Annotated in this window: 60 protein-coding genes (1 of these 60 cut by a window edge); 17 read left to right on the top strand and 43 right to left on the bottom strand. The window is 68.5% G+C overall.

All coding sequences use genetic code 11. The features are described from left to right. The 10 genes from B0F77_RS26930 to B0F77_RS26885 all read right to left on the bottom strand — a co-directional run. Positions 1–889, bottom strand: partial view of a glycosyltransferase family 2 protein gene (locus B0F77_RS26930; protein ID WP_086665775.1) — the 5' portion only. 326 nt of this gene lie to the left of the window's left edge; 889 of the gene's 1,215 nt are visible here — the first part of the coding sequence; its start codon is at positions 887–889; its stop codon lies off the left edge, out of view. A gap of 173 nt (positions 890–1,062) precedes the next feature. Then, positions 1,063–2,316 (bottom strand): uracil-xanthine permease family protein, encoded by a 1,254-nt coding sequence (locus B0F77_RS26925; RefSeq protein WP_086665774.1) that lies wholly within the window; start codon positions 2,314–2,316, stop codon positions 1,063–1,065. Between the two features lie 167 nt (positions 2,317–2,483). Continuing rightward, positions 2,484–3,305, bottom strand: coding sequence for a phage shock envelope stress response protein PspM (gene pspM / locus B0F77_RS26920; RefSeq protein ID WP_086665795.1), 822 nt, complete (start codon positions 3,303–3,305; stop codon positions 2,484–2,486). A gap of 28 nt (positions 3,306–3,333) precedes the next feature. Beyond that, the gene (locus B0F77_RS26915) at positions 3,334–4,185 is read right to left on the bottom strand and encodes a PspA/IM30 family protein (RefSeq protein WP_086665773.1); all 852 of its coding nucleotides are present in this window, start codon (positions 4,183–4,185) and stop codon (positions 3,334–3,336) included. 359 nt (positions 4,186–4,544) lie between these two features. Next, positions 4,545–4,967 (bottom strand): helix-turn-helix domain-containing protein, encoded by a 423-nt coding sequence (locus B0F77_RS26910; RefSeq protein WP_086665772.1) that lies wholly within the window; start codon positions 4,965–4,967, stop codon positions 4,545–4,547. Between the two features lie 102 nt (positions 4,968–5,069). Further along, on the bottom strand, positions 5,070–5,549 hold the full coding sequence (locus B0F77_RS26905) for a CinA family protein (RefSeq protein ID WP_086665771.1): 480 nt from the start codon (positions 5,547–5,549) through the stop codon (positions 5,070–5,072). Next, positions 5,546–6,124, bottom strand: a complete 579-nt coding sequence (gene pgsA / locus B0F77_RS26900) for a CDP-diacylglycerol--glycerol-3-phosphate 3-phosphatidyltransferase (protein ID WP_086665770.1) — start codon at positions 6,122–6,124, stop codon at positions 5,546–5,548. Before pgsA ends, B0F77_RS26905 begins: the two co-directional genes overlap by 4 nt. After that, positions 6,121–7,524, bottom strand: coding sequence for a 30S ribosomal protein S12 methylthiotransferase RimO (gene rimO, locus B0F77_RS26895; protein WP_169730987.1), 1,404 nt, complete (start codon positions 7,522–7,524; stop codon positions 6,121–6,123). Before rimO ends, pgsA begins: the two co-directional genes overlap by 4 nt. Positions 7,525–7,562: 38 nt before the next feature. Beyond that, positions 7,563–8,039: an RloB family protein gene (locus B0F77_RS26890; RefSeq protein ID WP_158102833.1), complete on the bottom strand. Its 477-nt coding sequence runs from the start codon at positions 8,037–8,039 to the stop codon at positions 7,563–7,565. 70 nt (positions 8,040–8,109) lie between these two features. Next, on the bottom strand, positions 8,110–9,354 hold the full coding sequence (locus tag B0F77_RS26885) for an AAA family ATPase (RefSeq protein ID WP_086665793.1): 1,245 nt from the start codon (positions 9,352–9,354) through the stop codon (positions 8,110–8,112). A gap of 143 nt (positions 9,355–9,497) precedes the next feature. Between B0F77_RS26885 and B0F77_RS26880 the strand changes: the two genes are divergently transcribed. The 7 genes from B0F77_RS26880 to B0F77_RS26855 all read left to right on the top strand — a co-directional run bounded on the left by B0F77_RS26880 (position 9,498) and on the right by B0F77_RS26855 (position 14,563). Beyond that, entirely contained in the window at positions 9,498–9,998 is a 501-nt protein-coding gene (locus tag B0F77_RS26880; RefSeq protein ID WP_086665768.1) for an amino-acid N-acetyltransferase, read from the top strand. 63 nt (positions 9,999–10,061) lie between these two features. After that, positions 10,062–10,913: a MerR family transcriptional regulator gene (locus tag B0F77_RS26875; protein ID WP_245848676.1), complete on the top strand. Its 852-nt coding sequence runs from the start codon at positions 10,062–10,064 to the stop codon at positions 10,911–10,913. Further along, the gene (locus tag B0F77_RS26870; RefSeq protein WP_086665766.1) at positions 10,894–11,688 is read left to right on the top strand and encodes a hypothetical protein; all 795 of its coding nucleotides are present in this window, start codon (positions 10,894–10,896) and stop codon (positions 11,686–11,688) included. Before B0F77_RS26875 ends, B0F77_RS26870 begins: the two co-directional genes overlap by 20 nt. Beyond that, on the top strand, positions 11,660–12,187 hold the full coding sequence (locus tag B0F77_RS48085; protein WP_158102832.1) for a hypothetical protein: 528 nt from the start codon (positions 11,660–11,662) through the stop codon (positions 12,185–12,187). Before B0F77_RS26870 ends, B0F77_RS48085 begins: the two co-directional genes overlap by 29 nt. Next, complete coding sequence (locus B0F77_RS26865) at positions 12,184–13,338, top strand: YcaO-like family protein (RefSeq protein ID WP_158102831.1); 1,155 nt, start codon at positions 12,184–12,186, stop codon at positions 13,336–13,338. The genes B0F77_RS48085 and B0F77_RS26865 overlap by 4 nt, the downstream gene beginning before the upstream one ends. Then, positions 13,335–13,997 carry a nitroreductase family protein gene (locus tag B0F77_RS26860; RefSeq protein WP_158102830.1) on the top strand — a complete coding sequence of 221 codons (663 nt, stop codon included), beginning with the start codon at positions 13,335–13,337 and terminating at the stop codon, positions 13,995–13,997. Before B0F77_RS26865 ends, B0F77_RS26860 begins: the two co-directional genes overlap by 4 nt. An 83-nt stretch (positions 13,998–14,080) precedes the next feature. Next, positions 14,081–14,563, top strand: a complete 483-nt coding sequence (locus tag B0F77_RS26855; protein ID WP_086665763.1) for a phospholipase — start codon at positions 14,081–14,083, stop codon at positions 14,561–14,563. A 3-nt stretch (positions 14,564–14,566) separates the two neighbouring features. Here the strand turns inward: B0F77_RS26855 and B0F77_RS26850 are convergent, their stop codons facing one another. Then, positions 14,567–16,945 (bottom strand): FtsK/SpoIIIE family DNA translocase, encoded by a 2,379-nt coding sequence (locus B0F77_RS26850; RefSeq protein WP_086665762.1) that lies wholly within the window; start codon positions 16,943–16,945, stop codon positions 14,567–14,569. Positions 16,946–17,093: 148 nt separating this feature from the next. Here B0F77_RS26850 and B0F77_RS26845 point away from each other — a divergent pair, with 148 nt between their 5' ends. Continuing rightward, positions 17,094–17,837 carry a lysophospholipid acyltransferase family protein gene (locus B0F77_RS26845; protein WP_245848681.1) on the top strand — a complete coding sequence of 248 codons (744 nt, stop codon included), beginning with the start codon at positions 17,094–17,096 and terminating at the stop codon, positions 17,835–17,837. Here the strand turns inward: B0F77_RS26845 and B0F77_RS26840 are convergent. Genes B0F77_RS26840 through B0F77_RS26830 form a run of 3 tightly spaced genes read right to left on the bottom strand, consistent with a single transcriptional unit; the run spans position 17,734 to position 22,047 of the window. Continuing rightward, complete coding sequence (locus B0F77_RS26840) at positions 17,734–18,414, bottom strand: hypothetical protein (protein ID WP_211294044.1); 681 nt, start codon at positions 18,412–18,414, stop codon at positions 17,734–17,736. The genes B0F77_RS26845 and B0F77_RS26840 overlap by 104 nt on opposite strands. A gap of 48 nt (positions 18,415–18,462) precedes the next feature. Next, positions 18,463–19,233, bottom strand: a complete 771-nt coding sequence (locus tag B0F77_RS26835) for an alpha/beta fold hydrolase (protein ID WP_086665760.1) — start codon at positions 19,231–19,233, stop codon at positions 18,463–18,465. Between the two features lie 9 nt (positions 19,234–19,242). Then, positions 19,243–22,047, bottom strand: a complete 2,805-nt coding sequence (locus tag B0F77_RS26830) for an AfsR/SARP family transcriptional regulator (protein WP_086665759.1) — start codon at positions 22,045–22,047, stop codon at positions 19,243–19,245. A 104-nt stretch (positions 22,048–22,151) separates the two neighbouring features. Between B0F77_RS26830 and B0F77_RS26825 the strand changes: the two genes are divergently transcribed. Next, positions 22,152–22,766 carry a class I SAM-dependent methyltransferase gene (locus tag B0F77_RS26825; protein ID WP_086665758.1) on the top strand — a complete coding sequence of 205 codons (615 nt, stop codon included), beginning with the start codon at positions 22,152–22,154 and terminating at the stop codon, positions 22,764–22,766. On the opposite strand, the gene atpB is transcribed toward B0F77_RS26825, so the two are convergent. From atpB to thyX, 8 genes are all read right to left on the bottom strand, one after another. Beyond that, on the bottom strand, positions 22,763–23,566 hold the full coding sequence (atpB, locus tag B0F77_RS26820; RefSeq protein WP_086665757.1) for a F0F1 ATP synthase subunit A: 804 nt from the start codon (positions 23,564–23,566) through the stop codon (positions 22,763–22,765). The genes B0F77_RS26825 and atpB overlap by 4 nt on opposite strands. 77 nt (positions 23,567–23,643) lie before the next feature. After that, the gene (locus tag B0F77_RS26815; protein WP_086665756.1) at positions 23,644–25,323 is read right to left on the bottom strand and encodes a ribonuclease J; all 1,680 of its coding nucleotides are present in this window, start codon (positions 25,321–25,323) and stop codon (positions 23,644–23,646) included. Beyond that, positions 25,320–26,216 carry a 4-hydroxy-tetrahydrodipicolinate synthase gene (gene dapA / locus B0F77_RS26810; RefSeq protein WP_086665755.1) on the bottom strand — a complete coding sequence of 299 codons (897 nt, stop codon included), beginning with the start codon at positions 26,214–26,216 and terminating at the stop codon, positions 25,320–25,322. The genes B0F77_RS26815 and dapA overlap by 4 nt, the downstream gene beginning before the upstream one ends. Before the next feature lie 19 nt (positions 26,217–26,235). Further along, positions 26,236–26,847, bottom strand: coding sequence for a TIGR03085 family metal-binding protein (locus tag B0F77_RS26805; protein ID WP_086665754.1), 612 nt, complete (start codon positions 26,845–26,847; stop codon positions 26,236–26,238). Between the two features lie 23 nt (positions 26,848–26,870). Beyond that, on the bottom strand, positions 26,871–27,284 hold the full coding sequence (locus B0F77_RS26800) for a hypothetical protein (RefSeq protein ID WP_143466922.1): 414 nt from the start codon (positions 27,282–27,284) through the stop codon (positions 26,871–26,873). A 10-nt stretch (positions 27,285–27,294) separates the two neighbouring features. After that, on the bottom strand, positions 27,295–28,734 hold the full coding sequence (locus tag B0F77_RS26795; protein WP_245848674.1) for a serine/threonine-protein kinase: 1,440 nt from the start codon (positions 28,732–28,734) through the stop codon (positions 27,295–27,297). A gap of 71 nt (positions 28,735–28,805) precedes the next feature. Further along, on the bottom strand, positions 28,806–29,207 hold the full coding sequence (locus tag B0F77_RS26790; RefSeq protein WP_086665752.1) for an ACT domain-containing protein: 402 nt from the start codon (positions 29,205–29,207) through the stop codon (positions 28,806–28,808). Between the two features lie 5 nt (positions 29,208–29,212). Continuing rightward, positions 29,213–29,929, bottom strand: a complete 717-nt coding sequence (thyX, locus tag B0F77_RS26785) for an FAD-dependent thymidylate synthase (protein ID WP_086665751.1) — start codon at positions 29,927–29,929, stop codon at positions 29,213–29,215. A 45-nt stretch (positions 29,930–29,974) separates the two neighbouring features. On the opposite strand from thyX, the gene B0F77_RS26780 reads away from it, so the two are divergent. Both B0F77_RS26780 and B0F77_RS26775 read left to right on the top strand, forming a co-directional pair. Further along, the gene (locus B0F77_RS26780) at positions 29,975–30,487 is read left to right on the top strand and encodes a toxin-antitoxin system HicB family antitoxin (RefSeq protein WP_086665750.1); all 513 of its coding nucleotides are present in this window, start codon (positions 29,975–29,977) and stop codon (positions 30,485–30,487) included. A 5-nt stretch (positions 30,488–30,492) separates the two neighbouring features. Then, positions 30,493–31,404 (top strand): DUF4097 family beta strand repeat-containing protein, encoded by a 912-nt coding sequence (locus tag B0F77_RS26775; RefSeq protein WP_086665749.1) that lies wholly within the window; start codon positions 30,493–30,495, stop codon positions 31,402–31,404. Positions 31,405–31,494: 90 nt separating this feature from the next. Here the strand turns inward: B0F77_RS26775 and B0F77_RS26770 are convergent, their stop codons facing one another. Genes B0F77_RS26770 through B0F77_RS26760 form a run of 3 tightly spaced genes read right to left on the bottom strand, consistent with a single transcriptional unit; the run spans position 31,495 to position 33,605 of the window. Next, positions 31,495–31,989, bottom strand: a complete 495-nt coding sequence (locus B0F77_RS26770; RefSeq protein ID WP_086665748.1) for a hypothetical protein — start codon at positions 31,987–31,989, stop codon at positions 31,495–31,497. Positions 31,990–32,007: 18 nt separating this feature from the next. After that, positions 32,008–32,616 carry a TetR/AcrR family transcriptional regulator gene (locus tag B0F77_RS26765; RefSeq protein WP_211294042.1) on the bottom strand — a complete coding sequence of 203 codons (609 nt, stop codon included), beginning with the start codon at positions 32,614–32,616 and terminating at the stop codon, positions 32,008–32,010. A 5-nt stretch (positions 32,617–32,621) separates the two neighbouring features. Further along, positions 32,622–33,605 (bottom strand): aldo/keto reductase, encoded by a 984-nt coding sequence (locus B0F77_RS26760; RefSeq protein ID WP_086665791.1) that lies wholly within the window; start codon positions 33,603–33,605, stop codon positions 32,622–32,624. A gap of 126 nt (positions 33,606–33,731) precedes the next feature. On the opposite strand from B0F77_RS26760, the gene B0F77_RS26755 reads away from it, so the two are divergent. Together B0F77_RS26755 and B0F77_RS26750 are read left to right on the top strand one after the other, a co-directional pair. After that, on the top strand, positions 33,732–34,274 hold the full coding sequence (locus B0F77_RS26755) for a winged helix-turn-helix domain-containing protein (protein WP_086665746.1): 543 nt from the start codon (positions 33,732–33,734) through the stop codon (positions 34,272–34,274). Continuing rightward, positions 34,271–35,137 carry an SRPBCC family protein gene (locus B0F77_RS26750; protein ID WP_086665745.1) on the top strand — a complete coding sequence of 289 codons (867 nt, stop codon included), beginning with the start codon at positions 34,271–34,273 and terminating at the stop codon, positions 35,135–35,137. Before B0F77_RS26755 ends, B0F77_RS26750 begins: the two co-directional genes overlap by 4 nt. A gap of 164 nt (positions 35,138–35,301) precedes the next feature. Here the strand turns inward: B0F77_RS26750 and B0F77_RS26745 are convergent, their stop codons facing one another. Further along, positions 35,302–35,823: a hypothetical protein gene (locus B0F77_RS26745; protein ID WP_086665744.1), complete on the bottom strand. Its 522-nt coding sequence runs from the start codon at positions 35,821–35,823 to the stop codon at positions 35,302–35,304. A gap of 21 nt (positions 35,824–35,844) precedes the next feature. Continuing rightward, on the bottom strand, positions 35,845–36,387 hold the full coding sequence (locus tag B0F77_RS26740) for a GNAT family N-acetyltransferase (protein WP_086665743.1): 543 nt from the start codon (positions 36,385–36,387) through the stop codon (positions 35,845–35,847). 70 nt (positions 36,388–36,457) lie between these two features. Between B0F77_RS26740 and B0F77_RS26735 the strand changes: the two genes are divergently transcribed. Next, entirely contained in the window at positions 36,458–37,663 is a 1,206-nt protein-coding gene (locus B0F77_RS26735) for a winged helix-turn-helix domain-containing protein (protein ID WP_086665790.1), read from the top strand. A 45-nt stretch (positions 37,664–37,708) separates the two neighbouring features. Here the strand turns inward: B0F77_RS26735 and B0F77_RS26730 are convergent, their stop codons facing one another. The 11 genes from B0F77_RS26730 to B0F77_RS26680 form a co-directional block, all read right to left on the bottom strand. Then, positions 37,709–38,146 carry a tetratricopeptide repeat protein gene (locus B0F77_RS26730; protein ID WP_086665742.1) on the bottom strand — a complete coding sequence of 146 codons (438 nt, stop codon included), beginning with the start codon at positions 38,144–38,146 and terminating at the stop codon, positions 37,709–37,711. Next, positions 38,143–38,880 (bottom strand): 4-hydroxy-tetrahydrodipicolinate reductase, encoded by a 738-nt coding sequence (gene dapB / locus B0F77_RS26725; RefSeq protein ID WP_086665741.1) that lies wholly within the window; start codon positions 38,878–38,880, stop codon positions 38,143–38,145. The genes B0F77_RS26730 and dapB overlap by 4 nt, the downstream gene beginning before the upstream one ends. Then, the gene (locus B0F77_RS26720; protein ID WP_086665789.1) at positions 38,877–40,169 is read right to left on the bottom strand and encodes a M16 family metallopeptidase; all 1,293 of its coding nucleotides are present in this window, start codon (positions 40,167–40,169) and stop codon (positions 38,877–38,879) included. The genes dapB and B0F77_RS26720 overlap by 4 nt, the downstream gene beginning before the upstream one ends. A gap of 107 nt (positions 40,170–40,276) precedes the next feature. Next, positions 40,277–42,523, bottom strand: coding sequence for a polyribonucleotide nucleotidyltransferase (locus B0F77_RS26715; protein WP_086665740.1), 2,247 nt, complete (start codon positions 42,521–42,523; stop codon positions 40,277–40,279). Positions 42,524–42,752: 229 nt separating this feature from the next. Further along, positions 42,753–43,022 carry a 30S ribosomal protein S15 gene (gene rpsO, locus B0F77_RS26710; RefSeq protein ID WP_045318466.1) on the bottom strand — a complete coding sequence of 90 codons (270 nt, stop codon included), beginning with the start codon at positions 43,020–43,022 and terminating at the stop codon, positions 42,753–42,755. Between the two features lie 127 nt (positions 43,023–43,149). Continuing rightward, the gene (locus tag B0F77_RS26705; RefSeq protein WP_086665739.1) at positions 43,150–43,596 is read right to left on the bottom strand and encodes a 2'-5' RNA ligase family protein; all 447 of its coding nucleotides are present in this window, start codon (positions 43,594–43,596) and stop codon (positions 43,150–43,152) included. Between the two features lie 106 nt (positions 43,597–43,702). Continuing rightward, positions 43,703–44,182: a helix-turn-helix domain-containing protein gene (locus B0F77_RS26700; RefSeq protein ID WP_086665738.1), complete on the bottom strand. Its 480-nt coding sequence runs from the start codon at positions 44,180–44,182 to the stop codon at positions 43,703–43,705. Positions 44,183–44,266: 84 nt separating this feature from the next. Next, positions 44,267–45,199: a bifunctional riboflavin kinase/FAD synthetase gene (locus B0F77_RS26695; RefSeq protein WP_086665788.1), complete on the bottom strand. Its 933-nt coding sequence runs from the start codon at positions 45,197–45,199 to the stop codon at positions 44,267–44,269. 33 nt (positions 45,200–45,232) lie between these two features. Next, on the bottom strand, positions 45,233–46,120 hold the full coding sequence (gene truB / locus B0F77_RS26690; protein ID WP_281252548.1) for a tRNA pseudouridine(55) synthase TruB: 888 nt from the start codon (positions 46,118–46,120) through the stop codon (positions 45,233–45,235). An 11-nt stretch (positions 46,121–46,131) separates the two neighbouring features. Next, positions 46,132–47,457 (bottom strand): MFS transporter, encoded by a 1,326-nt coding sequence (locus B0F77_RS26685; protein ID WP_086665737.1) that lies wholly within the window; start codon positions 47,455–47,457, stop codon positions 46,132–46,134. Between the two features lie 118 nt (positions 47,458–47,575). Beyond that, the gene (locus B0F77_RS26680) at positions 47,576–48,877 is read right to left on the bottom strand and encodes an MATE family efflux transporter (protein ID WP_086665736.1); all 1,302 of its coding nucleotides are present in this window, start codon (positions 48,875–48,877) and stop codon (positions 47,576–47,578) included. A 129-nt stretch (positions 48,878–49,006) separates the two neighbouring features. On the opposite strand from B0F77_RS26680, the gene B0F77_RS26675 reads away from it, so the two are divergent. Genes B0F77_RS26675 through B0F77_RS26665 form a run of 3 tightly spaced genes read left to right on the top strand, consistent with a single transcriptional unit; the run spans position 49,007 to position 51,242 of the window. Continuing rightward, on the top strand, positions 49,007–49,627 hold the full coding sequence (locus tag B0F77_RS26675) for a dihydrofolate reductase family protein (RefSeq protein ID WP_086665735.1): 621 nt from the start codon (positions 49,007–49,009) through the stop codon (positions 49,625–49,627). A 35-nt stretch (positions 49,628–49,662) separates the two neighbouring features. Beyond that, on the top strand, positions 49,663–49,986 hold the full coding sequence (locus tag B0F77_RS26670; RefSeq protein ID WP_086665734.1) for a YciI family protein: 324 nt from the start codon (positions 49,663–49,665) through the stop codon (positions 49,984–49,986). After that, entirely contained in the window at positions 49,983–51,242 is a 1,260-nt protein-coding gene (locus tag B0F77_RS26665; protein WP_086665733.1) for an RNA polymerase sigma factor, read from the top strand. The genes B0F77_RS26670 and B0F77_RS26665 overlap by 4 nt, the downstream gene beginning before the upstream one ends. Before the next feature lie 47 nt (positions 51,243–51,289). Here the strand turns inward: B0F77_RS26665 and B0F77_RS26660 are convergent, their stop codons facing one another. The 5 genes from B0F77_RS26660 to infB all read right to left on the bottom strand — a co-directional run. Then, a complete protein-coding gene (locus B0F77_RS26660) occupies positions 51,290–52,423 on the bottom strand; it encodes an ROK family transcriptional regulator (RefSeq protein ID WP_086665732.1) in 1,134 nt (377 codons plus the stop codon). After that, a complete protein-coding gene (locus tag B0F77_RS26655; protein WP_086665731.1) occupies positions 52,420–53,406 on the bottom strand; it encodes a DHH family phosphoesterase in 987 nt (328 codons plus the stop codon). The genes B0F77_RS26660 and B0F77_RS26655 overlap by 4 nt, the downstream gene beginning before the upstream one ends. Before the next feature lie 115 nt (positions 53,407–53,521). After that, positions 53,522–53,971 carry a 30S ribosome-binding factor RbfA gene (gene rbfA / locus B0F77_RS26650; protein ID WP_086665730.1) on the bottom strand — a complete coding sequence of 150 codons (450 nt, stop codon included), beginning with the start codon at positions 53,969–53,971 and terminating at the stop codon, positions 53,522–53,524. Between the two features lie 13 nt (positions 53,972–53,984). Next, positions 53,985–54,281, bottom strand: a complete 297-nt coding sequence (locus B0F77_RS26645) for a DUF503 domain-containing protein (protein ID WP_086665729.1) — start codon at positions 54,279–54,281, stop codon at positions 53,985–53,987. Between the two features lie 71 nt (positions 54,282–54,352). Beyond that, a partial coding sequence (gene infB / locus B0F77_RS26640) for a translation initiation factor IF-2 (protein ID WP_086665786.1) occupies positions 54,353–56,422 on the bottom strand: 2,070 nt, incomplete at its 5' end.

The following is a 56,422-nucleotide window of genomic DNA, read 5'->3' as shown; positions in this document are numbered from 1 at the left end:
CCGCCGCCGTGTACGGCAGATGCACCCACGAGAGAAGGCGCGAGCAGGACGTGCCGAAGAAGAGCGAGCGGTGCTTGTAGAACGCCTGCAGACGCCCGAACTTCCACCGGAACCGTTGCCGCAGCAGACCTCTCAGTGACGGCACGGCCTGGGTGTACGCGATCGCGTCCGCCGCGAAGATGATGCGCCAGTCGAAGTTGCCGCGCACGGACAGGATCTTCATGGAGAAGTCGATGTCCTCCGTCATGGTGTCCGTGTCGAAGTAGCCGCACGCGCGCACGATCGACGTGCGGAACATCGAGCCGACACCGCCGATGACGTACTCGCAGTTGAAAACCGTGTAGCCCTGCTTCAGGCGGTGCACCACCGCGTACTCCAGTCGCTGCACCCACCCCATCACGCCGTGCGGTGCGGCGATCTTCACATTCGCCGCAGCCGCGAGCACGAGCGGGTCGGCGAAGTGCGCGACCATCCGCGAGACCGCGGAACGGGACAGCGTGGAGTCGGCGTCCAGCACCATCACCAGGCCGTCACCGACCAGGTGCATGCCGGTGTTGATCGCCGCCGCCTTGCCCTCGTTCGGTTGCGACACAACACGAACACGCGAACCGAAGCCCTGCAACGCGGCCAGCGTGCCGTCCGTGGAACCGTCGTCGACCACGATCACCGACACGTCCGGATAGCAACTGTCCAAAACGGACCGAACAGCGCGAGCGACGCACAGTTCCTCGTTGTACGCCGGAATCACGACCCAGACCGTTGGCGTATAAGGCAACGGACGTGAGCGATGCAGCGACAGGTCGTAAAGGTCAGCCGCCACCAGAACGACGCACACGCGCACGATGCCGATCATCGCCAACGGCACCATGAGCCACGCCAGCGACGTCATCGGCGGTAGCGCAGCAGGCGGATGCGGGACGCGACCAGACTGCCCGCGATGATGGTGCAGGCCAGGAAAAGCACCACGTAGTACGCGGCGACCATGGTGAAACTCCCTCCAGTGGACCGGAACTGGGATCGGTCCGGAGTGGAGGGACGAAAACCACACCAACGGGTAAAGGGTCAGTTACGCCGTGCAGCCCGCAGGTAGCGCATCACCGGATGCAGGATCACGACCAGCAGCGAGCCCCACACCATGCCGCCCATCTGGAGGTCGCCGATCTCGATGGTCAGGTCGCCGACGCCGGCCACCAGCGCCGCGCCGCCCACCATCGCGTTCGCCGGGTTCGCGAGGTCGACCCCGCGGTCCATCCAGATGCGCACACCGATGAGCACGATCAGGCCGTAGAGCACCAACGTGCTGCCGCCCAGCACTCCCGGCGGGATGGTGCCGAACAGCGCGATGGCCTTCGGAGAGAACGCCAGCAGCGTGGCGAACACACCGGCGAACGCGAACGCCGCCGTCGTGTAGATGCGCGTCACGGCCATCACGCCGATGTTCTCGGAGTACGTCGTCGTGCCGACACCACCGCCCAGACCGGACAACGCGGTCGACAGCCCGTTCGCGATGATCGCGTCACCCACGCTGCCGTCGAGGTTGCGGCCGGTCAGCGCCGCGACCGCCTTCACGTGCCCGACGACCTCGGCCACCAGCACGATCACCACGGGCAGCACCAGCACCACCACGGACGGCCGGAGCTCGGGCTGGGACAGCTGCGGCAGGCCCACCCAGGCCGCGTCGCGCAACGCGTCGAACTTCGACGACGGCACGGCGCCGGACAGCAGACCGCCGATCCACACCCCGAGGAAGCCGATCAGGATCGAGAACCGGAACAGCAGCCCGCGACCCAGCACACCGGCCAGCAGGATCACCACGGTCGTGATGGCGGCCAGCAAGGGCTGCTCGGCGAAGTTCGAGGTGGCCTGGTGCGAGAGGTTCAGGCCGATGATGATCACGACGGCACCGGTGACGACCGGCGGCATGACCGACTCGAGCAGCCGCACGCCGAGCGCCTTGACCGCGATGCCGACGACGATCACCAGCAGTCCGGCGGCGACGACCCCGCCCAACTGGGCGGCCATGCCCTGTTCGCGCGCGGCCACCAGCGGCGCCACGAAGGCGAACGACGAGCCCAGGTAGCTCGGGACCCGGTTCTTGGTGATCACCAGGAACAGCAGCGTGCCCAGGCCGGAGAACAGCAGCGTGGTCGCGACGGGGAGGCCGGTGGCGGTGGGCACGAGCACCGTGGCGCCGAACATGGCGACCAGGTGCTGCACTCCGAACCCGATGGTGAGCGGCCAGCTCACCCGTTCCTGGGGTGCGACGGTTTCACTGTCGGTGATCCGACCGTCCCCGTGCACGGTCCACAACGCCAACGCACTGCCTCCCGGCAATTCAGCCGGACTTCCCGCAGACCGGCCCCGGAATCCTGCCACGCCATGTAGTGGCTACGGCTAGATAACGGTCTGATAATCACACGATTGCCCTAAAGATCTCCAGGGAGACTCGCCGAATAGGCGCACGTGATTACCGACCGTCACGGTCAGTACGCTGAATAGCCTGACACGTCTCGCATCGCAGACGCGAGACCTGCCATGTGGTCGGTGGCGTCGTCCAGCACCGCCCGCGGATCCTGGAACTGCGTACTCGCGGCCAGTGCCTGCCCGGCGGCGGCCACCAACGCACAGTAGCGGTCCACGCCGTCCGCCAGTTGGATTCTGAGCACTCGAACACCCTCGACCAACGGCGCGCGCTCCAGCGGCGGTGCCGTGTCCCGAGCGCGCTCCACGGCCTGCAACTGCGCGGACACCGCACGGATGGCTGTCGAGGCCTCCTGGGCGGTCTGCCGGGCGTGCTGGACGGACTCGGTGGGCATCGTCGTGAGCGCGGGCGAGTCGAGCTGCACGAGCAGCTGGTTCATCGTGTCCTCGGCGCTGTGCAGCTTCTCCATCGGCACCCGCGCGGACGAGATGTGCGCGGGCAGCGGCGGCCTGGGCGGCGGCGGCGGCGACAACGCCAGCCGCTGCCGGGCGGCGCCGAGCTCACGCAGCTTGAACCCGCTGCGCACGGCGAGCAGACCGGGCACCGCGGCGCCGATCGTGCCGCCGACCGCGGCCCACGTGCCGAGCACGCCGGTGAAGCCGAAGACGGCGAGCGTGCCGAAGATCGTGATCAGGGCCAGCCAGAACGTCAGCACGGCGTTGGTGCGCTTCCGCTTGCGTTCCAGCTTCGCGACCGGGTCGTTCCACTTCTGCAGTCGATACCGCGCCTGCTCCGCCAGCGGGTGGCCCTGGAGCGACGCACCCAACTCGTTGACGACCTTGCGGACGATCTCGTTGTTGGGACGGTTTCTCCAGGGCTCCATGATCACCTGCTGACTCCTCCTGCCCCGCTCAGTTCTGAGCCGGCGGGACCTGATGCTGCGTGGTCTTCTGCTCCTGCTGGACGCGCTGCGCGATCTCGGCCTGGATCTGCGCGGCGGCACTGTTGCCCGCGGTCACCTGCGGAGGCGTGTTCGCCGCACCGCCGTGCATGGACGCGCGGATCTGCTCGAGACGCGACGAGCCGGCCATCTGCGTGGTCGAGGCCTGGACTTCGAGCATGCGGCCCTGTACCGAGTTCTGGGCGAGCTCGGCGGACCCGATCGCGGTCGCGTAGCGCTTCTCGATCTTGTCGCGAACCTCTTCCAGCGACGGGACGTTGCCCGGCGCGGCGAGCTCGCTCATCTGGGTCAGCGACGCGGAGACCTGCTCCTGCATCTTGGCCTGCTCGAGCTGGCTGAGGAGCTTGGTGCGCTCGGCCAGCTTCTGCTGCAGCATCATCGAGTTGCGCTCGACGGCCTGCTTGGCCTGTGCGGCGGCCTGCAGCGACTGGTCGTGCAGCGTCTTGAGGTCCTCGATGCCCTGCTCGGCGGTGACGAGCTGGGTGGCGAAGCTCTGCGCGGCGTTCTCGAACTGCGTGGCCTTCTGCTCGTCGCCCTTCGAGCGCGCCTCGTCGGCGAGCACGAGTGCCTGACGTGCGGACGCCTGCAACTTCTCCACGTCGCCCAGCTGCCGGTTCAGCTTCATCTCCAGCTGCCGCTGGTTGCCGATGACGGCCGCGGCCTGCTGAGAGAGCGCCTGGTGCTGACGCTGCGCCTCCTCGATGGCCTGCTGGATCTGCACCTTCGGGTCAGCGTGCTCGTCGATCTTCGACGAGAACGACGCCATCAGGTACTTCCAGAACTTCACGAACGGACTGGCCATCTCCTACGCCTGCCTTCTCGGTGCCGGTGTTGGATCCATCGTCTCAATTGTGCGTCGGCGGTTCCACCAACCTGGGGAGATATCCGGGAAGACCCCGACCCACCCCGGGACTTTGGACTGACACACCCGCCGGCGGCCAATCCTGCCCGCACCCGCGCCCCGAGACGCGGTGACCCAACGCGCTGTGGCCAAGCCGTTGCCTGCCGTTCAGCCCGCTGCCGTCGTTGTCCAGTTGAACGTGCGAAAGGGCAATCTTGTTGCAGACCGTCACGTGGCGGGCGCCACAGGTCGCATCGGTTCACCCGAATGCCAGCGACCCCGTCCACTCACGCGTGGACGGGGTCGGAACGACATGGGAATCAAGCCGCTACTACGGCCTTGGGCGTCTCGCCGATCTTGCTCGTGAGCCGGTGACTGAGCATCGGCTGCAGGCGCAGGTCGGACAGGTCGTCCGACAGCGTGGACGGCAGCACACGGCCACCCTCCAGCTTTCCGCGCTCCGCACGGCCGTCGGGGACGGTGTCGGGCACCGTGTCCGGCGTCTGCGAGACGGCGCCGATGTCGGAGGCGACGTGGTGCAGCAGTTCGGACAGTGGCAGCTCTAACGCGTCACAAATGGCCGCGAGGAGCTCGCTGGACGCCTCTTTGCGGCCGCGCTCCACCTCGGACAGGTACCCCAGGCTCACGCGGGCGGTCCGAGAGACCTCGCGCAGCGTGCGGCGTTGGTTGGTGCGGGCATGGCGAAGTCGATCACCGATCGCCTCGCGTAGCAGCACGGTCATCGCGCGCCTCCTTCCGGCCGGCCGTGTCCCTACGTTACCGATCGACACCGACAACGGGCACTGACTTCCGAACACGTCCGCCCAGGGCGAACGAACGCGGAGTCATCGTTTGTTCCCGTCCTCGGTCATCAGCAGGTGATCCGACAGCAGGACCAGCGCTTTTTCCACGGCTGTGAAACGCACCGCTTTCCTGTCGCCACTCACCGTGATTGTCCGCACTGTGGACACTCCAGGTCCGCTCAAGCCGATGTGGACCGTGCCTGGAGCGACTCCATCTTGCGGGTCAGGGCCGGCGACACCCGTGAGTCCGATTCCCCAGTCCGATTTGCACCGTTTCCGGGCTCCTTCGGCCAGTTGAACCGCCACCTCCGGGTGCACGGCGCCATGCTCGTCGAGCAACTGCTGATCCACGCCCGCGAGCTCGTGTTTGAGCTCGGTCGCGTAGACGATCAACCCACCGCGGACCACGGCACTCGCCCCCGGTGTGTCGACGATCGTCGCGCACAGCAGCCCCGCGGTCAGCGACTCTGCGGTGGCGACGGTCTGATGCCTCGCTTTGAGCAGCTCGACCACGTTCGTCATGCGACGGCCCGACCTGCTCTCGCCTTCAACTTGAACGCTCGGATCACGTAGTCGATTCCCGTGACGACGGTGAGGACCAGCGCGACGGCCATGATCACCCAGGCGATGAGCTCCAGCACGTCGTTCTGCGGCAGCACGAACAACCCGATCGCGATGACCTGCGCCAGCGTCTTGGCCTTGCCGCCGCGGCTGGCCGGGATGACGCCGTAGCGGATCACCCAGAACCGCAGCAGCGTCACACCTACCTCGCGCACGGCGATGACGATCGTGATCCACCACGGCAGCACGTCGAGCATGCTCAGGCCCACCAGCGCGGACCCGGTCAGCGCCTTGTCCGCGATCGGGTCGGCGATCTTGCCGAAGTCGGTGATCAGCCCGTGCTTGCGGGCGAGCGTGCCGTCGATGTGGTCGGTGAAGCTGGCGACGGCGAAGATGCCGAACGCGATGAGACGCCAGGTGGTGTCGAAACCGCCCGCTTCGAACAGGGAGAACAGGAAGACCGGAACGAGCGCCAGCCGCGCCATCGTGAGGATGTTCGCGACGTTGAGCAGCGGGACCTTCCGGGCCTCCGTCATGTCGGGATTACCTCGACGATCAGGTCGACGCCCTCGGAGTCGACCACCCGGCAGCGCACGAAGTCGCCGCGCTTGAGCCCCTCGGCCTCCAGCACGATGCACTCGCCGTCGACCTCGGGAGCCTGGTGCTCGGCCCGGCCGACGCAGTCGTTCTCGTCGTCCTCCTCGGTCTCGACCAGCACCGTGACCTCGGTGCCGACCCGGTCCTCGGCACGCTGGCTCGTCAGCTCCTCGACGAGGTTGCCGATCCGCTGCACGCGCTCCGCGATGGTGTCGGCGTCGAGCTTGCCGTCGAGCTCCTCGGCCTCGGTGCCGTCCTCGTCCGAGTACCCGAAGATGCCGACCGCGTCGAGCCGCGCCTCGGTCAGGAACCGCTCCAGCTCCCGCAGGTCCGCCTCGGTCTCGCCGGGGAAGCCCACGATGAAGTTGCTGCGGATGCCGGCCTCGGGCGCGTGCTCGCGGATCTGCCACACGAGCTTGAGGAAGCTGTCGGTGTCGCCGAACCGGCGCATGCGGCGCAGCACGTTCTCACTGGAGTGCTGGAACGACATGTCGAAGTAGTTCGCGACCTTGTCGGTCTTCGCGATGGCGGCGACGAGGCTGGGCTTGGTCTCGGCCGGCTGCAGGTAGCTGACCCGCACGCGCTCGACGCCGGGGATGGACGCGAGGCGCGGCAGCAGCTGCTCCAGGGCGCCCTGCTCGCGCGGCAGGTCCTTGCCGTAGCTCGTCGAGTTCTCGCTGACGAGGAACAGCTCCTTGACGCCGTTCTCGGCGAGCCACATGGCCTCGGCCACGACCTCGTCCGGGTGCCGCGACACGAACGCGCCGCGGAAGCTCGGGATCGCGCAGAAGCTGCACCGCCGGTCGCAGCCGGACGCGATCTTCAACGGTGCCACGGGGGCGTCGTCCAGGCGCTTGCGGGGCGTCTTGGTGGGCCCCCAGCCGTGACCGGGCACCTGGACCGCGTCCTTGGCTTCCTGACGCTTCACCGGCGTGATGGGCAGCAGCGTGCGGCGGTCCACCGGCACGTGCGACTCGACCTGCTTGCCGTGCAGCACGTCGTTGAGGCGCTCGGCGAGGTCGTTGTACTGGTCGAACCCGAGGACCGCGGCCGCCTCCGGGAGGCTGTCCGCGAGCTCCTTGCCGTACCGCTCAGCCATGCATCCGACCGCGACGACCTTGGCGCCGGTGTCGGACGCGGCGAGCAGCGTGTCGACGGAGTCCTTCTTGGCCTGCTCGACGAAGCCGCACGTGTTGACGACGACGACGTCCGCGCCCTCGTCCACCAGCTCCCAGCCGCCCTCGCCGAGGCGTCCGGCGAGTTCTTCGGAGTCGACCTCGTTGCGGGCGCAGCCCAGGGTCAGCAGCGACACGCGTCGCGGAGTGGTGGGAGAAGACACGGTGCTCAGCGTAACCGGGTCGGGTCCCGCAGCTTGAATCAGCGCTGCAACAGCACCTCGACGAGTCGCCACACGTCCGTGGACGGGTTACCCGGCTCCAGCTCCTTGGCGCGCTTGATCGCCGCCTCGACTCCCTCGTCGAACGTCGCGTAGTCGACCTTCGTCTTGTCGTAGCCGGGAACGTGCTTGGCGAGGATCCTGCAGCAGGACTTGCCGTTGTCGACGTGCGCGCGGTGGTCGGTGAAGTGCAGGATCAGCCAGACCTCGAAACAAGGGTCGGACACCACGAGCTCAACACCCAGGCGTTCCGATTCCACCCGAGCGGCCTCGATTTCGAAGTCGTCCACATCGACCACGCACCACACGCTGTCATACTCGTCTTTCGTGAAGATGCACTTCGCATATCTGACGAGGTTCTCGGGTGAGTCCGTTTTCTGCCTCACCTTGACGCGGGCGCCCCTCGCTCGGGCAAGCCCGTTGAAGTATGCGGGCTCGGTGCATCGACCACCTGTCACGATGAGAACGTGACCGGGCCGCAGTTCGCGGGGGCGACCGCGTCGAGACTGTGTGTTCTCCCTTTTCTTGTCACGCTTCGCCACGGCCACCTCCGACGACTTCCGCGAACCTGTCCTCGAACAGTTCCGGTACAGCTCCGTAGCGCCCGGCGAGATAGCGGCGTTCGAGGTTGTCTCCGTTGCGCGGCTTGAAGTCGGTCAACGGGTAGAGGGAGCTGGCACCGCTTGCCCTCTCCTTTTCCACAAACCAGACTTCGTCGCGGGCCAGCACCTCCTCCGCGAAAGGTGCGTTCAGCAGCGTTGCGTCGTGGGTGGTGAAGATGAGTTGCCCGCCTGCCGCGTTCGCGTGGTCGTCGTTGAAGAGGGAGACGAGCCGCATTGTCAGCAACGGGTGCAAGCTCGCGTCGATCTCATCGATGACCAGGCAGCCCCCGTCACGCAGGACCGCGAGAACGGAGGGAAGCACGCCCAGCCAGGACCGCGTGCCGGCCGACTCCTCATCGAACCGAAACGGCTCGGTACACCCTCGGTGAACCAGATTGACGGTCGCCCTTCGGAAGAAAGTTTCACTGATCGTCGACCTGCGAGTTTCAAAGAACATGGCCTGGACGTCTTCCTCGTCCAGCACCAGGTCATCGATTCCGACGTCAGCCGCACGAACCAGATCAACCAGCTCAGTCCTCAACTCAGGACGCTCTCGCAAGAACCCCGCGATCTCCTCCTCGAGAGCGCTCCCGCCGGTGTTCGCACGGAACCGAAGCGAGCTGACGAACCAGCGGTACACCGGCAAGACCCAGGGAATCTGGAGCTGAGCGGCAAGGCTCACGAGAAGCGCGTTCGGCCGGAGCATCGTTTCCAGGACTTCCAGCGCGGACTTGGACTCGTCGAGAGTGCTTCCGAACTTGATGTCGTCACCGACGCGTTCGAACAGCACCCGCTTCCGCTTCTCGGGGTAGCTGTACAGCCACTCCTCCCGGACGCGCACGTCGTCCACCTCAACGCCGTACGTGTATCGCACGCCGTCCTCGATCAGCTCGACCACGTACGTGGACGGCTCAGCACGCTTGCCGGCATCGAGCTTGAACGAGCGGTGACCGACCACTCCGGCGTCGGGCCCCCACTGAGCGAACGAGTTCTTCACCGCCACGGCCATGAACTTCAGGCCGTCGAGCAGGTTGGACTTACCGGAGGCGTTGGCACCGTAGACAGCAACGACCGGCAGAGCCTCGCGGTCCTTGGCATAAGCGGGCATGAGCAACAACTCGTGCTCGTCACGGAACGAACGATGATTCTCCAGCCGGAAGCTTCTGAGCACCCGAACCACCTCCGCTGAGAACTTTCAAGGCGTCTTGTGCAAGTAAACCGCACAGAGCCGCCCCTAGCTCCCTCCAACTGCAATCTCACCGGCAAGCGCACCACCGCGCGCCCGCCCGGAAGGCAAGCTCATACTTGTCGGTTGTGACCAGTGGGGTAGTCGTGCGGCGCGCCCGCACCAGTGACGTGCGCGCCATGAAGGCGCTGATCGACGGGTACGCGGGCAAGGTTCTGCTGGCCAAACCGCTGGTCACGCTGTACGAGGCGGTCCAGGAGTTCTGGGTGGCCGAGGAGGACGGCGAGCTGCTCGGCTGCGGCGCCCTGCACGTGATGTGGGAGGACCTGGCCGAGATCCGGTCCGTCGCGGTCTCCCCGCTGGCGCTCGGGCGTGGGGTGGGTCACCGGATCGTGGCGCAGCTCATCGCCACCGCCAAGGAGCTGGAGCTCGCGCGCATCTTCGTGCTGACGTTCGAGACCAAGTTCTTCAACAAGCACGGCTTCGTCGAGATCGAGGGCACGCCGGTGAGCCCCGAGGTCTACGAGGAGATCATGCGCAGTGTCGACGAGGGCGTCGCCGAGTTCCTCGACCTCAGCTACGTGAAGCCGAACACGCTCGGCAACAGCCGGATGCTGCTGGAGCTGTAACTGTTCGAGTAAATACTCGAATAGTCTTGACTCGATGAACCAGGGCACGCCAGGATCACACCCGTGCCCGAATCGCTGACCATCGACGACCTCGCCGCCCGGATCGGCCTGCCCAGCAGCACCATTCGCATGTACCAGACGAAGGGTGTGCTGCACGCGCCGAGACGGCAGGGGCGCGTGGCGTACTACGACGCCTCGCACGTCGAGCGGTTGACGTTGGTGCAGCGGTTGCAGCAGCGGGGGTTCTCGCTGCCGGCGATCGCCGAGCTGATCTCGGCACGGGAAAAGGGCGAGTCGGTCGCCGCGGTGCTCGGCATGGGCGAGACCGAGGGGCCCGACGACTGGGTTCGGATCAAGGTGCGCGACATCAAGCACCTGATTCCGATGGGAGACGTCCAACCGCGACTCCTCCTCCGGGCTATGCGGTTGGGCTTGGTGCGGTGGAAGTACGGCTGGCCGCACGCGCGTCGCTGGGCACTCGAGGCGGGCGGCAGGCTCGCCGGCCTCAGAGTGCCCAGCGATGACGTCATGGACAGCTTCACGCGCCTGCGCACGGCGACCGACGCGGTGGCGGCGGACTTCGTGCGGTTGTTCGAACGGCAGTTCTGGCCGGAGCTCGCACGCAAGGCCGGCGACGAGAACCAGCTGGAGAACGTGCGGGCGTTGCTGGTCGAGCTGACCTACACGGCGGAGACCGCGGTGGTGGGGACGCTGCGCGAGTCGATCCGCGACGCGGCCGAGGAGTTCGCTTCACGGCACGGGTTGCTGCCCAGCGACGACTTTCAGCCCGCGTGGGCCGAGCAGCCGTTGCCGCCGATCGCCGAGAACCTGATGGATCCGGCGGGTGATCTGCCGAGCGAGCAGGAGATCGAGAACTTCCTGAAACGGGGGGACGATGACGAGCCTGGTCGCTGATCCCGCCTGGCACGCGCAGATAAGAGACGAAGGCCTGGTCGTGTACGCGGGAGCTGATCTCGCGTACCTGATTCCGGACCTGCCCAGGGCGGTGGCCGTGGCGCTGGCGGGGCTGTTCGAGCCAGTTTTGAGGGGAGTGGCTCGAACGGTCGACGAAAGCCGGTTGGGGGAACCGGTACGCCGGCACGTGGCCCAGCTGAGGACCCTGGGCGCTCTCCGCCCGGCCGGGTTGCCGTCCGACGAACGCGAGCCGATCGGGGTCGGCACGCGGTTCGCCGGACAGGCGCCCGCCGGGCTGGTGGAGCGGTTGCCGCACGACGACGATCCGGACCTCTTGCTCGTCGTGCGGACAACAGGCACGTTGGTCGACTTGATCGAGGTGGCCCGCGAGACGAGGGTTCCGCACCTGTTGCTGGACCTCGCGTACCACCACACCGCCGCGATCGGGCCCTTCGTGGTGCCCGGCGCCGGCGCGTGTCTGGCGTGCCTCGCGGTGCGGGCGGGGCGGCGGTGGGGGGATCCGCCGCCTCCTCCGCACCCGGCGGCGATGTCGTTCGACTTCCCCGTTTCGCTTGCGTTGCAGGCCGTTCAGAACATCCGCAACGGCTCGCTGGCGCTGCTCGACACGGTCGTGACGGTCAACCTCGACGAGTTCACGACGACCCGCGAGAGCGTGCTGCCCGCGGCCGGCTGCGAGATCTGCCCGAAGGTCGAGTTCGGGCGCGTGACACTTCCTTGGGGGACTCATGAACGGGACAGCGGTCCGGTTACCTGACCAGTTCTCGCCGGGTGCGGCCGCCACCAACGCCGCGACGCCGACCTGTTGCTGTTGTTGTTGCTGCTGCGCGGTTTCCTCGGTCGGTGCGGCCGTGCACATCCCGGCGGCCCTGCACCAGGACACCAAAGAGCTCGAACGGCCGCGCAGCCTGCTGGTTCTGCCCGCCGCGATCTACCCGCTCCTCGTCGTCGTGCTGCCGTTCGCCACGAACGGCGCGATCTTCGACCTGCACTGGGGCTGGTGGGCCGGCAGCTTCGCCGCCGCCCTGGGGTGGGCGCTCGCGGCCGGCTCCATCTCCCGGTCGCCGAAGCCGTTCAGGAGCGCGGTACGGCTGCTCGGCTGGGCACTGCTGTGGTGCCTGGAGCCGTTCATCGCACTGGGCTTGATGGGACCGATCGGCCAGGCGACGCACGTCTCGGTCGCCGCGACGATCTACGTCGGCGGCGCACTGGCGTTCGGGTACTGGCTCTTCCGGCACTACTGGAGGAAGCGGTGAAGACCGTCGCGGAGGCGCTGGCCGAGCGCGCGGTCGGCTGGCGGCAGGGTGTGGTGTCACAACTGCATCCCGTGCCGCACAGTCTGTCCGATGTGGACGTCGAGGGATGGGCCGCGGTGCCCGAACCGTTCGCCAACGGCGGCACTTCCGGTGGCACCAGCAAGATCGCCGCGATCGCCGAGGCTCTGGAACGGCACGCCGCCGCGCGAGCGCCGCTGGAGATCGTCACCGACGGCGAGTGCTGGCCGTTGGAACACTTCAGTCTGCACACGGTCGAGCAACGCGTCCGCGGCGACTACCGCTACCGCAAAGGTTACGTCGACACGAAGTACACACGGGCGTGGACGTTGCCCGGCAACGAACCCATCCGCGTGCCTGCCGGGCTGGTCGGCCTCGACATCGGGTACGGGCTGCCCGCGACCTCGTCCGGGCTCGCCGCCGGGCCGTCGACCACCAGCGCGTTGCTGAGGGCGACCCAGGAACTGGTCGAGCGCGACGCGTTCACCACGACCTGGCTGCACTCCATTGCACCGCAACGGTTTTCCGCCGATCTGCCGCACGGCGCCCAGGCCTTCGACCTCACGCCCGCCTACAGCACGCACCCGGTGATCGCCGTCGCCGGCTCGCTGCCGATCGCCGGCAAGCCACGTCCCACGCTCGGCCTGGCCTGCCGCGCGACGGTCGCGGACGCGGTGCGGAAAGCCTACGAGGAGTGGGTGCAGGGCACCGTGTTCATCGAGGTGTGGCTGGCGCGCAACGGCGCCGAGCCCGTCGAGGAAGTCAGCGACTTCGACAAGCACGCGGTGTACTACGCGACGCACCCGGAGAAGTGGGACGCGCTGCCGTGGTTCGCAGGCTTCGAGACGGAACCACCGGCGGATGCCGAACACCGTGGCACCGCTGAAGAACTGACCGAACTGGTGCACGCGCTGGACCGCGCGGACATCCGGCTCGCCTACCGCGAGCTGACCACGCCGGAACTGTCCGCGGTCGGGCTGCACTGCGTCCGCGTCCTCTCCCCCGACCTCGCACCGCTGCACGCCGACCACCGCTGGCCCCACCTCGGCGGCCGGGCGAGCGAACTGCACTGGCGCTACCCGCACGCCTCACCGGGCGTGTTCCCCAATCCCGCACCACATCCACTGGGGTGACCGAGGTGTTCGACGACTTCTGGGCCGCCAGCCGGTTCTCCCCGCTGCACCAGCTCCGCCTCGGCGAGCGGCTGCGCGACTTCCGCCCGCGACCGCCGTTGATCGACCCGCTGGAGCTGCCCACCGCGCCCCGGCCGTTGCCGAAGCCCAAAGACCGGCTGCAGAAGCTGTTCCAGGCGCGGAGGAGCACGCGGGAGTTCGCTCAGAAACCCTTGACCGACAAGCAACTCGGCACGGTCCTCGGCGCGCTGGGAGACAACAGCTGCCCGTCCGCCGGCGGCCTGAACCCGGTGCACTGCTACGCCTTCCACCAGGGCCGTGCGGTTCGCTACGACATCCGCAGGCACGCCCTCCAGGACATCGGCGACGCGCCGGAGAACCTCGCGGAGATTCTCGGCACGCCCGAGGTGCCACCGCTCACGATCGTGCTGGTGTTAAAAGACAACGAGGCCTTCGACAAGTACGGAGAGCGAGCAGGGCGGTTCGGCCTGATCGAGGTCGGCGCGGCCGCACAGAGCATCTGCCTCCGTTTGGCGGAGCAGAAACTCGGTGGCTATCTGCTCGGCGGAGTAGCGGACCACGAGATGCTTCACTCACTCGGCTTACCGCGCGACCTTCGCGTGGCCACGGCGATCGCCTGCGGTCACATGATCACCTGACGTTCATCAGATCGTGTCTACCGAGGACAGACGATCACCCGCTACAACTGGCGAGACCCTGCTCACACTCCGAGGAGCTCGCCATGTCGAAGACCCTGCGTTCGGCATTCGTGGGTGCCGCCGCGACCCTGGCCCTGATCTTCACCGGTGCCCCGGCTCAGGCCGTGGACATCGTCGCGGTGACCGACGACTACCTCTTCACGAAGACACTCAGCCAATTCACAACACTCCGCGCGCAGCAGACCTACCCCGGTCAGCTCGACTGGTCGTCCGACGGCTGCTCGTACTCGCCGGACAACCCCTTCGGCTTCAAGTTCCTGCCGGCCTGCCACCGGCACGACTTCGGCTACCGCAACTACAAGCGCCAGTCCCGGTTCAACGAGACCACGCGCCTGAGCATCGACAACAACTTCAAGTCCGACCTGTACAAGCAATGCAGCGGCAACTGGGCGTGCAAGCGCACCGCCGACATCTACTACAAGGCCGTGCGCGAGTTCGGCGCCAGCGCGTCGTCCACCGCGAACAGCATCGAGCAGGCAAGCATCCAGCAGGCCGGACTGAAGTAAGACTCAGTCCTCGTCGTCGCCGGCGGGGCCGCCTCCACGCATCAGGTAGATCACGGACTCGAGCTCGTCCGGCTTGATCAGCACCTCACGTGCCTTCGAGCCCTCGGACGGACCGACCACCCCGCGGGTCTCCAGCAGGTCCATGAGGCGCCCCGCCTTCGCGAACCCGACGCGGAGCTTGCGCTGCAACATCGACGTCGAGCCGAACTGCGACGTGACGATCAGTTCGGTCGCCTGCACCAGCAGCTCCAGGTCGTCGCCGATGTCGGCGTCGATCTCCTTCTTCTCGCCCGCCTTCTGCGCCGTGACGCCGTCGGTGTACTCGGGCTGAGCCTGGTTCTTGGTGAACTCGACGATCGAGGAGATCTCCTCGTCGCCGACGAACGCGCCCTGGATGCGCACCGGCTTCGAGGCACCCATCGGCAGGTACAGGGCGTCGCCCATGCCGATCAGCTTCTCCGCGCCCGGCTGGTCCAGGATGACCCGCGAGTCCGTCAACGACGACGTCGCGAACGCCAGCCGCGACGGCACGTTCGTCTTGATCAGACCGGTGACGACGTCGACGGACGGCCGCTGCGTGGCCAGCACCAGGTGGATGCCCGCCGCACGCGCCTTCTGCGTGATGCGCACGATCGCGTCTTCCACGTCGCGCGGCGCGGTCATCATCAGGTCGGCGAGCTCGTCGACGATCGCCATGATGTACGGGTACGGCCGGTAGACGCGCTCGGATCCGGGCGGCGCGGTGATCTCGCCGGACTTCACCTTGCGGTTGAAGTCGTCGACGTGACGCACCCGGTTGACCTGCATGTCCTGGTAGCGCTGCTCCATCTCCTCGACGAGCCACGCCAGCGCCGCCGCGGCCTTCTTCGGCTGCGTGATGATCGGCGTGATCAGGTGCGGGATGCCCTCGTACGGCGTCAGCTCGACCATCTTCGGGTCGATCAGGATCATCCGGACCTCGTCCGGCGTCGCGCGGGCGAGCAGCGACACCAGCATCGAGTTCACGAACGACGACTTGCCGGAACCCGTGGAGCCCGCGACCAGCAGGTGCGGCATCTTCGTCAGGTTCGCGGTGACCATGTGGCCCTCGATGTCCTTGCCGAGGCCGATCACCATCGGGTGCGTGTCCTTGACCGTGGACGGCGCGCGCAGCACGTCGCCCAGGCGCACCATCTCGCGGTCGCTGTTCGGCACCTCGATGCCGACCGCCGACTTGCCGGGGATCGGGGCCAGCAGGCGCACGTTGTCCGTCGCCACGGCGTACGCGATGTTCTTGGTCAGCGCGGTGATCTTCTCGACCTTCACGCCGGGGCCGAGCTCGACCTCGTACCGCGTCACCGTCGGGCCGCGGGTGAAGCCGGTGACCTGGGCGTCGATCGAGAACTGGTCCAGCACGCCGGTGATGGCCTCGATCATCTGGTCGTTGGCCTTGCTGCGGGTCTTCGGCGCGTCGCCGTCCTTGAGGACGTCCGGCGGTGGCAGCTGGTACTCCCCGTCGACCGCGCGCACGACCAACGCCGGGGCGGCTGCCTTCTCCTTCTTCGCGGCGGGCTTCGGCGCGGGTTCCGGCTCCTCCAACGGAAGTTCGGCCTGCGGCTCCTCCTCCACGGGCGCCGCAGCCTGGCGACGGCGCGACGGACGGCGCAGGCGAACCGGCTTCGGCTCCTCTTCCTGCTCGTCGTCCGCGACCGGCTCGTCGTTCTTCGTGCCGGGGTGCAGAAGCGAGCGGATGCGTTCGGGCGCCTGGCGGATCGGCGTGTGCGTCACGACCAGCAGGCCGTACCCGAAGATCAGGAACAGCAACGGCCCGGCGACCCACGGCGTGAGGCCCTGCGCCAGGAACCCACCGGCGAGATAGCCGAGGGCGCCACCGGCGGCGCGGCGTTCGATCGGGTCCATCGGCAGGCCGCCGATGAGGTGGAACATGCCGAGCACACCGATCATCAGCAGCAACGAGCCGATGATCAGCCGCGGCCGCGCGTCCGGCTTCGGGTCGGTGCGCATCAGCGTGACGCCGATGCCGAGCAACACGACCGGCACGATCACCGCGGGGAACCCGACGGAGCTGCGCACGGCCACGTCGACCCACTGCCCGACCGGTCCGCCGGCCTGCCACCACACCCCGGCGCCGGTGATGAACGCCAGCGCGATCAGCAGCAGCCCGAGGCCGTCACGACGATGTTCGGGATCGAGGTCCTTGGTACGACTGACCGTGCGCACCAGACTGCCGACACCACGCCCCAAAGCGCCCCACACCGCACTGATCGCGCCGCTGCTCTTGCGGGGAGCGGGCTTTCTGGACGCGGTGGATCGCGCCCGCGGCTTGGCTGGTGCTTTGCCGCGTGACGTGGTCTTTCTCGAAGTCCCTGTACGCCCGGCCATGTGTATAAGGTAGTCCCTCGCGTCTCACCAGCCCCGTTTGCAACTGGGACGCGTGCGAATCCTCATGGTTCCCCGAATCCCGCACGGTGTCGTTTCGACACGCCGTACGCTGCCCCGCGTGTCCACACCGCTCTTCTGGCGCGTGCTCATGGCGATCGACCGTGGCTTCGTCGCGCTGACCGGCAAGCTCGAGGTGTCCGGTGACGTCCCACCGGAGCTGTTCGGCAAGCCGTTGTTGCTGGCTTCCAACCACATCGGGAACCTCGACCCGTTCGTGCTCATCGCGGCGTGTCGCAAGGCGGGCATCAACCCGCGCTTCATGCTCGCGGGCGGCCTGCTCGACGCGCCGATCATGGGCCCCGCCCTGAAGGCGTGCGGGCACCTGCGCGTCGACCGGCGGTCGGCGAACGTCGGCGAGGCGATGCACCGGGCCGTCGACGCGTTGCGGAAGGGCGGCGACCCCATCGCCGTCTATCCCGAGGGCAAGATCACCCTGGACCCCGGCATGTGGCCGGAGCGCGGCAAGACCGGCGTCGCCCGGATGGCGCTGGGCGGCGGCATCCCGGTGATCCCGATCAGCCAGTGGGGTGCGCACGAGGCCGTGTACTGGGGCAACCTGCACGTGTCCGGCTGGAGGGACTTCCTGCCGTATCTGACTTCGTGGCTGTCCGCGGTCCGCAGGCGACCGACGTTCAAGGTCCACTTCGGCAAGCCGGTCGAGCTGTCCGACCTGAAGGCCGAGACCATGGGCGACGCCCGCCGGGCCCACGAGCGGATCATGACCGCGATCACCGAGGGCTTGGTGCCGCTGCGCCTCGACGAGCCGGACCTGCCGCGCTTCCACGACCCGACGCGTCCGACGACCGGTTCCTCCCCCTGGCGGCCCGCGTGATCGAGTAGGCGATCACCGTGATCAGCATCAGGAACGGTGCCGGACTGCTGGTGCTGAGCCCGATCACGAGATCCGCCAAGGGAATGACCAGGGCCAGCGCGAACGCTTTGGCGCTCGCCGTGGGCAGTTTGACCTTCGGGTCCGCCCACGGCGTGCGCCCCCACGGTTTCGCGACGCTGAGCCACGTCTGGAACGAGAACGCGCTGATCATGCACGCGGTGCCGATGGGCATCCACATGTCGACGTGGCCGTTCGCCGCGGCTTCCAGCCGGTCGCTCAGGATGAAGATGCCGACGTAGAGCTGGCCCACCGTGATCGCGAACTTCCCGAGCACCCACCAGTGCCGGAAGTAGCCCCACGGCGTCGTCGCGCTGAGCATCATGCCGGTGAACGCGCTCGCGGCCCCCATGAAGGCGAGCACGTGGTGGTCGAGCACGCGCGCCATCCTGAACGCGTTGACGTCACCGGTGTTCAGGCCGTAGAGCAGCAACGCGAACAACGCCACGGCTTGGCTGAGCCAGCCGACGGACGTCACGACGTGCAGCCACACCACCAGGGTTCGCAAGCGCTTCTGCATGACATGTAGCTTGCCTACACATCACGGCGAGCGCATCAGGGATCACCCTTACTGCGCAACGCGGTCCAGCCACTCGCCGACGAGCGCGTCGAACAGCACCGGCTGTTCGATCTGCAGGTTGTGCCCGGCGGTGTCCAGGACGACGAACGACGCGTACGGGTAGTGCGGCAGCAACGCGTACACGTCCTCGTACCCGGTGATGTTGTCCTGGCGCCCGGTCAGCACCAGCGCCGGCCGTTCGTACGTCCCGAGTTCCGGCCCCTCCGACAACTCCCACCTGGCCTGGATCCGCAGCATCGCCGCGCGGTCCGCGATCTCCAGACCGGGCAGGATCTCCTCCGCGAACCGCCGCGCCGTCTCGGCCGTCCGCACCACGGCCATGCCGTCGAACTGCGCCGCCAGGTCCGGATCCAGCTCGACGCCGTCCGTCCGGCGCAGCTCGAACGGTGGCACGGTCCGGTCGGCCGCCTGCATCTTCGTCCCGGTCGGGCAGATCAGCGCCAGCCCGTGCACCTGTTCCGGTCGCCGATGCGCCAACGCCCGCGCCAGGTAGCCGCCGTACGACTCGCCGATCAGCAGGAACGGCTCGGCGCCGATCTCCGCGTCGACGAACTCTTCCAGCTCGGCAAGCATGTCGTCGCTGGACTTCACGTCGCCTGCCGACGACTTCCCCATCGCCGGCAGGTCGGGGTACAGGCGCCGATAGCCGGGCCTGGTCGCGAAGACCGGTTCCAGGCAGCCGAGCATCAGGCGGTGGTCAGGGGTCCAGCCGTGGATGGCGAGCACCGGTGTGCCGGTGCCGAGTTCTACGAAGTGCACAGCGCATTTCTATGCCAGTTCGTGCAGCCGTGCGCGCACTTCCGGAGTAAGAGGGTGGTCGTAGTCCTCGTAGATCGTCAACGCTTCCAGCAGGTACGTGCGCGCCACGTCCGGCTGACCGACGCTCGTCTCCCCCAGGCCGTGCAACGCCTCCGCGAGGCTCTTGCGGTCGCCGAGCACACGTAGGAACTCCAGTGCGTGCCGGAACGAGTCGCGCGACTCGACGCGCTGACCGAGCTTGCACTGCGCCCAGCCGATGCTGACCAGCGCCATCGCCTTGCCGTGCACCGCGCCGTGCGAGTCCATCAGCTCGAACGCCGTCCGCGCCGACGCCAGCGACGCCTCGTGCTGACCGGCGGAGCGCAGGATGTCGCTCAGGAACAGCCTGGTGCCGCCCTCGCCGAACCACGAGCCGACCTCGGCGTGCCGGGTCAGGGCCTCGCCGAACCGGTCGACGGCCAGATCGAACTGACGCAGGCCGCCATACGCCATGCCCAGCCCGGTGAGGCTCCACGCCGCACCGACGCGGTCGTCGATCTCGGTCCGGATCTGCAACGCGCGATCGAACAGTTCGAGCGCGTCGGCGAACCGCTGACCGCGGCAGGCAGCAAGCCCCTGGCCGTGCACCGCCCACGCGCGTGCGGCCTGGTTGCCGTCGCGGGCCGCCGTGCGTTCGGCAACGCGGTACGTGCGAGTCCACTCGTCCAGTGCGCTGGAGACGATGAAGTAGTTCCACAGCGCCAACGGGATCCGCCACGCGGCAGGCGAGTGCTCGTCCTCGGCGAGCCGGGTCACGGCCAGCAGGTTCGCCGATTCCGTGCGGCACCAGGTGAACGCGTCGTCGTGCGAGGTGAAGTCCTGTGTGGACAGTGGGGGCAGCAGGAACGCCGGGTGGTCCGGGGGCGCGATGATGGCGCCGGCCGCGTTCGCCGTGTCGAAGTACCACCCCAGCAGCCGTTTCACCGCCTCGTCGCGGCCGTCCGCCGACTCCTCGGTCGCGCTGAGTTCCGTGGCGTACAGGCGAAGCAGGTCGTGCAGCCGGAACCGGCCGCGCGCGACCTCCTCGATCATGTGCCCGCCGGCCAGCACGTCGACCAGCGTCCGGGCGCGCGACACCGGCACTCCGGCCACCGCGGCGACGGCGTTCAGGCTGATCTCCGCGCCCGGATGCAGGCCGATGAGCCGGAACACCCGTGCGGCATCGGGTTTCAGCGCCAGGTACGACCACGAGAACGCCGCGCGCACCGCCGTGTCCTCGTCGTCGCCGGTCGCCAGCACGTTCAACCGGTCGCGTTCGTCGGCGAGATCTCCTGCCAGGTCGGCCAGCGTCAGATGTGGCCGCGTGACAACGCGTTCGGCCGCGATCCGCACCGCCAACGGCAGATGCCCGCACAGTTCGACGAGCTTGGCGGCGGCAACCGGTTCGGCGGCGACGCGGTCCGGGCCGACCGCGGACGTCAGCAGCGCCAGGCCTTCGTCGCGCGTCAGCGTCGACAACGTCATCGAGTGCGCGCCGTCGCGTGCCACGAGCCCGCCGAGGTGGTTGCGCGAGGTCACCAGGACCATCGACGTGGACCGGCCGGGCAGCAGCGGACGAACCTGTTCCGCCAGCCGGGCGTTGTCGAGCAGCACCAGCACCCGTTTGCCCGCCAGCACGCTCCGGTACAGGGCGGACTTCGCGGACATCTCGTCCGGGATGCGTTCGGCCGGCACGCCGAGGCTCTGCAGCAGCTGGTGCAGAGCGGCGGCGGGCTGCACCGGCGGTGACGACGCGTCGAACCCGCGCAGGTCGACGTGCAACTGTCCGTCGGGGAACTGCGATGCCACCTGGTGCGCGAACCGGACCGCGAGCGCGGTCTTGCCGACGCCACCGGTGCCGGTGATCGCGACGAGGACCGGGGAATGGTCGTGCGGAACGACTTCGGCGAGCTTCGCGAGTTCCTTCTCGCGGCCGGTGAAGTCGCGGATCTCGTGCGGCAGCTGGACCGGGACCAGCACGGGCGCCGCGGGTTCCGGCTGCGGGTCGTGCCTGCCCACCAGCAACTGCTCGTGCAGCTGACGCAGTTCCGGACCGGGCTCGATGCCGAGCTCCTCGATCAGCAACCGGCGTAAGTCCGTGTAGACGGCGAGCGCCTCGGCCTGCCTGCCACCGCGGTACAGCGCGGACATCAGCAGGCCGTGCAGCCTCTCTCGCAACGGATGCGCGCTGACCAACGTCGTCAGCTCCCCCGCCACCTCCGCCTCGCGCCCGACAGACAGCATCAACGCCGCACGCTGCTCCACGGCCGTGAGCCGCAACTCGGCAAGGCGCGCGCGCTCAACCGCGGCGAACGGCCCAGGTACGCCGTCCAGTGCGATGCCGCGCCACAACCCCAGTGCGGCGTCGAAAGCCCTGATGGCCTCGGCCGGCTGACCGCGCAACCGGCCCGCTTCGTCCAGATGCGCGCGGAACCTGGCAGCGTCCGAACCGGCGGACGGGAGTCGCAGCAAATATCCAGCATCCGTGGAGAGCAGCACGGAACTCGGCGCGCGCGAGGCCCTGCCCGGTTCGAACAGCCGCCTCAACCCGGCGACATAGGTGTGGATGCCGTTGTCCGCGCTGGCGGGCGGATCGTCACCCCAGACGGCGTCGATCAGCTCACTGCGCGACACGACGTGGTTGGCGCGCAGGGCGAGCACCGCGAGCACAGCTCTCTGCCGCGGCGGCCCCAGGGTGAGCTCCTGACCGTCCACCGTTGCCGCGAGCGCGCCCAGCAGGCTGACGCGCAACCCGTTCTGCACCGTATGTCCTACTCCGTTGCTGTCCGCAGTCACCTAGCAACCTACCGTCAGTTTTCGTCCAGAAGCCATCCAGAGCATGTGCAGAGAGGTTCTCCACACTTCACAAAGGTGGATTGGGCCGAAATGAGGGGGCGGCGATGAACGCGGCCGATGTGTTCGACACGCTCGGACTGGAATACCAGCGCGCCTGGTCGCACCAGCCCGCACTGCACGGCACTCTGGCCTGGTTCGCCGCGACCCAGCCGGCGGGCTCGCGCGTGCTCGACATCGGGTGCGGCACCGGCGTTCCGGTGGCCCGCACCCTCGCCAAGGCCGGCATGAAGGTCACCGGCCTCGACGTCTCCCCGGTGATGGTCGACATCGCGACCGAACAGGTCCCCGACGCGAGTTTCCACAAGATCGACATCCGCGACTTCGAGTCGCCCGCCGGCTCGTGGGACGTCGTCTGCGCCGTCTTCTCGCTGCTGCAGATGTCCCAGGCGGAGATCATCCAGACCCTCGGCGACATCTCCACCTGGTTGCGCCCCGGCGGCCACTTCTTCCTCGCCACCGTCGCGATCGACGTCGAGCAGGTCACGCTGCCCTGGATGGGCCAGGAGATCGTGGTGTCCTCGTTCTCCGAGGAGAACTTCGAGGAGCACCTCGGCAACGTTGGCCTGCGGGTCGTGCGCCGGAGCCGGCCGGTCTTCACCCCGTCCTACCCCGGCGCCATGCCCGAGGAGTCGCTGCACCTGGTGTGCCAGCGCCCCTAGTGCTGCTCGGCCAACGCGCGGCCGATGAAGTGCGCTGACAGCAAGGCGAAGATGTACGCCTGCAGCACCTGGACGAGCGCCTCCAGGAAGAACAGCCCGATCGCGAGCGCGAAGCCGAGCAGCGACACCGGTTTGAGGTAGATCGGTGCGTGCAGCAACATGAACTCGCTGCCGAGCGTGAACACCAGGATCAGCAGGTGGCCCGCGAACATCGCCGCGAAGACCCGGATCGCGAGGTTCACCGGGTCGAAGAAGAACTTCAGGATGACCTCGGTCGGGATCAGCAGCCCCCACAGCACCGGCTTCGGCACGCCCGCGATGATGAACTGGTTGCGCAGGTAGCCCTTGAGGCCGAACTTCCTGATGCCCACGAAGTGGTAGAGCGGGAAGATGATGATCAGTGCCACCGCGAACGGGAACCCGCTGTGGGTGAACGTCGGGAACTGCACGAGCGGGATCAACCCGTAGAGGTTGTTGACCAGCACGAAGCAGAAGATGCTGACGATCAACGGCACGTACGGCGCGAACTCCTTGGCGCCGATCTGCTCCCGCGCGATGGTGTTGCGGCCGAAGTCGTAGACCGACTCGGCGGCGAACTGCCACCTGGACGGGATCAGCTTGAGATTCCTGGTGGTGACCAGGAAGAACGTGATGATGATGACCACCGACAGGACCAGCAGCACCTGCGGTTTGGTCACCTCCAGGTCGAACGGCAGCCCCAACGGCCTCGACCAGGTGAACAGCGGTGGAAGCAGAATGTCTTCTTTGCCCGGTGGGTTGAAGACGACATCATCGGCCATGAGGCGAACCCCCTCGTCCATGGTCTGGGACTAGACCTTAGCGAACGAGGGGGACGCAGATCACATCAGGGTCACGTTCACACCGGAATGACCGTCGGCACGATCATCGGCCGGCGCCGGTAGGTCTCCGCGACCCAACGGCCCACGACCCGGCGCACGGCCTGCGCGACGCGGTGCGTGTCCGAGATGCCCTCGGCCTCTGTCCGCGCGAGCTCCATCTCCACCAGCGGCACCACGGCCTCCAGCGCCTTGGGGTCGTCGGAGAAGCCGCGCCCGGAGATCGTCGGCGCCGTCACCGCGCGCCCGGTGGTCCGGTCGATGGCGACCGAGATCGAGATGAACCCGCCCTCGCCCAGCACCAGCCGGTCGGACAGCGTCGACTCGCCGACGTCGCCCACGGACAACCCGTCGACGTAGACGTGGCCCACGACAACACGTCCGGATACCGCGGCCTTGCCGTCGATCAGGTCCACGACGACGCCGTCCTCGGCGATCACGACGTGGTCCTCGGCAACGCCCGTGGCGACCGCGAGAGCCGCGTTGGCCCGCAAGTGCCTCCACTCGCCGTGCACCGGCATCACGTTCGACGGCCGGACGGCGTTGTAAAGGAACAGAAGCTCGCCGGCCGGTGAGTGGCCGGAGACGTGCACCTTGGCGTTGCCCTGGTGCACCACGGTCGCGCCGAGCTTGGCGAGTCCGTTGACCACGTTGAAGACGGCGTTCTCGTTGCCGGGGATGAGCGACGACGCCAGGATCACCGTGTCGCCCGCGCGGATCGAGATCTGCCGGTGCTCGCCGCGGGCCATCCGCGACAACGCCGACAGCGGCTCGCCCTGCGACCCGGTGGAGACGAAGATGACCTCGTCCTCCTCCATCCGCATGGCGACGTCGAGGTCGACGAAGAGGCCGTCCGGCACGTTGAGGAAGCCCAGGTCGGACGCGATGCCCATGTTGCGCACCATCGAGCGGCCGACGAACGCGATCTTGCGCTTGTACTGCACGGCGACGTCCAGCACCTGCTGCACGCGGTGCACGTGCGAGGCGAAGCACGCGACGATGACCCGCTGCGACGCCTTGCGGATGACGTTCTCCAGCACCGGGCCGATCTCGCGCTCGGGCACCACGAAACCGGGCACCTCGGCGTTGGTCGAGTCGACCAGGAACAGGTCCACGCCCTCGTCGCCCAGCCGCGAGAAGCCCGCCAGGTCGGTCAGGCGGCCGTCCAGGGGCAGCTGGTCCAGCTTGATGTCACCGGTGTGCAGCACGAGACCGGCCGACGTCCTGATCGCGACGGCCAGAGCGTCCGGGATCGAGTGGTTGACGGCGAAGAACTCGAGCTCGAACGGCCCGAACGAGCGCCGCTCCCCCTCCTTCACCTCGACCAGCCGCGGGTTCTGGCGGTGCTCCTTGCACTTGGCCGCGAGCAGCGCCAGCGTGAAGCGCGAACCCACGACCGGCAGGTCGGGGCGCAGCTTCAGCAGGAACGGCACGGCACCGATGTGGTCCTCGTGGCCGTGCGTCAGGACGATCGCCTCGATGTCGTCGAGGCGGTCCTCGATGGCACGGAAGTCGGGCAGGATCAGGTCCACGCCCGGTTGATCGTCTTCGGGGAACAGAACGCCGCAGTCGACCACGAGCAGCCGGCCGGCGTGCTCGAAGACGGTCATGTTGCGGCCGACCTCGCCAATTCCGCCGAGAGCGACGACGCGGAGGCCGCCTTCCGGCAGTGCGGGCGGCAGTTCGGTCGAGTGGGTCACGCGTTGACTCCCAGTTCGGCCGCGATGGCCTCGATGTCTTCGGCCGCGGCGGGCACCAGCGGCAGACGTGGGTCGCCCACGTCCAGTCCGCGCAGGCGCAGTGCGGCCTTCGTGTAGGTCACGCCGGGAACCCGGCGGAAGGGTCGCAGCAGCGGCAGCAGCGACTCGTGGATTTCCTTTGCCCGGACCACGTCTCCGGATTCGTACGCTTCGACGAGATCCCGCAGGCGGTCGGCGGCCAGGTGGCCGATGACGCTCACGAACCCGACGGCGCCCACGGACAGCCACGGCAGGTTCAGCGGATCGTCGCCCGAGTAGTAGGCGAGGTCGGTGCTCGCGATCACCCGGCTACCGGCGTGCAGGTCGCCCTTGGCGTCCTTCACGGCCAGGATCCGCGGGTGTTCCGCGAGTCTCAAAAGGGTGTCGACCTCGATCGGCACGACCGCGCGCGGCGGGATGTCGTAGAGCATCACCGGCAGCTCCGACGCGTCGGCGACGGCGGTGAAGTGTGCGAGCAGGCCCTCCTGCGGCGGCCGCGAGTAGTACGGCGTCACGACCAGCACGCCGTGCGCGCCCGCCTTCTCGGCCTGCTGCACCAGGTGGATGCTGTGCGCGGTGTCGTAGGTACCCGCGCCCGCGACCACGGTGGCGCGATCGCCGACGGCTTCGACCACGGCGGTGATCAGCGCCGCCTTCTCGCGGTCGGTCGTCGTCGGGCTCTCCCCGGTCGTACCGTTCACGACCAGGCCGTCGTTGCCCAGGTCCACCAGGTGTTTCGCCAGTTCCTGCGCCTTGGCGAGGTCGACCTCGCCACGCGGGTCGAACGGCGTGACCATAGCGGTGAGAACGCGACCGAACGGGCGGTTCGGCCCTGCGTAGGGGCTTCCGGGCATGCGCAGAAACTACCCGAGTTCAGACACTTCGGTTCAACGACCGCACGCGTTGCACCGCGTCGGCGTCACCGCTGTATTCCACGCGGGCCTGGTCGCGGCCGAACGCGAGCATCACGAGCTCGGCCACCTCACCCGTGATCACCACGCCGTTCGCCCCCTGCTTGGCGACGATGTGCTCGCCGTCGGGCCGCACCAGCGTCACGCCGACGGGCGACGACTTGTACGTCATACGAGCGGTGAACGGCAGCAGCTTCCACAGCACCTTCTCGCGACGAGCGTCGTACGGCCGTGGCTCCCAGTCGGGCTGTGCGCGGCGAACGTCCTCGTGGTGCACGAAGTACTCGCCCGTGTTCATGAGCTCGTCGACCGGCTGGATCCAGAACGGCGGTGTGCGCACCAGGTCGAGGAGCTCACTCCACGCCTTGTGCGTGTAGTCCTCCTGGACCTTGTCCGTCCACTTGGCGAAGACCGGCAGCATGATGCCGGGCGCGGTGTCCGGACGCCGCTCGCGGATCGCGAGGTGCGCGGCGAGGTCCTTGGTCGACCACGTGCCGCACAACGTCGGCGCGTCCGGGCCGAGCTCGGTCATCAGGTCGACGAGCGCCTTGCGCTCATCACGGGCGAGACTCACCCCGCCATTGCACCACAACCGGCTCAGGGCTCGTTCGGCTTGTAGCAGCCCTTGAAGCCGTCCGGCTTGGCCGAGTTGTCGGCCAGCAGCTTGACCACCTGGTCGCGGTTGAGGTTCTCCGGATATCCCGGCCAGTCCGGTTCCTGCCCGTTGACGTGCAGTTCGTCCAGCCAGTAGCCCGACTGACCGGAGGTCTTGGCGAACTCCAGGTCGCAGCCCTTGACCCGCACGATCACCTCGATGGTGCTCGACGAGGACTTGATCGTGCGCTTGCCCACCTTCTTGGACTTCTTCTCCTTCTCCGTGCTCGGCACGCCGGGGTTGCTGAAGCCGGCGGCCTTGAGCTCGGAGACGAACTTGTCCTCGTTGCTGGCGCACGCCGAGAGGGCGGCCACGCAGCCGAGAACCAGCAGTACGGAAAGGATCCTTCTCTTCACACGCGGCAGACTAGTTGTCCTTCTTCGCGCTTATGGTGCTGTTGAGCGGACTGTTGTCCTTCTTGTTGGCCACGCAGTAGATGCGGCGCTGCGCGTTGTCGTTCTTGTCCTTCTTCCACGCCGTGTCCGTGGGGATCAACGTCGTGAGTGTGAGCTTGCCGCCGTCCTTGACCCACTGCGACTTCAGCGTCAGCTCGCACCGGGCCACGCCGAGGCTGGTCAGGGCTTCGACGCCGGGGTAGGTCGTGTCGGGCAGGCTCGAAGTGATCGGCAGTGTCTCGACGACGTCGAACACCTCGAAGTCGTGCGGTTTGTCGCAATCCTCACGGGTGTCCGAGTCGAGCTGCTTGGTCGGCGCGACCTGGCCGTTGCCGCACACGTTCTCGGAGAGACCGAAGACCGGGATCTCGCCGCCCTCGCCGTAGGTCAGCGTGTTGCTGCCGCTGCCACCAGGTGCCGTGAACCAGCCGTGCGCGTAGATGCCGCCGGTGAACGCGGCCGCGGCGATGACGACGGCACCCACGATCGCGAGGATGCGGTTGCGTTTCTTCTTCGCGGGACTGACGGCCTGCGTCTGCTGGTACTGCTGCGTGGCCTGGGGCGGAATCCCGGTGGGCGGCGTCGGCTGGTTGCCGATGCTGCCCAGCATCGCGCGGGCCTGCGGGCCGGACAGCCGGGCGTTCGGGTCGGCGATCAGCAGGCCGGTGATCACGGCGCCGAGCACGCCGGTCGCACGGGTGAGCCGCGGGGTCTCGCTCATGATCGCGTGCAGCGTCGAGGCCGTGGAGGAGCGCTCGAACGGGCTCCAGCCCTCGACGGCGTAGCAGAGGGTCGCGCCCAGCGCCCACAGGTCGGACGGGGGGCCCGCCTCGTGGCCGTGGATGCGTTCCGGCGCCATGTACGCGGGCGAGCCGATGAGGCTGCCACTGGTCGTCAGGCGCGGGTCGTCGACGGCCTGGGCGATGCCGAAGTCGGTGAGCTTGAGCTTGCCGTCCGGGCGCACCATCAGGTTGCCGGGCTTCACGTCGCGGTGCACGATCCCGGCCTGGTGCGCGCTCTCCAGCGCGGACAACGCCTGCAGCGCGATCGACACCACCTGGTTGGGCGGCATCGGGCCGTGCGCGCTGATCAACGTCGAGAGCGTGGCCGCCTCGACCAGCTCCATGATGATGTACGTCGTGCCGTTCTCGTTGATCGCGTCGTACACGGTCACGATGGACGGGTCGTTGAGCTTGCCGGCCGTGCGCGCCTCACGCAGAGCGCGCTCTTCGAGCACACGGCGTTCCTCGTGCGCGATGCCGTCCGGCAGGTGCAGTTCCTTGATGGCGACGAAACGCCCGATGTGGCGGTCCTGGGCGCGCCACACGATGCCCATGCCACCGCGGCCGAGCTCCGCGACCAGGGCGTACCTGCCCGCGATGACGCGCGGTTCGACTGCCTGTCCGTGCAACGTGCGCTCCTACGTCCTGGTGAGCCGGGGCGTTGACGGTACTTCAGACCCGCCACATGGAGGATCGGTTCCTAGACTTCCGGCGCTACAACCAGTTCGTGACCTGCGGCACGTAGAGCGAGCACGGCGCGACCGAGGTCGGTCTGCTTCACGAGCAGGTGGTCGGTGTCGTAAGTGGACAGCGCGAACAGCGAGACGCCCGCGGCCGCCAGTTCACCCGCGAGCGCGGCCATGATGCCGGTGAGCGTGAACTCCAGCGGACCGCGCACGGTGAGCAGCCGCCAGCCCTTCTCGGCCGTCTCGCTCGCGAGGGCGAACGACGACGGCGCGATGACCGACACCTCGTCCGGGGTCCTGGTCACGGAGACCAGCACGTCGGTGAGGTCGAGCAGCCCGGCGGGGAGCGAGGCGTCCGCTGCCAGGCGCGAGACCGTGTATTCGCCGGGCCGGACGTCCACGATGAGCCGCTTCATGGGCGTCAGCCTTCAACCACCAGTGGGCTCGAAGCAACTTCTGTGCCGTCCGGGAGTGTCGAGACGACGAAGTCCGCGAACGCGTTCGGGGCCGCCTTGATCAGTTCGCGCAGGCAGGCGACCGCGAGCTCGCGCAGTTCGACGTTGATGTGCTCGGTCGCGCGCATCGCGATGAAGTGCCGCCACGAGCGGTAGTTGCCCGTCACGACGATCTCGGTGCCGGTGGCGTTGGGCAACACGGACCGTGCGATCTGTCGCGCGCGCCGCCCGTTGACGGACTTTTCGAGGCTCTGCACCAGGTCCTCGTACGCCTTGAGGCTCGCCTCGGTCGCCGCGACGAACCGTGCGTGCAGCTCCGGGTCTTTCGCGATCAGGTCCGGCTCCACGACGTCGGTCGGGTCGGTGCGCTGGGAGAGCTGCGAGTACGAGAAGTGCCGGTGCCGGATCAGCTCGTGGGTGAGCGAGCGGGGCAGCTCGGTCAGGTAGAGCGTCGCGCTGCCGTGCTCGAACGCGGCGAGGTGCCCGACGTCGAGCAGGTGGTGCAGGAACGTCGCGTTGGTGTTCGTCATGGGGTTCGAGCGGTCCCACGACTGGTAGCAGGCCCGGCCGGCGAACTCGACGAGCGCCGCGCCGCCGTCCGCGTCGGTCGTCCACGGCACGTCGTCCGGCGGGATGAACTCGGTCTTAGCCACCAAACGCACTCTCGGCATGCCTTGAGACATTATCTGACGGTTGCGCGACGCCAGTTGTGACGTCATAGTGGTGTCATGGATCTGTCGCCGTACATCGCGTCACTGCGCGAGGACCTGGCGACGGCCGCATCAGCGGGGGACGAGAACACCCGTCGAACGGCCGCCGCGTTGTCCGCAGCGCTCGAGCCAGCCGCGCGACTGGCGATCATGAACGCACTGTCGGACCTGGCCGCGGAGGTCACCGCCTCGCTGGAAGGCCAGGTCGTGGAGGTTCGCCTGGCGGGCCGCGACGTCCAGGTGGTCGTCACGGGTTCCGCCGAACCGGAGCCGGAGCCCGGCCCGCGGCACGACATGCCCAATTTTGGCGCCGGTGACGCCACGGGTGACATCAGCCGCATCACCCTGCGCATGATCAACGAGCTCAAGTCGAAGGCCGAGGCCGCCGCGGCGGCTCAGGGCGTGTCGCTGAACTCGTTCATCCAGCAGGCCGTGGGTGGCGCGGTGCACGGCAAGCACAAGCATCAGCACAAGGGGTGGAGCGGAAACGCCGGCTCGGGCTCGCGCGTCCGCGGATGGGTGCAGGGGTGAGCGGGATGACCGAACCGTCAGAACCGGCAGGCACGGAACCGACCGGCGTCGTGCGCCAGCAGAGCTTCGAGTTCGCGGGCGTCGCCGAGATCGACATCTCGCTGGTCAGCGGCCGGGTGCAGGTGCACCTGGTCGACGCGCCGGGCGTGCACGTCGAGGTCCGGCACGACCCGACCGCGGGCAACTCGTGGACCGAGGGGCTGTCCAGCGTGCTGAGCTGGGTCAGCGGCCAGTTCGGCCCGGACAAGACCGCGGCGGCCGGCCCGGAGGACGCCGTCCGCGAAGCGCGCGTCGAACTGCTCGGCAACCGTTTGCGCGTCGAGTCGTCCAAGGCACTGCCGTTGCGCGCCGTGCCGCTCTCGGTGGTGGTGACGGCGCCCGTGGGGTCGCACGTGTCGTCACGGACCGGGGCCGCTGATGTCATCGTGACGGGCGGCGCGGGCCGGCTGGACCTGAACACCGGCACGGGCACGGTGTCCGCGGACCGGGCGACCGGCGAGGCGAAGGTGAACTCGGGCGCGGGAACCGTACGCCTGGGCACGATGCTCGGCGCGCTGAAGGCCAAGACCGGCAGCGGTGACGTCGAGGTGTCGTCGGTGGGCGGCACCACCACGTTGATCACCGGCACCGGTGACGTGTGGCTGGGTGCAGTGCAGGGCAACGTCCAGGTCCGCACCGGCAGTGGTGACCTCACCGTGGCCGACGCGGCCTCCGGGGAGATCCAGCTCGGCACCGGCTCCGGCCACATCCGCGTGGGCATCCGCCAGGGCACGCTCGCGCGCATCGACCTGGTGTCCACGTCCGGCAACGCCCGCAGCGACTTCGAGGTCTCCTCACAACCGCTGGGCGACGCCACTCTCTCCATCACAGGCCGCACCGGCAGCGGCAACGCCCTAGTCACCGCCGCCGCAAGCTGACCGGGGGGTCGGGTAGGAAACGCACGCGGGGCCCTTTCGTGCGCTCCAAGCGAACGAAAGCTCCCCGCGTGCGCCAAAGGCAGAGGGCGGTCAGGGCTCCTGGAACGGTTTGGAGCCGCCGGGGACGTCGTCCGGGAAGAGCGGGCACTGGATCTCGCCGGTCAGGAACTTCCGGACGAAGCTCGAGAAGTTGCCGTCGAACGACCAGCTCTGCCGCAGGTCGGTGATCACCACGGTCCACTCGTCCGGCTCGCCTCGGGTGTACCAGAGGCAGTGGTCGCCGTTGAGCGTGGTGCCCCACGGCAGCAGACCCGGTCTCTCCGGATGCACGCGGAGCCCCGGTTGCCGGCGCAGCGCCCGAAGGATCTTGGGCGCCTGCGCCATCCAGTTCATGAACCCGGCGCGGGCCGTGGGGTGCAGGATCCGGACGTAACCGCCCACCACCAGGGGTGGGTAGGCCTCGGCGAGATGCACGAAGTCGCCGGGAAGCGCGGTGCCGGCCCGTGCTTTGACCGCGTCCCAGTCGACTGGGTCCGGACGCCGTTCGGGCGCTCCCAGCAGATCGATCCACTCGTCAGGCGGCACCGTTCACCTCCGTGACCCTCAAGCATCGCCTGCGGCACTCGGGATTCGGTTGTACCGCAGTCCATCGACGACCAGTGAGACCACGGCGTCGAACGCGTCCTGAATGTGAGGATTCCCCCACTCCTGGGCGTGGGCCGGGTGGTGGAACTTCTCGGTCGCGTCCCACACGGCCTGCGCTGCCCTCGACACGTCGTCGGTCACGAACTCCTGGGTTTCCACTCCCGCCGAAATGATGCGCGCGACCTGACCCACGAGGTGTCCGATGTGGTAATCGGGGACGGCCTGGCTCTCGCTGACCAGCACCCGGAACGTCGCGAACAGCTCGGGTTCGTCGAGGTGCGAGCGCCGTTTCTTGTCGAACAGGCGCTGCAACCAGGCCCGCAGGTTGTCGGCGGCACTGGCGTTCTCGTCGAGCACCGACGCCATCTCGACGTGGATCGCGTCGAGCCAGCGCCGTGTCACGGCCTCCCGCAACGCGGCCTTGGTCGGGAAGTGGCGGTAGACGCTGCCGTGGCTGACCCCGAGCGCCTTGGCGACGTCGACCACCGTCGCCTTGGCCGGGCCGTACCTGCGCAGCACCTCTTCGGTCGCCGCGAGGATCGCCTCCCCGGTCAACGCCTCCGCCACGTCACTCACCTCTCGCTGTCCAGCATGGCCATCGCCTCGGCCGGGTACCGCGTGCCGGCAGCGGCCCCGACAGGGACGACAGCCTCGATCTCCTGCAGTTCCCTCTCGGTGAACGTCACGTCGACGGCACCGATCGCCTCGTTCAGCCTCGCACGCTTGGTCGTGCCGACGAGAGGCACCACGTCCTCCCCGCGCGCAGCGACCCAGGCGATCGCGAGCTGCGCGACCGTGACGCCCTTGTTCTCCGCGATCTCGTTGAGCTTCCGGACGAGCGCGATGTTGCGGGTCAGGTTGTCGCCCTGGAACCGTGGCGTGTGGCCGCGGTAGTCGCCGGAGCCGATCTCGGGCGGCGCGGCGGAGATCAGACCGCGCGACAACACCCCGTACGCCGTGATGCCGATGCCGAGCTCACGGGTGGTCTGCAGGATCTCGCGCTCGACACCGCGTTCCAGCAGGCCGTACTCGATCTGCAGGTCCGCGATGGGGTGCACGGCGTGGGCGCGGCGGATGGTCTCGGCGCCGACCTCGGACAGGCCGATGTGCCGGACGTGGCCCTTGTCGATCTGGGCGGCGATGGCGCCGATGGTGTCCTCGATCGGCACGCTCGGATCGAGCCGCGCCGGCCGGTAGATGTCGACGTGGTCGGTGCCGAGGCGCTGCAGCGAATACGCGAGGAAGTTCGCCATGGCGTTCGGGCGGGTGTCGAACCCGATGAACGCCCCGTCGGCGTCACGCATGCCGCCGAACTTGACGCTGAGCCGCACCTCGTCGCGACGGCCCCTGATGGCCTCGCCGATGAGCATCTCGTTGTGGCCCTGGCCGTAGAAGTCACCGGTGTCGAGCAACGTGACGCCCGCGTCGAGGGCGGTGTGGATGGTCGCGATGCTCTCGTCGCGGTCGGCCGGGCCGTACGCGTTGGACATGCCCATGCAGCCCAAGCCGATCGCGGACACGACAGGGCCGGTGGCTCCGAGCTGACGCTTCTGCATTTCGAACCCCTTCATCTTTCGGTGACTCCACCATGCCCGATGGACTGACAGATTTCAATATCTGTCAGTCCATCTTTGTCCGCTCGATTGACAAAAATGTTTTGAACGTTCAAAGTTGTTTTTGCGATGAGAGACGTGATCTATCTGGACCGGATGGAGCAGGCCGAGACCCTGCTCAAGCCGCAGCGCGTGGAGGTGCTGCGGCAGCTCGCCGCGCCGCGTTCGTGCACCGAGGTCGCCGAGGTGCTCGACCAGACGCCGCAACGCGTGCACTACCACGTGAAACAGCTGGTCAAGGCCGGTCTGGCCACGCAGGTCGCCGAACGCAGGGTGCGCGGCGTCCAGGAGGGCCTCTACCAGGCCGTCGCGCGGTCGTACTGGCTGTCACCGCGGCTGGTCGGCCGGATCGGGTCGCGCGACGAACTGGCGCTGGGGCACCTCGTCGACCTCGCCGAGCAGATCCAGGTCGACGTGGCGGCGCTCGACCGCACGAGCGAACTGCCGTCCGTGGGCGTGTCCGGCGAGATCCGGGTGCGGCCAGAGGACCGCCAGCAGTTCCTGACCGAACTCCAGAACACCCTGCAGGACCTCTTCACCCGATACGGCGGCGCGGAAGGGGATGCGTTCCGCATCGCGCTCGCCTGCTATCCCAAGGGAGACAACCAATGACCACAGGAACGATCCGCGTCCGCACCGCCGCACCCGCTGCCAGGGTCTTCCAGGCTCTGACGACCGCCGACGACCTGCGGGTGTGGCTGGCCGAGCACGCGCACGTGGACCTGGAGGGCGGCCAGTTCGAGTTCTGGGGGCGCTACACGCCCGACGGCGAACGCGGCCGGCAGAAGCTGCTGGGCTCCGGCGACACGTCAATACGCTTCACGTGGTTCCTCTACGGCACCGAGTACACGGTCGAGCTCGGCGTGGAGGAGCGGGACGGCGAGACGCTCATCGCGATGACGCAGTCGCCGTACCCGACGTGGGGTGTGGGCGACGACAAGTCGGAGGTCCTCCAGACGTTCTGGCCACTGGTGCTGGCCAACCTGGTCGAACACGTCGAGGGCCGGTCGGCGCTGGGCTTCTGCGACTTCACGACGCCCGAGCAGCGGTTCGAGGTCGACATCGCGGCCGCACCGGCGGCCATCATCGACGCGCTGACCGATCCCGACGTGTTCGCGCGGTGGTTCGGGGCGCGGATGGAGATCGAACCGCACGTCGGCGGCCGATGGGCGATGGGAAGTCTCGAAGACAACCCGCACCCGGCGAAGATCATCGCGCTCGACGAGGGGCACTTCGCGCTGGACTTCCAGGAAGGGATGGTGGCGTCCTGGGAGCTGAAGGGCTCGGAGGGCAGGACGCACCTGACGTTCGTGCAGAGCGGGTTCGACCCGGCCACCCCGCCCTACGGGCCGTGGATGGGCTGGCTCAGCGGGTTCGCGGACCTCAAGCGGATGCTGGAACTGCCGAACTGGCGGCCGATGTGGCACTCGTACGACCTCCCCGGGCTGCCCGACGGAGTTCTCGTACTTGAATAATCGAGCGTGAAACGGGCGGGTGAGAGCCAGATCATTCGGTTCTCACCCGTTTGCGCCTGGATTTCATCGGCGCGGCATCGATACCTTCGGGGTCGTGCTCGATTCAGCCCGGATCACCGTCGCCGCACTCCTGATCGCCTTCTCCGTGACGGCGTCGATCTTCTTCAGCTGACTCCGAACCAGGCCATGACCATCGCCGGTGAGGCCGCGAGGAAGCTGAACCTCGCGAAGCGGCCCACCATGCCGGTCACGACGAACATCGCGGTGGACATGCCCGCGAGCCCGGCGAGCACGCTCGTCGCCATGAACGGCGGCACCCCGACCAGCGAGCTCACCGCGTGCGTGCCGGCCATCCAGTTCGGGTGCGCCCGGCACTTCGCGTGGATCCACTCGCCCCACCCGTGCATCCGCGTACCCGGCCCGAACCAGCGCGCGAACCGCGACGGCTTGGTGCGCACCTTTTCCTTGCGGTGCATGAACTTGGGCAGCTTGATGTCGCCTCGTGCCGCGTAGAAGTACAGCAGCTTGCCGAGCACCTGGGCGACGGCGACCACCAGACCCACCACGAAGCACGAGACACCGGGCCAGCGCGCGCCGACGCCCACCACCCACATTTCGATGCTGATGAAGGGGATGAGGGCCGAGCCGAACGCGACCCCGAAGGTGAGGCCAACCAAGCCGAGCACCCGGCCGAGGCTACACAGGTCTCAGGCGTCGAGTCGGACAGCCAGCGGTCCGGAAACCCGGATTTCGCGCAACGGACGCCCGCCGGCGTCCAATGTGCGCACCGTGCCGTCACCCGTCCAGCCGAGTCGTTCGTAGAAGTTCCGCGATGCCTGGTCGGCCTCCGGCACCCACGCGATGCCTCGCGTCGCGCCGGCTTCGCCGAGACGGGCGCAGGCTTCGGCGACCAGCCGCGTGCCGTGCCCCCGCCTTCCCCAGCGAGGTTCGACGAGGACGCTGATCAGCGCCGTCGTTTCGGCGTCGGCAGGCAACGAACCGTCGGCCTTGGCCACCTCGTCGTCCGGCGCCTTGCTCGCCACGACGAACCCGACCGTCCACTCCCCCTCGGTGGCCTTGAGCACCGCTCCCTGCTGGACGGCCAGCGCCCACGCTTCGTCCGTGTCCAGCGTGTCCAGCACCTCTGGCGGGAGGAGCTGCGCGTAGGCGAGCCGCCACGTCTCCCGGTGGATGCGGACGATCTCCGAAAGATCAGCAGCGGTGGCGGTGTGCACGCCGGCGTCGGCCATAACCGCACCTTATCGACGCCGTGTCGCGGAATTGTCAGGGGTGCGTGGCAACATCGGCCACGTGCAGAGGATGAGTGCGGACGTGGCCCGTCGAATCGCGCTGGGCGCACAGGGCTTCACCGATCTGAGGCCGTCAGCGGCCACGCGCAGGCATCTGCAACGGGTGCTGTCCCGCGTGCAGCTGCTGCAGATCGACTCGGTCAACGTGGCCGTGCGCGCGCACTACATGCCGCTGTTCTCCCGCCTGGGCGCCTACGAGCCCGGCCTGCTGGACGAAGCCGCCTGGACGCACTCGGCGCGCAAGCCCCGCATGCTGGTGGAGACCTGGGCCCACGAGGCGTCGCTGGTGCCGGTGCTCGACTGGCCGCTGTTCCACTCGGGCGCCAAGAAGCGCGGCTGGTGGCAGAACTACCAGACCATCCTCGAACGCTCGCCCCAGCTCGTCGACGAGGTGCTGGCCGCTGTCAAGGAGCTCGGCCCGATCGGCGCGGGCACCCTGGAGAAGGCCCTGCTCGGCGACTCGGGCCGGTCGAAGGGCCCGTGGTGGGACTGGTCCGAGGTCAAGCGCGTGTGCGAGGTCCTGTTCGGCGTCGGCGTCCTGACCACCGGCACCCGTCGCTCGTTCGAGCGCCTGTACGACCTCACCGAACGCGTCATCCCCGCCGACGTCCTGGCGCAGAAGTGGACGCCGGAAGAGGGTGCGCGCGAGCTCGTGTCGCGGTCCGCGGTCGCGCTGGGCGTGGCGACCGAACCCGATCTGCGCGACTACTACCGCCTCGACCCGCGCCGCTCGCAGGCCGCGGTGGCGTCGCTGGTGGAAGACGGCGTGCTGGAACCGGTGTCCGTCGACGGCTGGCGTGGGGTGGCTTACCGGCATGTCGACGCCAAGGCACCGCGCCGGGTGGTCGGGCGGGCGCTGTTGTGCCCCTTCGACCCGCTGATCTGGGAGCGGGCGCGGACCGAGCGCATCTTCGGCTTCCGGTACCGCATCGAGATCTACGTGCCAGAGCCGCGCCGCGTGCACGGGTACTACGTGTTCCCGTTCCTGCTTGACGGTGAGCTCGTGGCGCGCGTGGACATCAAGGCCGACCGGGCGGCCGGGGTGCTGCGGGTGCAGTCGGCGTTCGCGGAGGCCGGCGTCGATCGGCCTCGGGTCGCCGCGGAACTGGCCGGGGAGCTTCGGCACATGGCGGACTGGCTCGGACTGGAGGACGTGCTGGTGGTGCAGAAGGGAGACCTCGCGGCCGAACTGATCGCCGCCGTCGTCAACGGCTGAGCGGAACTGGACGCCGACGGAGGTGAAGCCCAGGTCCTGATCTGATCAGGCGTGCAGCTCGATGGCCTTCTTCATCGTCTCGCGGGCCCGCCCGCGGTCCCCCGCGATGTCGTAGGCGTACGCGAGCCGGAACCACACCCGCCAGTCGTCGGGCGAGGCCTCGACCTCGGCCCGTCGTTCCTCGAACCACGCGTCGGCCGCGTCGCGATCCACCCTGCCGGAAGGCCGGCGAGGCAGGTGCGAGACGTCCGGCAGCAGCCCGTCCGCGTCGAGCTCGCGGGCCATCTTCTCGGTCTCCCACCCGAAGCGCAGGTTGGACCACACGAGCCACACCCCGAGCAGCGGCAGGATCAGCACGCCCACGCCGAGCAGGATCCCGACCAGCTCACCGGTCCGCAGCAGAGCCACTGCGCGACCGGTGAGCAGGACGAAGTAGACCGCGAGAGCCGCGATCAGCACCCCGACGGTGAGCCGGACCTTCACAGGTCCAGGTACTTGTCGAGGCCGACCGCGAGTCCGGGACGACCGACGATCTCCCGCACTCCCAGCACGACGCCGGGCATGAACGACGTCCGGTGCAGCGAGTCCTGACGGATCGTCAAGGTCTCGCTCTCCCCGCCGAACACGACCTCCTGGTGTGCGATCATCCCGGAGATCCGCAGCGAGTGGACCCGCACGCCGTCGACGACGGCACCGCGCGCGCCCGGCTCCTCCTGCGTGGTCGCGTCGGGCATCGGGTCCATGCCCTCACGCGCCGCCGCGATCAAACGGGCCGTGTGCGCGGCCGTGCCCGAAGGAGCGTCGGCCTTGCGCGGGTGGTGCAGCTCGATGATCTCGGCCGACTCGTAGTAGCGAGCGGCGATCTCCGAGAAACGCATCAGCAGCACGGCGCCGATGCCGAAGTTCGGCGCCACCAGCACACCGACCTCGGGCTTGTCCGCGAGCAGGGCCTCGACGGCGGCCAGCTTCGCGTTGTCGAAGCCGGAAGTGCCGACCACGCAATGGATCCCGGCCGTGATGCAGAACTCCAGGTTCCCCATCACCACGTCGGGGTGCGTGAAGTCGACGACGACCTGCGCGCCGGCCTCCACGAGGGCCTGCAACGGGTCGTCGGCGTCGATGGCCGCCACGACCTCCATGTCCTTCGCGGCCTCGACCGCGCGGACCACCTCGGAACCCATGCGGCCCCGCGCGCCGAGAACTCCGACGCGAATCATGCAATCACCTCGTGTACCTGGTCCGGCAGATCGTCGGCATGATCGTAAGGGCCGACCACCGCCGCGGCGACGGGACGTCGCAGCAGATCACGTGCGAGCAGCGCCACTTCTTCCGCGGACACGGCGTCGATCCGCGCGAGGGTCGCCTCGACGCTCAGGTGGTCGCCGTAGTTCAGTTCTGACTTGCCGATGCGCGACATCCGGGAACTGGTGTCCTCCAGTCCCAGCACGAGCGCACCGCGCAGCTGTCCCTTGCCGCGCGCCACTTCCGCGTCGGACAGGCCGCCGCGCGCGACGTCCACGAGCACCTCGCGGATGACGCCGGCGGTCTCGCCCAGCCGGTCCGGCTGGCAACCCGCGTAGACGGCGAACGTGCCGGTGTCCGCGTAGAGACCGACCGACGAGTACACCTGGTACGCGAGGCCACGCCGTTCGCGCACTTCCTGGAACAGCCTGGAGCTCATGCCACCGCCGATGGCCGCGTTCAGCACGTTCAACGCGAACCGGCGCTCGTCGTGGCGGTCCAGGCCCTTCATGCCGAGCATCATGTGCGCCTGCTCGGTGTCGTCGGTGTGCAGCACCAGCTTGCGGGCGTCGGCGATGCGTGCGCGACCCGCTCGCGGTGCGACCGCGCTGCCCTCCCGCGTCAGCCGGTCGCCGATCGCCTTGCGCACCAAGCGCATCACGTGCGTGTGCTCGATGTTGCCCGCGACGGAGAACACCATGCGCGGCAACGTGTAGCGCTTCTTGTAGAACGAGTAGAGGTTGTCCCTCGACATGTCCTGAATGGACTTCTCGGTGCCCAGCACCGGGCGTCCCAGCGCGTGCCCGCCGAAGATCGCCTCGATGAACGCGTCGTGCAGCAGGTCCTCGGGGTCGTCGTCGCGCATCGCGATCTCTTCGAGCACGACACCACGTTCGGTCTCGAAGTCACGCGGACCGCAGATCGCCTCGAACACCACGTCGGCCACCAGATCCACCGCGAGCGGCAGGTCCTCGTCCAGCACGTGCGCGTAGTAGCAGGTGTGTTCCTTGGCGGTGAACGCGTTCAGCTCGCCGCCGACCGCGTCGATCTCCTCGGCGATGGCCGCCGCCGACCGGCGCGAAGTCCCCTTGAACAGCAGGTGTTCGAGGTAGTGCGCGGCACCCGCGACCTCGGGCCGTTCGTCACGGGACCCGACCTGCACCCACAGTCCGACCGAGGCGGACCGCACGCTCGGGATGCGCTCGGTGATGACCCGCAGGCCGGAGGGCAGCATGCTGCGCCGCACCTCCGAGCCAGCGGACATCTCGAGCACCCGCGTGCTGCCCGGCCGCTGGAGGTGCCCCAACCGTCCGGTACGCGGACGGCCGCGGGTGGATGCACCCGCGGCCGTCACGTTGTTGTCTGTCGCACTCACTGCGCGGGAGCCGCCTCAGCAGCCTCGGTGGCCTCGACGGCCTCCGGAGCGTCAGCAGGGGCCTCGGCAGCGTCCTCGTTCACGACGACGAGGCTGATCTTGCCGCGCTGGTCGATGTCGGCGATCTCGACGCGGAGCTTGTCGCCGACCTTGACGACGTCCTCCACCTTCGCGATGCGCTTGCCGTTGCCCAGCTTCGAGATGTGGACGAGGCCGTCCTTGCCGGGCAGCAGCGAGACGAACGCGCCGAACGCGGCCGTCTTCACCACGGTGCCCAGGAAGCGCTCGCCGACCTTCGGCAGCTGCGGGTTCGCGATCGCGTTGATCATGCCGATCGCGGCCTCGGCCGAGGGGCCGTCCGCCGCACCGACGTAGATCGTGCCGTCGTCCTCGATGGAGATGTCGGCACCGGTCTGCTCGGTGATCGAGTTGATCATCTTGCCCTTCGGGCCGATGACCTCGCCGATCTTGTCGGTCGGGATCTTGACCGACGTCACGCGCGGCGCGAAGGCGCTCATCTCGTCCGGGTCGGAGATGGCCTCGGCCATGACCTCGAGGATCGTGTAGCGCGCGTCGCGGGCCTGGCCCAGCGCCTGCGCCAGCACCTCGGACGGGATGCCGTCGAGCTTCGTGTCGAGCTGCAGCGCCGTCACGAACTCCTTGGTGCCCGCGACCTTGAAGTCCATGTCGCCGAACGCGTCCTCGGCACCGAGGATGTCGGTCAGCGCCACGTAGCGGGTCTCACCGTCGACCTCGTCGGAGACGAGACCCATCGCGATGCCGGAGACCGGCGCCTTCAGCGGGACACCCGCGTTGAGCAGCGACAGGGTCGACGCGCAGACCGAGCCCATCGACGTCGAGCCGTTGGAGCTCAGCGCCTCGGACACCTGGCGGATCGCGTAGGGGAACTCCTCGCGCTTCGGCAGCACGGGCATGATCGCCCGCTCGGCCAGCGCGCCGTGGCCGATCTCGCGGCGCTTCGGCGAACCCACGCGGCCGGTCTCACCGGTCGAGTAGGGCGGGAAGTTGTAGTGGTGCAGGTAGCGCTTGTGCGTCTCGGGAGCGAGCGAGTCGATCTGCTGCTCCATCCGCAGCATGTTCAGCGTGGTGACACCCAGGATCTGGGTCTCGCCGCGCTCGAACAGCGCCGAACCGTGCGTCCTCGGGATCACGGCCACCTCGGCGCCGAGGTCACGGATGTCCGTGAGGCCACGGCCGTCGATGCGGATCTTGTCGCGCAGGATCCGCTGGCGCACGAGCTTCTTGGTCAGCGAGCGGAACGCGGCGCCGACCTCCTTCTCGCGACCCTCGAACTGCTCGGCCAGCTTCTCCAGCGTGGCGGCCTTGACCTCGTCGAGCTTGGACTCGCGCTCGGCCTTGCCCGCGATCGTCAGCGCCTGCGCGAGCTCACCGGTGGCGGACGCCTCGACGGCCTCGAACGCGTCGGCCTGGTAGGCCGGGTACGTCGGGTACTCGCCGGTGGCCTTCGCGGCGACCTGGGCGAGCTGCGCCTGGGCCTCGCAGAGGACCTTGATGAACGGCTTGGCGGCCTCGAGACCCGCGGCCACGACCTCCTCGGTCGGGGCGGTGGCACCCTCGGCGATCATGTCGATCACGTTGTCGGTGGCCTCGGCCTCGACCATCATGATCGCGACGTCGCCGGACTCGACCACACGACCCGCGACGACCATGTCGAACACGGCCTTCTCGAGCTGCTCGTAGGTCGGGAACGCGACCCACTGGCCCTCGATGAGCGCCACGCGGACGCCACCGATCGGGCCGGAGAACGGCAGGCCGGCGAGCTGCGTCGACGCGGACGCGGCGTTAATCGCCACGACGTCGTACAGGTCGGCCGGGTTGAGGCTCATGACCGTGATGACGACCTGGATCTCGTTGCGCAGGCCGTCCACGAAGGACGGGCGCAGCGGACGGTCGATCAGGCGGCAGGTCAGGATGGCGTCCGTGCTCGGACGGCCCTCACGCCGGAAGAACGAGCCGGGGATGCGGCCCGCGGCGTACATGCGCTCCTCGACGTCCACCGTGAGGGGGAAGAAGTCGAAGTGCTCCTTGGGGTGCTTCGACGCCGTCGTGGCGCTCAGCAGCATGGTCTCGTCGTCCAGGTACGCCACCACGCTGCCCGCGGCCTGACGCGCGAGGCGCCCGGTCTCGAAGCGGATGGTGCGCGAGCCGAACTTGCCGTTGTCGATAACGGCAGTCGCCTCGTGGACCTCGATGTCCGTCATTTACTTGTTACTCCTCGTCTTTTGGACACCGCACACGCGTCTTGACGAGGCCGGTCTTCGATCGAAGTCCTCTGGGGCGTTTCCACCAGAGGGCCACTACCGAGGACCGGCGATAACTGCTTCGCGCGATGCGGGCCCTGTTTTGTTCTCTTTTGCAGCCGGGGATCTGTATACACCCGGCTGTGCGCCGAGGGGGAGTGACCGGCCGGTCACTCCCCCTCGGCAAGTGTCACCTGCGCAGACCGAGGCGCTGGATCAGCGCGCGGTAGCGGTTGATGTCCACCTTGGTCAGGTAGTTCAGCAGACGGCGGCGACGGCCGACCATCAGCAGAAGACCACGGCGGGAGTGGTGGTCGTGCTTGTGCTGCTTGAGGTGCTCGGTGAGGTCGGCGATGCGCTTGCTCAGCAGAGCGACCTGCGCCTCGGTGGAGCCGGTGTCGCTGTCGTGCAGCCCGTACTCGCCGAGGATGGACTTCTTCTGATCCGTGGACAGTGCCACTAGGTACTTCTCCTACTTGTTCAGGTCCGTGCGGCCCCACGCCCGCCGAATTGCTGGCCGGGGTAGCCGGTACTGGCCGCCACGGACCGCAGCCAGACCCAACTGCGAAGGCTATCAGGCACGGTGCTCAGCGGCGCGCTGACGTGCGCAACCCCACCCGAGCCACGGGTGTGTGGACGCCGTCGGCGCTGCTCACGAGCACTGCTTCGGACGGTTGCCACGGGCTGCTCAGGAAGGCCGGCATCGGCTGACCCCGGTACCCGTACGCCACCGTCAGGTGCGCCCACCAATTGTCGTTCGCGCCCGCCGCCCGTGCCAACTGATTTAAATCGCCGTGAATTCCGGCCCACAGGACCTTGCCGCGGAAGTCACCGAAGTCCTTCAGCCGGATTTCCGGCACCTCGTGGCCCTCAAGAGCTCGGAAGCGTTCTTCATCTGCGGATTCACCGTGGAAGCACAACGTGATGTGCCACTTCTCCGGCTTCGTCCAGTCCATGTCCTGGTTGCGATCGAGCACGGCGTCCAACTCGTCGATCACGTGCCGCGGCGGGTAGAGGGCCGTGAAAAACTTCATCGCGCTCGCGCGATCTCGGGGGTCTGGGGGTCGCTCCCCAGAAGACACTGCGAGCGACGTGGTCCGCGCTGTCCGCGGACACACCTCACCCAGGAAGCGAGCCACTTCACCTGTTGGCGGCCCGGATGACGCGGCGGAACAGGTCGGCGATGGCCGGGAACTCGTCGGAGAGCAGATCGGCGGCCTGCTGGAGTTCGGTGCGGTCGGCGACGCGGCGCAGCACCGGGTACGCGGCGCTCTCGTCGCCGTTGACCGGCAACGAGTCGCGGGACACGGTCGGCTTGGACTCGCGCACGTCGTCGAGCGCCCGCTGCAACGCCTCCGGAGCACCGGTCGCCACGTCGGGCGTGAGCACCTTGCGCTCCAGCATGATCATCCGCGCGAGCACGGACGGGTTGCCGATCTTGGCACGGCGGCCGCTCATCACCTGGCTCAGCATCGGCGCGCTGATCCCCAGCACGTCCGCGAGCTGGGCCTGGGACACGTTGAAGGCCACGACCAGCCGGCGCACGCGGTCACCCAGCGGCTCCCCGTACCACTCCCGTTGCAGGGCGAGGTTGCGCTGAACGATCTTGTGGTCCTCCACTTTGGCCTCTCCCGTAGCCCGCACTCCGACCAGCATCCTGCCAGCCTGCGGCCGCCCCCACGCCCGCTTTGCCCAATCTGACGGTCACGACTCGGCGAGCAGTTCCCTCGTTCGGTCTACATCTCGATGCATTTGTTCGAGAAGGGCCTCGACGGAGTCGAACTTCTCCATCTCGCGCAGCCGGTCGACGAAGTCCACCGCGACCCGCTGGCCGTAGTAGTCCTCGTTCACGTCCAGCACGAACGCCTCGACCCGCCGCTCCCGCCCGGAGAACGTCGGGTTGGTCCCGACGCTCACCGCCGCCTTGAGCTTCTTGCCCTTGGCGTCGGTGAACCAGCACGCGTAGATGCCGTCGGCCGGCACGGCGGCGAACTTCGGCGTCGACAGGTTGGCGGTCGGGAACCCCAGGTCCTTCCCCCGCCCGTCGCCCTTGACGACGATCCCCTCCAGCCGGTGCGGACGCCCCAGCGCCTCCGCCGCCGCCTTCACGTCCCCGGCGTCGATGCACGCCCGGATGTAGGTCGACGAGTAGGTCACGTCGTCAGCCGACACCAGATCAGCCCCCTCGGTCACGAATCCGAACCGCTGCCCGAGCTGGCGCAGCATTGCGACGTTACCCGCCGCCTTGTGCCCGAAAGTGAAGTTCTCACCTACTACGACAGCCGCCGCGTGCAACTTCTCGACCAGCACCTCGTGGACGAACTCGTCCGCGGGCATCCTGCTGGTCTCCAGGCTGAACGGCACCACCACGAAGTGGTCGATGCCGAGCTCCTCGACCAACTCGGCCCGCCGACGCAGCGTGGTGAGCTGCGCGGGGTGGCTGCCGGGCCGCACCACCTCGGAGGGGTGCGGGTCGAAGGTCATCAGCACGCTCGGCAGCCCGCGCTCCCCTGCGAGCGCCACGGCACGTCCGACGAGGGCCTGATGACCTTTGTGGACTCCGTCGAACACGCCGATGGTCACGATGCAGCGGCCCCAGCCGCCGGGAAGGTGGTCTAGTCCGCGCCAGCGTTGCACGGTGATCAGCCTACGACGTGCCGCCCGCACGGGTCATCCAGCGGGGCTGAGCACGACCACCGGCTTGCACGCGGTGCCCTCGTCCTTGGCCAGCGCGATGACGTGCCCGTCCGGCCCGAACACGCCGTAGACGCCGTCGAACCCGCCCGCGCTCAACCGCTGTCCGTGCGAGAGCGCCGAAGCCTCCCGCGGATCGATCTCGCGGCGCGGGAACGCCGTGCCGACCGCCGCGTCCAGGTCCAGCGACAGCGCGGGCGTCTCTTCGAGCTGTTCCAGCGTCTTGGCCACGCGCAGGTCGAACGGGCCGACCCTGGTGCGCCGCAACGCACCCAGGTGCCCGCCGACACCCAGCGTCGCACCGAGGTCGCGGGCCAACGCGCGCACGTAGGTGCCGGAGGAGCACTCGACCATCACGTCGATCAGCACGGTCTTGTCCTCACGGCGCGTGAACAGCACGTCGAACCGATGCACCGTCACGGGCCGTGCGGGGATCTCGACCTGTTCGCCCGCACGCACCCGTGCGTAGGCGCGCTTGCCGTCGATCTTCACCGCGGACACGGCGGACGGCACCTGCTGGATCGGGCCGGTCAGCTTCGCCACCTCGGCGGCGATGGCCTCGTCGGTCACCCCGGAGGCGTCCACAGTGGACAGCACCTCGCCCTCGGCGTCGTCCGTGGTGGTGGCCGCGCCGAGCACGATCGTGGCGAGGTAGGCCTTGCTGTCGAGCGCGAGGTGGCCGAGCAGCTTCGTGGCACGTTCGATGCCGAGCACGAGCACGCCGGTCGCCATCGGGTCGAGCGTGCCGGCGTGCCCGACCTTGCGGGTGCCGAGAATCCTGCGCACACGCGCCACCACGTCGTGCGAGGTCATGCCGTCCGGCTTGTCGACGACGACCAGGCCCGGTGCAACAGAGGGTTTCACGGCGCGAAAGCTTAAGCGACGCGGAGAGCGTCCCAACGACGACGCCGCAACTGCACCGGCACCGTCTCACCACGCTCCTCCGCGGCGAACACCGCCGCACGCGCGCGCCGCCACCACACGAGCATCCGCCAGCCGCCGGACGCCAGCACGACGACGCAGAAGCTCAGCGCGATCCGGAACGCCGTCTGCGGGGTCACGAGGTGCTCGAGCAGGTCCAGCAGCACGCCGATACCGAGCGCGGTCACCGTCACGGCGAGGAAGCCGCCGACGTTGACCAGCCCGCTCGCGGTGGACTGCCGGTGCGACGGGTTGTAGTCGCGGGCGAGAGCGAACGCGACACCGGAGATCGGCCCGCCCACGGTCAGCACGAGGAACACGACGGCGATGACCGGCGTCGGCACGTGCCCACCCGGCCACAGCAGCAACACGGCCCACCCGGTGAGCGCGAACGCCAGGAACCAGACCGCGATCGGCATGCGCCACTCGGGGTTGCGCGAGAACAGCGCGCCGATGATCGGACTCGACACGATCGCGCCGATCACCAGCAGCCCGAGCGTGGACGACGCCGCCTTGGCCGACATGCCCTGCGCCTGCACGAGGTACGGGTAACCCCACAGCAGACCGAGCACGGCCGGCGTCGACATCGTGCTGAAGTGCGCCCAGAACCCGAGCCGGGTGCCGGGCACGCTCCACGCCTGCCGCACCTTCGGCCAGATCTTCCCGATCGGCACGACCTCCGGCTTCGGCGCGACGAACCCGTCCGGCACGTCGCGCACCCGCAGGAACGCCACGGCGGCGTAGCCGGCGGTGATGCCACCGGCGATGAGGAACGCCCACGTCCACCCGATCGAGCCGAGCATGAGGGTCAGCGGCACGGTGGCGACGAGGTTGCCGACACCGCCCAGCGCGGCGGTCACCGCGACGACAAGCGAGTACTGGCGCGGCGGGAAGTGCGTGGCCACGATCCGGATCACGCTGATGAACGTCATCGCGTCACCCATGCCCAGCACGGCCCGCGCGACGAGCCCCAGCCCGTACGAGTCGGCGACGGCGAACAGCAGCTGGCCGGTGCCCATGAGCAACGCGGCGACGGTGAGGATCTTGCGCGGACCGAAGCGGTCCACGAGCAGACCGGTCGGGATCTGCATGAGGGCGTAGACACCGATCTGCAGCACGGTGAACACACCGAGCTGCGCGGGGCCGAGCCCGAACCGCTCACTCGCTTCCAGCCCGGCGACACCGAGCGTGCTGCGGTGGAAGACGGCGGCGAAGTAGACGAAGACGGCGGTGGTCCAGATCAGCCACGAGGTTCGGGTGGCGCGATCGACCGACGGCAAGACGGCACTCTCCCAGGTCGGAGGCGGGTAGACATTAGTTACATCGCCTAAACAACCTTCTTGGTAACGATTTCATGCCGTGAGGTCGACCACAGCGCCCGTTCGGGCGTTCCGCCTGCTACCTGACCGCGCCTTCGACCGCCCACTCCCCCGAGCGCGTGCGCCACACCACCGCGACGAGCCGCAGCACCATGAACGCCGACAGCCCGGTCCAGATCCCGGCGAGCCCCCACCCGAACGCGTACGAAGCCCACACCAGCGGCAGAAAACCGATCACCGCGGACCCGAGCGTGGCCGTCCGCATGAACTTCACGTCCCCTGCGCCGAGCAAGACCCCGTCCAACGCGAACACCACGCCCGCGATCGGTTGCAGCGCGACGAAGAACCACCAGGCGTTCGGGATCTCGCCCAGCACCCCGGCGTCCGACGTGAACGCCTGCGGCAGAACCGGTGCCAGCGCGGCGAAAACGACGCCGAGCCCGATCCCGAACACCAGCCCGTACCGCGTGACCTGCCAGGCGAGCTTCTCCGCCTGACGCCGGTTCGAGGCACCCAACGCCGCCCCGACGAGCGACTGCGCCGCAATCGCAAGCGAATCAAGCACAAGTGCGAGGAACGTCCACAACTGCAACACGACCTGATGCGCGCCCACAGCCGCAACGGACGTGCGCGCCGCAACCGAAGCCGCACTCACAAAGCACGCCTGGAACGCCAGGCTCCGCAACACCAGGTCGCGCCCCATGCCCAGCTGCGCGCGCATGGCCGCCCAGTGCGGCCGCAACGGCACCCGTTCCGCGAACAGCGCCTGGAAGAACAACCCGGCCGACAGCACCTGCGCCACCACGTTGGCGACCGCCGAACCCTCGAGTCCCCACCCGGCCCCGTACACGAGCGCCGGACACAACACGGCGCTGATCCCGTTGCCGATCAGGATGTACTTCAACGGCCGTTTGGTGTCCTGCACGCCGCGCATCCACCCGTTGCCGGCCATCGTGACGAGGATGAACGGCGCCCCGAACAACGCGATGCGCACCCACTCGACCGCGGCGTCCGCCACGGCCCCGTCACCCGCGAGCAACTCCGCCAGCGGCCGCGCGAACAACTGTCCGAGCACCACCACCAGCAAACCGGCCGCAAGCGCCAGCCACGTGGCCTGAACGCCCTCCTCGACCGCCTCCTGCCGTCGCCCGGCGCCGTGCAGCCGTGCCGTACGCGCCGTCGTGCCGTAGGAGAGGAACGTCAGTTGCGTCGACACCTGCGTGAGCAACACACCGCCGAGCGCCAACCCAGCCAGCGGCAGCGCACCCAAGTGCCCGACCACGGCCGTGTCGACGAGCACGTACAACGGCTCAGCCGCCAGCACGCCCAACGCAGGCACAGCCAGCCCGATCACCCGCCGCGCGGGAACCCGATCCTCCACACGTCGAACCTAGGTGCTCGAAATTCTTCGAAGAAATCCGGGAGGCCGTGTCGGATCGGGGCGGTGGCGTTCGTAGCAGGGGTGAAGCCGCTCGCAGGAGGGCGGCGCCGAGGCAGAGGAACCGCGATCATGAAGCTGACGACCATGACCCAGGTCACCATCGACGGAGTCATGCAGGGCAACGGCGGCGCGTCGGACGAGGACCGCGGGAACGGGTTCGTGCGCGGCGGATGGGCACTGGGAAGGGGTGACGACGACACCTTGACGTTCATCAAGGAGACCTACCTACGCGCCGATGCGTTCCTGTTCGGCCGGCGGACCTACGAGCTGTTCCACGCCTCGTGGGGCTCCTTGACGGAACAGGACGTCCCCGGCTGGGAGTCCGTGATGCGGACGTTGAACGCTCAGCCCAAGTACGTGGCGTCGACCACGCTCACCGATCCGGCGTGGTCGGGCACCACCGTCCTGTCCGACGACCTCGCGAACGCCATCGCGGACCTGAAGGCCAGGCCCGGAGGTGAGCTGCAGGTGCACGGCAGCGGCGCACTGACCCGGTGGCTGCTGGAACGCGACCTGGTCGACGAGATGACCCTGATGGTGGTCCCGGTGATCCTCGGCCAGGGCGCGCGACTGTTCCCGGAGAACGGCCCGGACCTCGCGCTCGACCTGATCGAGTCCCGGACCGACTCGAAGGGCGTCACGATCCAGGTCCACCGGCCGGCCGGGCGCCCGCGGTACGCAACGGCCTGAACACCGTCTCGACACCCACAGGAGTTGATCTGCAGATGCGGTACCTGGTTTCCGTGATCGACGACCAGAGCAATCCCGGCAGCACCGACCGGGAGCCCGCCATCAGCGCGTTCAACGAACGCCTGATGGCCGAGGGCCACTGGGTCTTCGCCGGCGGACTCGCCGACACCAGCGCGGCCACGGTCGTCGACAACCGGGGCGAGCAGCCGGTGCTCAGCGACGGCCCGTTCGTTGAGTCCAAGGAGTACCTCGCCGGCGTCTGGGTGTGGGAGGCCCCCGATCTGGACGTCGCCCTCAAGCTCGCCACCGAGGCGTCGAAGATCTGCGACCGCAAGATCGAGGTGCGGCCGTTCCGATGAGCGAGGCCACGGAGTCGATCACAGCGCCGATCACAACGTCTGTCACGGCGGCGATCACGGCGGCGCACCGCGAGGAGTGGGCGCGCGTGGTCGCCGCGCTGACCAGGCGCTTCGGCGACCTCGACATCGCAGAGGAAGCCGCGGCCGAAGCGTTCGCGACCGCCGTGGAACGGTGGCCGGCCGACGGCGTGCCACCCAACCCCGGCGCCTGGCTGACCACCACCGCCAACCGCAAGGCGATCGACCGGATCCGGCGCGAGAACAAGCGCGACGACAAGCAGAAGGAGGCCCAGACGATGCACGACGACCCGCCGGAACCCCTGGGCGCCATCGACGACGACCGGCTCCGCCTGATCTTCACCTGCTGCCACCCCGCGCTGGCCGTCGAAGCACGCGTGGCGCTGACACTCCGCCTGGTAGCCGGCCTGACCGTGCCCGAGATCGCCCGCGCCTTCCTGGTGGCCGAAAGCGCCATGGGCCAACGAATCACCCGCGCCAAAGCCAAGATCAAAGCGGCCCGCATCCCCTACCGCGTGCCGTCCGCCGAGGACCTCCCAGCCCGCGTCTCGAGCGTGCTCACCGCCCTCTACCTCGTGTTCAACGAGGGCTACCTGGCCACCGGCCCGGACACCGACCCCCTGCGCCACGACCTGACCGCCGAGGCGATCCGCCTCACCCGCCTGACCCGCACCCTCCTGCCGGCCGACGGAGAGGTGACCGGCCTGCTGGCGCTGATGCTCCTCACCGAGGCCCGCCGCCCAGCCCGCGTAACGGCGGCCGGCGACCTGGTGTCCCTGGACGACCAGGACCGCGGCGCCTGGGACACCACGCTGATCGCCGAGGGCCACCACCTGGTCCGCGAACGCCTCGCCGCCGGAGTGGCCCCAGGCCGCTACCAGATCCTCGCCGCGATCAACGCCGTCCACACCTCGGCCCGCGACATGCGCGACACCGACTGGTCGCAGATCCTCGCCCTCTACAACCAACTGGTCCGCATCGACCCGTCACCGATCATCGCCCTCAACCGCGCCATCGCAGTCGCCGAACTAGACGGCCCGAACGTGGCACTGGCAGCCGTCGACCGCCTGGAGCCCAGCCTGGCCGGCTACCACCCCTACCACGCCACCCGCGCCGACCTGCTGCGCCGCCTGGGCCGCAGTCGTGAGTCACGAGCGGCCTACGACAAGGCCATCAGCCTGACGGGCAACGCCGCGGAGGCCGCCTCCCTGACCCGCCGCCGTGACCAACTGCGATAGGCGCGAGGCCACCCGAACCGCGGCCACCGCCCCCAGCCCGCCAGAACCTAGGCCCGTTGGGGCAGGCCGAACACCTGCTCCCGCGCCACCGCCAGCGCCGAGTGCAGCGCCCCCGACCGCACGGGATTCGCGGTGATCTGCGCGAGCTGGACCGGAGTGCGCGGCACCACCAGCTTCAGCAGCTCCACCGACACGAGCTCGCACAACGTCTCGCCACCCGCCTGCGCCACGCCGCCCGACAGGAGCACCAGCTCCGGGTCGAGCACGCAGACGACGTTCGCCAACCCCAGAGCGATCCTACGAGCGAGGTCTGACAAGAACGCGCGGCCTTCCACACCCGTGGTCAGGGCGTGGGCGACGGCTTCCAGGCCGGAGTCGGCCGCGATGCCGTGCGAGGCGGCCAGCGCCACGATCGCGTCGCTGTCGACCTGGTCGCCGTAGCGTCCGCCGGGGATCTGCATCGAGTCGATCTCGCCCGCGCCGCCGGTGACGCCGCGCAGCAGCACGCCGTTGATCACGACGGCCGAGCCGATTTCGTCGGCCGGCCAGAACAGCACGAAGTTCCGCACGCCCACGGCCTTGCCGGAGCTCATCTCCTCCAGCGCGGCGAGGTTGATGTCGTTCTCGATCGACACCGACGTGCCCAGCAGTTCGCGCAACGTCGAGGGCAGGTCGACGTCGACCAGGCCGGGCAGGTGCGGGGCGAAGCCGAGGTGTCCGGTGGCAGGGTCGACGGCACCGGGTGTGCCCACGACCACGTGCGACAGCGCGTCCAGCCTCAGGCCGGCCAGGGTGGCCGCCTTCTGCACGGTCTCGCGGAACGCTGGCAGCGTGTTCTCCTTGGGCATCGGCGCGCTGTGTTCCGCCAGCAGCGAACCGGTGATGTCCGCGATGGCCACGTCGATCAGGTCCGGCGACAACGCCACCGCCGCCACGTGTCCCACGCCGCCGTTGACCGCCCACATCTGTGCTCGCGGGCCGCGTCCGCCGCCGCGCAGGCCGGTGCGGACGACCATGCCGTCTTCTTCCAGCCGCGCCAGCAACTGTGCCGTCGCGGGCTTGGAGAGGCCGATGACCTCTTCCAGCTCGGCCCGCGTCATCGCCCCGCTGCGCAGCAACGTCTCGATGGCCGCACGGTCGTTGATCTCCCGCAGCAGCCGCGGGCTTCCTGTCCGTGTCATGACCCCACCCGCTCCAACGCGCCCTTGAGCGCGGCAACGACCTGCTCAGCGGTCCCGTCGAAGGTGAAACCGGCCGCCAGCCGGTGCCCACCCCCGCCGAGCACCTGCGCTACCTCACGCACGTCGACCCGGCTCACGGCGCGCAACGACACCGACCAGAACCCGGGCCGCAGTTCCTTCAACACAGCCGCGACCTCGGCCTCGGAAGCAGAGCGCACGACGTCGATCACGCTCTCCACCTCCTCGCTGCGAACGTCACGCGCGTCGTCCAAGGTCACCACCGCGTGCACCAGTCCCCGGCCGTGTGCGGCCTTCTGGTCGAGCTCGGCGCGAGCCAGCACACGCGACAACATCCCCAAATAAGCAAACGGATGTGCGTCCATCAACGGCCGTGTGACGCTGTACGCATCCACACCGGTCTCCAACAAACGCGCCGCGGTTGCGTGCGCTGCGGGGCCGGCCTTGCGAAAACCGCCGGTGTCGGTGACCAGTCCGGCGTAAATGCACCGTGCGATGGGCTCGTCGAGCTCGACGTTCATCTCGTCGAGCAACTTCAAAGCGATGAGAGCCGTCGCTTCCGCGTGCTCGTCAATGCAGTGCAACGTCCCGTACCGGGTGTTCGACACGTGATGGTCGATGACGATGACGGGCCCGCGACACCCGGCCACCCGGTCCTTGAGCGGACCGAGCCGCTGCAGGCTGCCGGTGTCCATGACCACGAGCAACTCGGGCTCCGCGGGCACGGAATCCCGGTGCACCAGCAGTCCGGCCGTGTCCAACTCCTTGAGCGACTCGGGCACCGTCTCCGGCTCACCGAACGCCACGCGCACCTTCACCCCACGCCGGTGCAACGCGAGCCCGACCGCCAAGGCACTCCCGAGCGTGTCCGCGTCGGGATTGATGTGACTGAGCAATGTCACATCACGGGCGCCGGCCAGTAACCGCGCGGCCTCGGCAATGGTTGTGCTCAGGTCGTCTGCCACAGGGAGACGTTAGCCGCTCGCCGTCGCAATGTGCTGCAGGGCACCCTCGGACAAGACAGTTTCCAGCCAATTGACACGCAGGGCGGACGCGGTGACCGCGTCCGCCCCGGTGGGGTCAGTCCTCTTCAGACTCTTCGCGAGGCGCCTTGTAGGGATCCGCCTCGCCGGCCGGGGTCGCCCCGGCCGCCAGTCGAGCCACCTCGGCGTCGGCAGCCTGTGCCTGGGCCAGCAGCTCGTCCATCTTCCGGGCCGTGTCCGGCACGGTGTCAGTCATGAACGTCAGGGTGGGCGTGAAACGAACGCCGGTCTGCTGACCGACCATCGTCCTCAGGACGCCCTTGGCCTTCTCCAGCGCCGCGGCGGCCCCGGAGTAGTCGGGCTCGACGTCCAACCGCTCGCCCAGAACGGTGTAGTAGACAGTCGCGTCGTGCAGGTCCCCGGTCACCTTGGTGTCGGTGATCGTGACCCTGGCCAGACGCGGATCCTTGACCTCGTGCTCCAGCGCGGAGGCCACGATCTGCGAGATCCGCTTGGCGAGCTTGCGGGCACGTGCCGTGTCGGCCACGAGCCTCCCCTTCCTAGTCGTCCTCCGGCCCGACAAGACGTGTGCGGGCAGAGAGCAATTCCAGTTCGGGTCGTCCGGCGACCAGCCTTTCACAGCCGGCCAGGACTTCCCTGACGTGCGCGGCGTCGGCAGCGACGGCAGCGACACCGATCAACGCGCGCCGATGCAGGTCCTGATGACCTGCCTCGGACGCGGCGACCTCGAAGCGGCGACGCAGTTCGGCCACGACGGGCCGGACCAGCGAGCGCTTCTCCTTCAACGAGTGGACGTCGCCGAGCAGCACGTCCAGTTCCAGAGATCCCACGAACATGGGCAAGATCCTCCAGAAGAAAGGGGTGCGGAGCCACCGGTTAAACGGCTCCGCACCCCTCATCTAAACCATCAGGCGCGCGGCTTCTCGCGCATCTCGAAGGTCTCGATGATGTCTTCCAGCTTCAGGTCGCTGTAGTTGCCGAGCGTGAGACCACACTCGAAACCTTCGCGGACCTCGGTGGCGTCGTCCTTGAACCGCTTGAGCGAGCTGATCGGGAGGTTCTCCGCGATCACCTTGCCGTCACGGATCAGGCGAGCACGCGCGTTGCGGCGGATCTCGCCCGACAGGACCATGCAACCCGCGATCGTGCCGACCTTGGAGGACTTGAAGACGTCGCGGATCTCGGCGCGGCCGAGCTGGACCTCCTCGAACTCCGGCTTGAGCAGGCCCTTGAGGGCGGCCTCGATCTCGTCGATGGCCTGGTAGATGACCGTGTAGTACCGGACGTCCACACCCTCGCGGTTCGCGAGCTCGGTCGCCTTGCCCTCGGCCCGGACGTTGAAGCCCAGGACGATGGCGGAGCCGGCCACGGCGAGGTTGATGTCGCCTTCGGTGATGCCACCGACGCCGCGGTGGATCACGCGCAGTTCGACGTCGTCGCCGACCTCGATCTTCATGAGCGCGTCCTCGAGGGCCTCGACGGTACCCGAGTTGTCACCCTTGATGATCAAGGTGAGAGCGCTGGTTTCCTTCAGCGCCGCATCCAGGTCTTCCAGGCTGACGCGCTTGCGCTTCGCGGCGTTGGCGGCGTTGCGAGTGCGGGCCTGACGACGCTCGGCGATCTGGCGGGCGACGCGGTCCTCGTCGACGACGAGGAACGAGTCACCTGCACGCGGCACCGAGGTCAGACCGATGACCTGCACCGGACGCGACGGGGTCGCGTCGTGCACGTCGTCGCCGTGCTCGTCGACCATGCGGCGGACGCGACCGTACGCGTCACCCGCGACGATCGAGTCGCCGACGCGGAGCGTTCCGCGCTGGACGAGAACCGTGGCGACCGGACCGCGACCGCGGTCGAGGTGCGCCTCGATCGCGACACCCTGGGCCTCCATGTCCGGGTTGGCCCGGAGGTCCAGCGAGGCGTCGGCGGTCAACAGGATGGCCTCGAGGAGGCTGTCGATGTTGATGCCCTGCTTCGCGGAGATGTCGACGAACATCGTGTCGCCGCCGTACTCCTCGGCGACCAGGCCGTACTCGGTCAGCTGCTGACGGATCTTGGAGGGGTTCGCACCCTCCTTGTCGATCTTGTTGACCGCGACCACGATCGGCGCCTGAGCGGCCTGCGCGTGGTTGATCGCCTCGACCGTCTGCGGCATCACGCCGTCGTCAGCGGCGACGACGATGACCGCGATGTCGGTCGCGTTCGCACCACGAGCACGCATGGCGGTGAACGCCTCGTGACCCGGGGTGTCGATGAAGGTGATGAGCCGCGGGTTGCCCTCGAGCTCGGTCTGCACCTGGTAGGCACCGATGTGCTGGGTGATGCCACCGGCCTCGCCCTCGTGCACCTTCGCCTTGCGGATGGTGTCGAGGAGTCGGGTCTTACCGTGGTCGACGTGACCCATGACGGTCACGACCGGCGGACGGATCTGCAGGTCGTCCTCGTCACCGGCGTCCTCGCCGTAGGTGATGTCGAACGTCTCGAGCAGCTCGCGGTCCTCCTCCTCGGGGGACACGACCTGCACGACGTAGTTCATCTCGGAGCCGAGCAGCTCCAGGATCTCGTCGGACACCGACTGGGTCGCCGTGACCATCTCGCCCAGGTGGAACAGCACCTGCACGAGCGACGCCGGGTTGGCGTTGATCTTGTCGGCGAAGTCGGTCAGCGAGGCACCGCGCGGCAGGCGGATCGTCTCGCCCTGCCCCTTGGGCAGGCGGACGCCACCGACCGAAGGCGCCTGCATGTTGTCCATGTACTCCTGGCGCTTCTGCCGCTTGGACTTGCGTCCACGACGCGCCGGACCACCCGGACGACCGAAGGCACCAGCGGTACCGCCGCGACCTGCGCCGCCGCCGCCACCGGGACGACCGCGGAAACCGCCGCCACCACCGGCAGGGGCACCGCCGCCTGCGCCACCGCCACCGCCGGGACGGAAGCCACCGCCACCGCCACCGCCGCCACCGGGACGGAAGCCACC

Source organism: Lentzea kentuckyensis (assembly GCF_002150765.1).
Classification (GTDB): domain Bacteria; phylum Actinomycetota; class Actinomycetes; order Mycobacteriales; family Pseudonocardiaceae; genus Lentzea; species Lentzea kentuckyensis.
Note: the sequence above shows the minus strand (reverse complement) of the source record. Positions and strands in the feature narration are given on the sequence as shown.

Excerpts from the sequence above, each read along its gene's own strand:
- B0F77_RS26850 (WP_086665762.1), bottom strand. The coding sequence starts at position 16,945 with ATGGCCGGGCGTACAGGGACTTCGAGAAAGACCACGTCACGCGGCAAA.
- B0F77_RS26750 (WP_086665745.1), top strand. The coding sequence starts at position 34,271 with ATGACCACAGGAACGATCCGCGTCCGCACCGCCGCACCCGCTGCCAGG.
- B0F77_RS26855 (WP_086665763.1), top strand. The coding sequence starts at position 14,081 with ATGTCGAAGACCCTGCGTTCGGCATTCGTGGGTGCCGCCGCGACCCTG.
- B0F77_RS26705 (WP_086665739.1), bottom strand. The coding sequence starts at position 43,596 with ATGAAGTTTTTCACGGCCCTCTACCCGCCGCGGCACGTGATCGACGAG.
- pspM (WP_086665795.1), bottom strand. The coding sequence starts at position 3,305 with ATGGAGCCCTGGAGAAACCGTCCCAACAACGAGATCGTCCGCAAGGTC.
- thyX (WP_086665751.1), bottom strand. The coding sequence starts at position 29,929 with ATGTCTCAAGGCATGCCGAGAGTGCGTTTGGTGGCTAAGACCGAGTTC.
- dapB (WP_086665741.1), bottom strand. The coding sequence starts at position 38,880 with ATGATTCGCGTCGGAGTTCTCGGCGCGCGGGGCCGCATGGGTTCCGAG.
- B0F77_RS26740 (WP_086665743.1), bottom strand. The coding sequence starts at position 36,387 with ATGGCCGACGCCGGCGTGCACACCGCCACCGCTGCTGATCTTTCGGAG.
- atpB (WP_086665757.1), bottom strand. The coding sequence starts at position 23,566 with ATGGCCGATGATGTCGTCTTCAACCCACCGGGCAAAGAAGACATTCTG.
- B0F77_RS26780 (WP_086665750.1), top strand. The coding sequence starts at position 29,975 with ATGGATCTGTCGCCGTACATCGCGTCACTGCGCGAGGACCTGGCGACG.
- dapA (WP_086665755.1), bottom strand. The coding sequence starts at position 26,216 with ATGCCCGGAAGCCCCTACGCAGGGCCGAACCGCCCGTTCGGTCGCGTT.
- B0F77_RS48085 (WP_158102832.1), top strand. The coding sequence starts at position 11,660 with ATGAACGGGACAGCGGTCCGGTTACCTGACCAGTTCTCGCCGGGTGCG.
- B0F77_RS26790 (WP_086665752.1), bottom strand. The coding sequence starts at position 29,207 with ATGAAGCGGCTCATCGTGGACGTCCGGCCCGGCGAATACACGGTCTCG.
- B0F77_RS26905 (WP_086665771.1), bottom strand. The coding sequence starts at position 5,549 with ATGACGAACGTGGTCGAGCTGCTCAAAGCGAGGCATCAGACCGTCGCC.
- B0F77_RS26670 (WP_086665734.1), top strand. The coding sequence starts at position 49,663 with ATGCGGTACCTGGTTTCCGTGATCGACGACCAGAGCAATCCCGGCAGC.
- B0F77_RS26825 (WP_086665758.1), top strand. The coding sequence starts at position 22,152 with ATGAACGCGGCCGATGTGTTCGACACGCTCGGACTGGAATACCAGCGC.
- B0F77_RS26760 (WP_086665791.1), bottom strand. The coding sequence starts at position 33,605 with ATGCAGAAGCGTCAGCTCGGAGCCACCGGCCCTGTCGTGTCCGCGATC.
- B0F77_RS26665 (WP_086665733.1), top strand. The coding sequence starts at position 49,983 with ATGAGCGAGGCCACGGAGTCGATCACAGCGCCGATCACAACGTCTGTC.
- B0F77_RS26840 (WP_211294044.1), bottom strand. The coding sequence starts at position 18,414 with ATGCAGAAGCGCTTGCGAACCCTGGTGGTGTGGCTGCACGTCGTGACG.
- B0F77_RS26910 (WP_086665772.1), bottom strand. The coding sequence starts at position 4,967 with ATGACCGTGCTGCTACGCGAGGCGATCGGTGATCGACTTCGCCATGCC.
- B0F77_RS26845 (WP_245848681.1), top strand. The coding sequence starts at position 17,094 with ATGGCGATCGACCGTGGCTTCGTCGCGCTGACCGGCAAGCTCGAGGTG.
- B0F77_RS26660 (WP_086665732.1), bottom strand. The coding sequence starts at position 52,423 with ATGACACGGACAGGAAGCCCGCGGCTGCTGCGGGAGATCAACGACCGT.
- B0F77_RS26775 (WP_086665749.1), top strand. The coding sequence starts at position 30,493 with ATGACCGAACCGTCAGAACCGGCAGGCACGGAACCGACCGGCGTCGTG.
- B0F77_RS26715 (WP_086665740.1), bottom strand. The coding sequence starts at position 42,523 with ATGACGGACATCGAGGTCCACGAGGCGACTGCCGTTATCGACAACGGC.
- B0F77_RS26720 (WP_086665789.1), bottom strand. The coding sequence starts at position 40,169 with ATGTCCGCTGGCTCGGAGGTGCGGCGCAGCATGCTGCCCTCCGGCCTG.
- pgsA (WP_086665770.1), bottom strand. The coding sequence starts at position 6,124 with ATGACGGAGGCCCGGAAGGTCCCGCTGCTCAACGTCGCGAACATCCTC.
- B0F77_RS26735 (WP_086665790.1), top strand. The coding sequence starts at position 36,458 with ATGAGTGCGGACGTGGCCCGTCGAATCGCGCTGGGCGCACAGGGCTTC.
- B0F77_RS26675 (WP_086665735.1), top strand. The coding sequence starts at position 49,007 with ATGAAGCTGACGACCATGACCCAGGTCACCATCGACGGAGTCATGCAG.
- B0F77_RS26755 (WP_086665746.1), top strand. The coding sequence starts at position 33,732 with ATGAGAGACGTGATCTATCTGGACCGGATGGAGCAGGCCGAGACCCTG.
- B0F77_RS26645 (WP_086665729.1), bottom strand. The coding sequence starts at position 54,281 with ATGTTCGTGGGATCTCTGGAACTGGACGTGCTGCTCGGCGACGTCCAC.
- B0F77_RS26870 (WP_086665766.1), top strand. The coding sequence starts at position 10,894 with ATGACGAGCCTGGTCGCTGATCCCGCCTGGCACGCGCAGATAAGAGAC.
- B0F77_RS26915 (WP_086665773.1), bottom strand. The coding sequence starts at position 4,185 with ATGGCCAGTCCGTTCGTGAAGTTCTGGAAGTACCTGATGGCGTCGTTC.